Here is a 52,433-nt window from a genome sequence, read left to right on the forward strand (position 1 = left end):
GAGGCGGTGTTGCGACGCACCGCCTATCTTTCGCTGCTGCGCGAGAACCCGCAGGTTCTGCCGTCGCTGATCCGGCTGTGCGCGGCCAGCCCCTGGATCGCCGAACAGCTGGCGCGCCACCCCATTCTGCTCGACGAACTGCTGACCCCCGCGACGCTCTATTCGCCCGCCGACAAGCAGCGCCTCGCGGACGAGCTGCGCCAGACGCTGGCGCGGATTCCCGAGGACGACGAGGAGGGCTGGCTGGAGGCGATGCGGGTCTTCAAGCAGACCCAGGTACTGCGCGTTGCCGCTTCCGACATTGCCGGCGGGCGCGTGCTGATGAAGGTCAGCGACTATCTGACCGCGATTGCCGAGGTGGTGCTGGATAGCGTGCTGCAGATGGCGTGGCGCTCGCTGACCGCACGGTACGGACACCCCAGCGCCAGAGACTCGGCCGGTCAGGCGGCCTTTCTGATCGTCGGCTACGGCAAGCTGGGCGGCATCGAACTGGGGTACGGTTCCGATCTCGATCTGGTATTCCTCTACGATGCCGCGCCTCGGGGCGTGACCGATGGCGCCAAGTCGATCGACAACCTGGTGTTCTTCACCCGGTTGGGGCAGCGCATCATCCATCTGCTCACTGCGACCACGCCCAGCGGCACGCTCTATGAAGTCGACATGCGGCTGCGCCCCTCGGGTAACGCCGGGTTGCTGGTGTCGTCGCTGGACGCCTTTGCCGAGTACCAGCGCAACGAGGCCTGGATCTGGGAACACCAGGCGCTGGTGCGCGCGCGTGCCGTGGCGGGCGACGGCACGCTGAAGGAACGCTTCGAGGCCGTTCGCCGGGAAGTGCTGGCGCGGGAGCGCGACTGCGACGAGCTCCGCCACGAAGTCGTCAAGATGCGCCTGAAGATGCGGGAGCATCTCGGCAGCGGCGGCGAGGCGCGCGAAGCCGGCCAGTTCCATCTCAAGCAGGATGCCGGCGGCCTGGTGGATATCGAGTTCATGAACCAGTATGCCGTGCTGGCGCTGTCGGCCCTGACCCCGGCGCTGCTCGAGGTCACCGACAACATGCGGCTGATGGATGCGCTGGCCGAGAGCGGAAAGCTCCCCGAACAGGATGCGCGAAAGCTGCAGGCGGCTTATCTCGCCTATCGCGATGCGAGCCACCGCGCGGCGCTGGCCAAGCGGGGCAGTCTGGTATCCGCCGAAGCGTTCGCCGACCACCGCGAGCATATCCTGGCGCTGTGGCGACGCTGGATGGAGCCGGCCGAAAGCGAAGCAAACGATCAATGAAAACAGCGTTTGATTAAGTTATCATTATAGAGGCATGACGTCTCAATGGCGGCTCGGAGTGGCCCGCAATGTATCGACTTGTTTCTGCCAACGAAATTGCCCACGGCAACGACCGGGCCATCTTCCGGCATCCGGAACGCCCCGGATGCTGTATCAAGGTGCCGCGCTTTCCCGAGCGCGGTAGCCAGCAGAACGAGCGCGAGAAGGTCTACTTCGAGAACCTGTTGCGCCGCGGCATGGTCGATTGGCGCCATGTGCCGGCGTACTACGGGACGGTGGCGACGGACCAGGGCGAGGGTCTGGTCTTCGACTTGATCAGCGATGCCGATGGCCAGGTCTCTTCCACCATTCGGCAATACCGTCAGCGAGACGAGACGGCCTGGCTCGAGACCCAGGCGTTCTCCGACGAGCTGCAGCGGCTTTATCTTTACCTGCGCGACAACTGGATCGTGCCGTCCGACATCAACGACCGCAATATCGTCTGTCAGCGTCTGGCAGACGGCACTCAGCGGTTGTGGCTGATCGATGGCGTTTCCAACCCCGATTTCATGCCGCTGGCCAATATCTGGCCGTGGTTCGCGCGCCAGAAGATCGATCGCCGCATGAAGCGGTTCTTCACCAAGCTGACGGCCTCCGGGCTGCTGCCGGAAGCGGAAAGAGAGGAATTGCTGCGTAGCGTGCAATGAGCCCGCGACGCAGCAGGCGTCGATAGAAGGCCGGGCGTCGATAGAAAGGCAGGTGTCGATAGAATGCTGCGACGAAAGCCCATCGATAAACGCCCATCGGTAAACGCCAGTCGATAAACGACGACGGCCTCTCGATCGATCCGAGAGGCCGTTTTCGTTGGCGGAGCCGATCAACGCTCCGTGGTGGTCTCGCGCGGGTTGCGGCCGATCGGATGCGGCTCGTTGCGGGCTCGGGCCAGTTCGATCTGTTTCTGCCGCTCGCGGGCGCTGGCACGGGTCTTCTCCGGCAGCGAATCCCAGCAGTGGGGGCAGCTGATGCCCGGCGAATACTGCTCCGATGCCTGGTCTTCGACCGAGATCGGCATGCGGCAGGCGTGGCACTGCTCGAAATCCCCCTCGCTCAAGTCATGGCGAACGGTGACCCGGTTGTCGAACACGAAGCAATCGCCGCGCCAGCGGGTGTCGGCCTCGGGGACCTTTTCCAGATAGCTCAGGATGCCGCCCTTGAGGTGGAAGACCTCCTCGAACCCTTCGTTCAGCATGAAGCTCGACGCCTTCTCGCAGCGAATCCCGCCGGTACAGAACATCGCGACCTTCTTGTGCCGGGCGGGATCGTAGTGCTGCTTGACGTAATCGGGGAACTCGCGAAACGACTTGGTCCTGGGATCGATGGCGCCCTCGAAACTGCCGATCGCCACTTCGTAGTCGTTGCGGGTGTCGATCACCAGCACTTCCGGGTCGTCGATCAACGCGTTCCACTGCTCCGGCTCGACGTAGGTGCCGACGCGCCGGTTGGGATCGATATCCGGCACGCCCATGGTGACGATCTCGCGCTTGAGCTTGACCTTGGTGCGATAGAACGGATGTTCCTCGCAGTAGGACTCCTTGTGCTCGAGTGCGGCGAAGCGGGTATCGCGCTTGAGCCACCCGAGCAGGGCATCGATGCTTGCGCGCGTGCCGGAAACGGTGCCGTTGATGCCCTCGAAAGCGAGCAGCAGAGTGCCCTTGACGTCGAGACGCTTCATTTCGTCGAGCAGCGGCTCGCGCAGGGCTTCGAAATCATCGAGCGTGACGAACTGGTACAACGCCGCGACGACGATCGGTTGATCGCTGATTGACATGCAGGACTCCTGGTTGTCGCTCTCGCAAAGGGCGGACCGGGTGAGGTAAGGGGCTGCCGATGCCCCGATGAACGTCGCGCATTTTACGCCGCTGAGCGCGAGCGTCCAGTGACCGACTGCCGCAGCGCGAACGGCGCCGAGTGTCGTCTTGCGTTACTGAACGGTCTCGGCGATATAGCGTGCGATCATCAGATCGAGATGGGCGCCGCCGCCATTCTTGAACACCGTGATATCGCTGTCGCTGGTTCGGCCCGGTTGTTTTCCGAGAGAGCCGTCATCAAGAGAACCGCCATCGCGATAGCCGCCAGCCAGAAGATCGTAGAAATCCGCGATCACGTCGCTTTCGGCAATGGCACCTTCGGCAATGGGGATCTTCAGCTCGCCGATGTGATGAATTGTGGTCTCCCGGCTATCGACGAACAGCCGGCTGGTTTGCAGCAATTCGTCATCCGCCTCGCGCATGTCCGCCTTGTAGGCGCCGATGAGGTCGACATGGGTGCCGGGCTGTATCCACTCTCCCAGAATCAGCGGCGCGCGTGCCATGGTGGCGCTGGAGATGATGTCCGCCGAGCGGGCGGTCGCTTCCAGATCGGTCACGGCGGTGACGTTCAGGCCGCGCTTGGCACAGGTCTCGGCCAGCGCCACGGCTTTGTCTTGGGTGCGGTTCCAGATGCTGATACGCGCCAGATCGGGGAAGAGGGTGGTGTAGGCATCGATCAGGCTCGCCGCGACCGTTCCAGCACCGCAGACCAGCAGATGACGACTGTCCGGCCGTGCCAGCAGGAGCGCGCCCAGCAACGAATCGCTGGCGGTCTTGATTTCGGTGACGAGCCGGCTCTCGATGATCGCTTTCAACTGGCCGTCGTCGGGCGAGAAGTAGAGCATCGCGCCCTGTACGGTATCCAGCCCGCGGGCGGCGTTGCCGTCGAAGACGGTGACTGCCTTGGCGCCGTAGCCAAGGCCGGGGATGAAACTCGAACGGTTGAGCAGCGTCCTGTCGGCCGGCCCCAGGAAGGTATCGCCGATTTCCGGCCGGGCGGCGCGGTGACCCTGTTTCAGGGCCTCGACTGCATCGGACCAGGAAAGTCGTTCTCTCGCTTCTTGGTAAGTGATCTGTTGAACCATGAGGCCAAATCCTTGGAATCTATCTTGAAATGACGGAGGAGGACCCAGTCAAACAGAGCTGGCCGGCAAGCGCCAGCGAATGGAAAGATGACCGTAACGAACGCCCGGGTGCCAGCCCCGATCAATGGCATTCCCGGCAGAGGATGCCGCTCTGGTCGGCAGACGCCGCTCTGATCGGCAGATGCCGCTCTGTTCATAAGACGCCGCTCAGGCAGCGAGCCGCGTCGTCGGGGTAGCCGTACTCGTCACGTAATCCCTGCAGGATCGACTCACGCTCTTCCATCGGCTTGTGCTGACTCGCCTTGCGCTTGCCTTCCAGCCGCTCGATGGTCAGTTCGACGCCGATGATGGCTCGGCACATCCCGGCAATGTAGTCATCCGGCGCGTCATCGATCGACCAGGGGGCGGGCCGGTCGCGCTCGAACCGCCGGGTCAGGCGTGCCACGGTTTGTCGCAGCCAGTCCGCGTCGTCGATCAGGCGCAGCCGGCCGTGGGCATGCACCACCTGATAGTTCCAGGTCGGCACGACCTTGCCGTGTTCGCGCTTGGCGGGATACCAGCTCGGCGTGATATACGCCTGCGGGCCGTGGAAGATCGCCAGGGCCTGACAATCCAGGGTCTGGCAATCCAAGCGGCCCGGAGCCAACGGGTTGGCGCGCGCGATATGCCCGCGCAGCGTACCCGGCGATGACCCGCCGTCGGCAGATTCGAACAGCAGCGGCAGATGGTCGGCGGTAAACTCACCTTTCTCGCTCTGCGTGACCAGCGTGGCAAACGGTGCCTGATCGATGGCCTGCTTCAAGGCGTCCGGATCATCGAGACGGAACTGGTTTGGCTGGTACATGATCAACACTCCGGCTTTGTCAGTTCGGCGGTCATCTTCGAAAGCGATTGGTGCTGGCGGCCGTCGGCATCGAAGTTGTTCGGTGTCAGCCAGCGACGATGGCACTCGCGGATCGCTGGCCATTCAGCGTCGATGATCGAGAACCAGGCGGTGTCACGGTTGCGGCCGTTGACCACGCGATGCTGGCGAAATATGCCCTCGAAGCGAAAGCCCAGGCGCTCTGCGGCGCGCCGCGATGGCGCGTTCAGCGCATCGCACTTCCACTCCACCCGGCGGTAACCGAGTTCGAAGGCGTGGCTAATCAGCAGCATCAGCGCCTCGCTGGAGATCGGCGTGCGCGCCATGCGCGGCGAGAAATTCAGATGGCCGATCTCGATGCTGCCGTCGACCGGCACGATGCGTAGATAAGTGGCCATGCCGACGGCCTGGCCGTCGGCCGGATCGATGATGGCGTAGCAGTGCGGATCATCGCTCGCGGTCATCGTTTCCAGCCAGCGTCGACAGCCGGCTTCGTCGTCGAATCCGCGACCGCCGAGATAGGTCCAGCGTGCCTTGCCGTCACGATCGACGACGACTTCGGGATCTGACGACTGCCAGGCTCGCCAGAGCGCAGGCGCGTGAGCCGAGGCATCCAGCGGCTCGAGGCGGCAGAAACGGCCTTCCAAGGTTTCGGCCCGAGGTGCCAGCGGCGGCTGCCAGCCGTCGATAACCGGGCCGACGGGCTGGCCATATTCGTTGATGAACGGAGTCATGGCATCACACGCTCAATAGGTAGGTATAAAACGCCTCGTCGCGCTGCCAGCCGAGCGCCTGGTAGCGGGACTGGGCGGTCACGTTGTCGGTCTGGGTGCGCAACATCAGCTGTGGCACGTCGTGCTCGGTCGCCAGTGCCCGGGCGGCTTGCAATAGCGCGCTGCCGATGCCGTTGCGACGAGCTTCGGGTACGACGAAGAGATCGTTGAGGATCCAGCGTGTTCCGAGCGAGGTAGTCGAGGGCACGGGAAACAGCTGCACAAAGCCGATCGCCGCGCCGCTCTCATCCAGCGCGATCAGCAGATGCGCATCGTCCCGTTCGAAGCGCCGCGCCAGGAAATGCCGTGCGCCTTCCGGGTTGCCGGGTTGCCGATAGAACTGGCGGTAGCCATCGATCAGTGCAACGAGACTGTCGATGTCCTCGGGGGTAGCGGTACGAATGGTAGGCATGGCGGGCTCCCTGGCGAGCGAACGGGGTGACGAGCGTGACGTGAGGCCAGTTTGGCCTCATGCTGGTTCCTCGATAAGGGCCAGTTGATGCAATAGTGAGGGAACCAGTGCCGCCATCTCAGGACCACCGGCTGTGGATCGTCGAAGCGCTGACCATGCAACTTGCGTTGCCATCCGTGGCGACCTTGACCCAGCGACTCTATCAGTCGCTACGAGACTGGATTCAGGAGGGCAAGCTCGGTGCCGGCACGGCGCTACCTTCCTCTCGTCAGCTGGCTCACGAGCTCGGGCTGGGCCGCAATACCGTGCTGGGCGCCATCGACCGGCTCGCGGCCGAAGGATTCGTGGAGACTCGCCGAGGCGCGGGTGTCTTCGTCGCCGCGTGGCGATCGGAAGCCTTGACGGCGGCGGCATCGGCATCCGGCAGCGCGGCGCCGTCGCTTTCCGCTCGGGGCCGGCGCATTCTCGATTTCAGCGGTGTGCTGAGCGATCGCTATACGGCCTTCGCGCCGGGCGTGCCCGCGCTGGACCGCTTTCCCCGCGAACGCTGGCAGCGGTTGTTGCGCCGCCAGCGCCAGCGGGCGCCGCTCGAATGGCACGACTACCAGCATCAGGGCGGTGTCCCGGCGTTGCGAGAAGCGCTGTGCGACTATCTGCAGTTATCGCGGTCGGTGCGTTGCCGGCCCGGGCAGATCCTGATCACCCAGGGCGCTCAGCAGGGCTTCGAGCTGATCGCCCGGTTGCTGGCCGATGCCGGTGACGCGGTGTGGGTGGAAGAGCCGGGCTACGGCGGGGCGCAGTCCTGCTTCGTGGCGGCCGGTCTGGATACCGTGCCGCTGGCCGTCGACGAGGATGGGGCGAACGTGGAGCGCGTGCCGCGGGAGACGCCACCGCCGCGGCTGATCTACGTCACGCCCTCGCACCAATATCCCAGCGGCGTGACGATGACCCTGCCGCGCCGGATGGCACTGCTGGAAGCGGCTCGGCGTCATGGGGCCTGGATCATCGAGGACGATTACGACAGCGAGTTTCGCTACGCCAGCGCGCCGATCGCGTCGCTGCAGGGGCTCGTCGACGATGCCCCGGTCATCTACGTCGGCACTTTCAGCAAGGTGCTCTACCCGGGATTGCGGCTCGGCTATCTGGTGCTGCCGGAAGCGCTGGTCGATGCCTTCAAGCGTGCCAATGCCCGGCTTCACCGGGAAGGACAGTACGTGGCGCAGGCCGCAGTGGCAGCGTTCATTGCCGAGGGGCATTTCGTACGCCACGTCGCGAAAATGCGTGGGCTCTATCGCCAGCGTCAGGCACAGCTGCGACGAGCGCTGGCCCCGGCGGCCGCGCGCGGGCTGGTGCTCTCGGCGGGGCAGGCGGGGATGCACCTGGTTGCCGAGCTGGATAGCTTCGAGCTGGAGACCGAGCTGGTCTCGCGGGGGCAGGAGGCCGGGATTCTGCTGTCGCCGCTGTCGCGCTATTTCCTGCAGCCGCCCGGCCGGCCAGGTCTGGTGCTGGGCTACGCTGGCGCCACGGAGGCCGAGATCGCGTCGGCCGGACGCTGGCTGAGCGATAGCTGGTGCCAGCTGAGCATTCGCCACGGGCGCTGAGCGCGGGCGGCCGATTCAGGCGTCGCTGTCGTCGTCCTGCGGGTCTTCCGTTTGACGGGGGCCCGGATTCGAATGGCGGCGTTGGTCATCGGGCGAACGGCGCTCGGTCCGCGACGAGGCGGTATCACGGTCGCTGCGTGACTTGGCGTCTCGCTCCTCGTCATCGGGGTGGTCGCGCTCGGGCTCCTGATGGCGAATGCCCTCGGGGAAATAGATCCGGGATGCCGGAATGGCCAGCTCCGCGCCGTGGGAGTCGATGATGTCGCGGATCTTCAACAGAATGTCCTGCTTGATCTCGTGGAAACGCTGCCAATCCGTCTCGTGGGTGAAGGCGTAGACGATGATATCCAGCGAGTACTGGCCGTAGGTGGAGAAGTTGACCGTGATCAGCTCGTTTTGATTGATCTCCTCGTGCTCCAGCAGCAGGTTGCGAATATCCCGGGCGACATTCTCGATGGCGCCGATGTCCTGGTAGCGGAGGCTGATGGTTTCCCACAGGCGACGGCTGACCATTCGGGTCGGGGTCTCCACGGAGATCTGGCTGAACCAGGCGTTGGGCACGTAGAGCGGTGGCCCGGCGAAGGTTCGGACGGTGGTGAGGCGCCAGCCGATATCCTCGACGATGCCCTCGATCTGGCGCTCGGGGGAGCGGATCCAGTCGCCGACCACGAACGGCTTGTCCAGATGGACCACCATGCCACCGAAGAAATTGGCGATGACATCCCGCGCGGCGAAGCCGATCACCAGGCCACCGAAGCCACCCATGGCCAGAATGCTCGACATCGACACGCCCAGGATCTGCAGCCCGATCAATATCAGCGTGACGATCAGGATGGCACCGACGATCTTGGTCAGGGCCGATGCCGAGGTGGGATCCACCGGCTTGGCATGGCAGTTGCCCGGCGGAAAGACCAGGCGCTGCTCCAGCCGTCGGAAAAGCCGGATGCCGCCCCAGGCGACCAGGAGCAGCGTGATCAATGCTCCGACCCGGGACAGCACGATGTTCAGTCGCTCGATCTCGAAATGGTTGCCGATCACGCCGAGGCCGACCATCAGCGCGGTAACCCAGACCCACCAGCGTAGCGGAAGACGCAGACCGTGAAGGATGGGGTCGTCCCAGCGGCGCGGCGAATTGCGCAGGCGACGCTCCATCCGGTTGAGAACGAAGTGCAGGGCGATGTCGACGATGACCGCGATCAGCAGTATCAGCGCGGGCAGCACGATCCAGCCCGGAATATGGAGCCATTGGCCGAGTTCGGTCTGGAAGCGGGAGAGAAGATTCGTGGCGCTATCAGAAATATTCATGCACCTGCTTTTCATGTCCGGAAATCGAAGCGTTTCGACGCTGCAACAGAGATCGAGCTTAGTGTGTCGATGAGTATCCGGCGCGTCGATTCGATAAAAGCGTAGCGGGACGAAGGGGCATATTCCACAGGGTGACTCGATTCGGCGTGCCTGCGATCGGTTCAGCGCAGGCAGCAGCGCTTGGCCTTCTTGCCGCTTCCGCAGAGGCAGGGCGCGTTACGCGAGGCGGTGGCGGCGGGGGGCGGATCGATGATGCCGTCGACGTAACGCCACAAGCCCTGGCGTCGGCGAAAGCGCGAACGCTCGTGAAGCACCTGCGGCGTTACCGCTGGCCCTGCACCGAACGGGCGGCAGTGTGCCTTGAACTCGACCGTTGCCTTGGCGCCGTTCTCGTGGGCATCGAGAATCTCGAGCCGCAGCCATTGTTGTTCCTGGCGGTCCAGTTGCTCCGCCGTCAGGGCCGGGTCGATGGCATCGGCCTCCCAGGTCCTGACGAGATAGTCACCGAGCCCGCCCAGCGCAAAGGCGGTGTAGCGTGAGCGCATGAGCGCTTCCGCCGTTGGCGCGGGCGCTTCCCCGCGATGGTAGATCCCGCAGCAGCGGCGGTAGGGCAGGCCGTTTCCGCAGGGGCACGGTCGAGTCTCGATGTCTTCAGAGGCTGTGGTTGGAACATTCATTTGGGTAAACTACGCTATCGTTTGTCTCTAAAAAATGTTAATGGTGCGCTGCGATTTGCCCTAACATGTGGTAAAAGTGCGGCGCCTGGAATCCCAACGCCAAGTCATTCGATACGTGGGTCGACCACTTATGTTTCTCGACGAGTTCCATTCTACCGACGCGGACCGCATCTGTATCACCGCAGAGCAGGCCAGTCAGTTTGCGCGTCAGATCGCGGGAGATTACAACCCGATCCATGACCCTTGCGCGCGGCGTTTCTGCGTGCCCGGCGACCTGCTGTTCGCGCTGGTGCTGTCCCGTTACGGGCTATCTCAACACATGACGTTCCACTTCTGTGGAATGGTGGGGGACAGCGTCTCGTTGAGCTTCGTCGAAGAGGAAGAGACCGGCACCGTCAGCGTCGTCGACCAGAGCGGTAAACAGTATCTGAGCGTCAAGCGCAGCGGCTGGACGATTCATGACCCGGGCACCGTCGAGACTTTCACCCGTCGCTACGTGGCCTTCTCGGGCCGCAACTTTCCGCATTATCTCAAGCCTCTGCTCGAAGAGAAGGGTGTCATGTTCAATCCCCAGCGCCCGCTGGTGATCTACGACAGCATGGGATTCACGCTCGAGGATCACGACCCGTGTGATCTGGATCTGGATTTCGCCGGCGCCAATCTGGACGTCAAGGGCAAGCGCGGAGAGGCTCATCTTGAATTCCGCATGAGCTGCCGTGGCCGTGACGTGGGCATCGGCTCCAAGAAACTGGTGATCAGTGGTCTCCAGGACTACGACGCGGAAAAGATGGATACGTTCGTGACCAATTTCACCCAGCTGAAACTGGCCAACCCCTGTTCGGCCTGATCGCACGCGACTCGTGTGAGCTGATGCGTCGGGGGCGCGTGATACTCGGCGGACGTTGAGCGGGCGATTCGCGTCACATCGGCCCATTTGCGGATAATGCCGTTCATCCTGTCGCGGCCAGAGGGCTGACGGGATCGGGGCGCACAGGTGAACGGGACTTGCCATGAAGGAACATGTCACCCCTTTTCAGTTTTTTATCCTGGCGCTCTCGTTCTACGTGCTGGGAGCCATGCTGGCCGAGCTTTTTCTCGATCTGCCTGCCGATATCCTCCAGTTATTCGATTATCTGGACTACATCGTCTGCTTTTTCTTCTTCATCGATTTCTGCCAGCGGTTCTACCGCGCACCCAATAAATGGCGCTATATGCGCTGGGGGTGGCTGGATCTGCTGGCAAGCATTCCTGCCGGCTGGTTTCAGGCTGCGCGTCTGGCCCGTGTCGTTCAGGTCATTCGTGTGCTCCGGGCGCTGCGGTCGCTGGAGTTGATCTGGCAACTGCTGTTTCGTAACCGGGCCGAAGGCGTATTGGCGTCGGCGGCGACGGCGACCGTGCTGCTGGTGGTCTTCGGAGCGATGACGGTATTGATGGTGGAAACGCCCAATCCGGACAGCCCTATCAATACGGCGGAAGAAGCGTTGTGGTGGGCGATCGTGACCGTTACCACGGTCGGCTACGGGGATTACTATCCGATCACGACGCTGGGGCGCATCGTCGCCGTGTTGCTGATGGTCTGCGGGGTCGGGCTGTTCGGTAGTTTCGCGGCTTACGTGAGCTCGCTTTTCGTCGAAGATCAGGAAGAGTCGGAATCCCGCCAGCACAAGGCGAACCGGCGCATGATGCGCCACATGATCGAGCAGGTGAGCGAGCTTCAGGTCGAGATCGAATCGCTGCGCCAGGAGCTGCGCGATCATCGTCGGGAGTTGGCCGAACGCCAGACGCGCGAGCACGAGGATCGTGACCGAGAGGACGATAAAGCGAAACGATGAGCGCGATGACGATATTGCATTGCCAGGGAAATATAAGGGTGCTAATATAATTTCCATCGAATGTAGATACTTCGATTAGCAGTCGTTCGAGTCGCGTCTCCTAGTAACACCCCGCCTCGCCCGCGCATCCCCCCTCTTGCGCGGGCTTTTTTTGTGCCCGATTCTTGCCCGCGCCAGTCATCACGTTTGCTGGAAGGATCAGGCTCTTGGCGTCAACCGGCTTTTGTCGTTAACCGATACGCCAAGGTTTGCTACCAGCTCTTGTAGGGCAGGAACTTGCCGTTCATGGTGACCACCACACGGTCACCCTGGGGGTCGGGCTGGCGATCGACTTTCATCTCGAAGTCGATAGCGCTCATGATGCCGTCGCCGAACTTTTCCTGAATCACGTCTTTAAGCGTCGGTCCGTAGACGCCGACGATCTCGTAGAGTCGGTATATGAGAGGATCCTGAGGAATAGCTTGATCCCAAGTCTTGGTGGGAAAGGCTTCCAACGCCGCTACCACCTCGTCACCCAGATCCAGCGTGGCCGCGATGCGCCGAGCGGCCTCGGGCGGGGCGCTGTTCATGCCGTAACAGACGGATGCGACCCACACCGGCGAGTGATCTATCGCTTCACCCAGCGCTTCCCACGAGATTCCCTTGCGGGCCTTGGCTGCCATCAGCGTATGGTGCATTTCCTGTTTGTCCATGGTTTTGCTTCTCCATTGGGCAGTTGACGTAGACGCGGTGCTCGGGTGAGCGCCGCGCCAGTTCGTTCAGATCAGATTGCGCTTGGGGCCTGTCTTGACGTGAGTGGCGTAGAGAGTCAGCCCGGTGAAAGCCAGTCCTCCGGCCAGATTGCCCAGCACCGTCGGAAGCTCGTTCCACCACATGTAGTCCCATATGGAAAAGCCTCCTCCCATGATCAAGGCAGAGGGAAAGAGAAACATGTTCACGATCGAATGCTCGAAGCCCATGTAGAAGAACAGCATGATCGGCATCCACATGGCGATGACCTTTCCGCTGACCGAAGTGGAAACCATCGCGCCGACGACACCCATCGAGACCATCCAGTTGCACAGCATGCCGCGAATGAAGATCGTCACCCAGCCGGCCAGACCATATTCGGCGTAACCTAGCGTGCGTGCCTCCCCGATCCCGGCGATCTTGTCACCCACGGCACCCGGTCCGATGGAAAAGCCGTAGGTCAGGATGAAGGCCATCATGACGGCAACGGTCAGCGCGCCGCCCAGATTGCCCAGGAAGACCCAACCCCAGTTGCGCAGTACTCGACTGAGCGTAACGCCTGCGCGACGATCCAGCAGGGCCAGCGGAGTCAGCATGAATACCCCGGTCAACAGGTCGAATCCCATCAGATAGAGCATGACGAAGCCGACCGGGAACAGAATGGCGCCGACGAGTGGCTGCCCGGTCTGAACGGTGATCGTGATGGCGAACGCAGCCGCCAGGGCCAGAATGGCGCCGGCCATGAAGGCACGGATCAGCGTGTCTCGAGTCGACATGAAGATTTTCGATTCGCCAGCGTCCACCATCTTGGTAGCGAACTCCGCAGGGACGAGATAGGACATGGTCGTTTTCCTTTTGTGTTTGTCTTGGAACTGAGATTCATAACCTACGACTGTCATCGGCGGCGTCATGGTATGGGTCAAGTCATCACGAATCCGCCTCCACGGGGATATGAAGCACCACGTCGTCGCCGCTCCACCCGACGGACCAGGTACGCAAGCGCTGCGTGGTATCCTCGAGGCACTGGCCGTCCGGCAGCCGGAAGTGCTGCTTGTAGATCGGCGAGGCGACGACCAGCTCGCCCTTGAGATCGCCAATGATGCCGCGGCCGATCACGTTGGCGCCGGAAAACGGATCGCGGTTGTCTAAGGCGTAAAGCTCATCGTCAGCTTCGGGTCCACGAGGTAGATAGAAAAGCGCTATCTGATGGCCATCATGCCAGGCGACGATGCCGGAGCCGGCAACCAGGTCCGCCCGGCTGCACAGGCGAACGGGGCGTGAAGAGGAGGCAGACTGCGCTGCCTCGGTTTCCAGGATGAGTTCGCTCATGACGTTACCTCCACCGCCAGTGCGGCAATCTCTTCGGGGCGCGCAGGTCTCGGCTGGTCGCGCTCGCTGACGGCGATGATGTCGGGATCGCTGCGCTTGTCGTTGACGAAAGTGCGGAAGCGCTTGAGCTTTTCCGGATCCTTCAGCGCTCCGGCCCATTCACACTCGTACTGATCGACCACGTGCTGCATCTGGGCTTCGAGCTCGTCACCCAGCCCCAGGCTGTCCTCGAGAATCACCGCCTTGAGATAGTCGAGCCCGCCTTCCAGGTTCTCGCGCCATACCGAGGTGCGCTGAAGTCGATCGGCGGTGCGGATATAGAACATCAGCAGCCGGTCGATGATGCGCAGCAGCTCGGTGTCGTCGAGATCGGTGGCGAACAGCTCCGCATGGCGCGGACGCATGCCGCCATTGCCGCAGACATAGAGATTCCAGCCGTGCTCGGTGGCGATCACGCCGACGTCCTTGCTCTGGGCTTCGGCACATTCCCGCGTGCAACCGGAAACGGCGAACTTCAGCTTGTGCGGCGAACGCAGGCCCTTGTAGCGATTCTCGATAGTCAGTGCCATGGCGACGCTGTCCTGAACGCCGTAGCGGCACCAGGTGTTGCCGACGCAGGACTTCACCGTGCGGGTGGATTTGCCGTAGGCGTGGCCGGTCTCGAAGCCGGCGGCGATCAGCTCGCTCCAGATGTCCGGCAATTCATGCAACTGGGCGCCGAACAGATCGATACGCTGGCCGCCGGTAATCTTGGTGTAGAGATCGTACTTCTTGGCTACCGCGCCGATGGCGATCAGCTTGTCCGGGGTGATCTCGCCACCGGGAATGCGCGGAACCACCGAATAGGTGCCGTTCTTCTGCATGTTGGCCATGAAGGTGTCGTTGGTGTCCTGCAGCGGCACCAGCGATGGGTTCGTGATCGGCGCGTTCCAGCACGAGGCGAGGATCGAGGCGACGGCCGGCTTGCAGATGTCGCAGCCCATCCGGCCTTTACCGTGACGCGCGTGGAGCGCCTCGAAGCTTTGAATGCCTTCGACCCGGATGAGGCCGTAGAGCTCCTGGCGGGTGTAGGCGAAGTGCTCGCACAGGCTGCGGTCGACTTCGACGCCACGGCTTTCCAGCTCGTGTTCGAACACTTGCTTGAGTAGTGCCGTACAGCCGCCGCAACCGGTGCTGGCCTTGGTGTCGGCCTTGAGCGTGCCGAGATCCGTGCAGCCGGCCTCGACCGCCTGACAGACCGCCCCTTTGGAGACGTTGTGACACGAGCAGATGGTCGCTGTCTCGGGCAGGGCATCGGCACCCAGCGTCGGCGCGCCTTCGGTGCTGGGGAGGATCAGCGCGGCCGGATCCTTGGGCAGTTCCAGGCCGTTGCTGTAGTACTGCAACAGGGTATCGTAGTAGCTGTTGTCGCCGACCAGCATGGCACCGACCAGCTTCTTGCCATCGCTGGAGACCACCAGCTTGCGGTATTCCTGCTTGATCTGATCCAGATAGCGGTACATGCGAGCCCCGGGGGTGCGGTCGCCATGCGCATCGCCGATCGAGCCGACATCGACGCCGAGCAGCTTCAGCTTGGTGCTCATGTCGGCGCCCTGGAAGGTGAGTTCGCCCTCGACCAGGGTGTCGACGGCGGCCTTGGCCATCTGGTAGCCGGGGCCCACCAGGCCGAAGATGCTGTCCTGCCATAGCGCCACTTCGCCGATGGCCAGAATGTTCGGATCGCTGGTGCGGCAGTTGTCGTCCACCACCACGCCGCCGCGCTCGCCGATCTCCAGCCCGCAATCCCGGGCCAGCCGATCCTGGGGGCGGATGCCGGCGGAGAACACGATCAGGTCGGTTTCCCACACTTTCTCATCCTGGAAAACCATGCGGTGCTGGTGGTCCTGGCCGTCCTCGATACGCTGAGTGGCCCGGCCCGTCAGTACCTGAACCCCCAACTGCTCGATCTTTTCGCGCAGCAGATCGCCGCCTTCGGTGTCGACCTGCATCGGCATCAGGCGCGGCGCGAACTCCACCACGGCGGTGTCGAGATTCAGGCCGCGCAGGGCATTGGCGGCCTCCAGCCCCAGCAGGCCGCCACCGACGACCACGCCACTGGAAGCCGTTTCGGCCGCGGCGCGGATCGCATCGAGATCGTCCAGAGTACGGTAGACGAAACAGTTGGGGCGGTCGTTACCCGGAATCGGCGGCACGAAGGGGTAGGAGCCGGTCGCCAGGATCAACTGGTCGAAAGCGTGGCCGCCACGTTCGGTGACGACGAGGCGGGATTCACGGTCGATGGCGCTGACGGCTTCTCCCAGGCGAAGGTCGATGCCATGTCTGGCGCAGAAGTCCGCTTCGCCCAGGGCCAGGGCATCGGCATCGCTGCCGGTGAAGTAGTCTGATAGATGCACGCGATCGTAGGCGCGGTGGCGTTCCTCGCCGAAGACGGTGATGGCGTAGTGCTGATGCGCCTGGCGTTCGACCAGCTGCTCCAGACAGTAGTGGCCGACCATGCCATTGCCGATCACGATCAGGCGAGGCTTGCGGGGCGGGGTCGGGGTGTCGGCTTCGAAGGTCATGCCGCTTCCTCCAGTGAGTGTTGAGTGTCTTCGGTCAGGCGTTGCGCGACATCGCTCGCGCCGAACAGCAGCAGATCGCGATGGTGGCCGAGATCCGCACCGGCTCGGGACAGCTGAAACAGCGCCGGACCATCGCCGGTATCGCCGTAGAGCACGGCGCCGATCAGTCGGTCGTTGCGAAGCAGCAGGCGGCGATAATCGCCGCCTTCCGGGTCGGCGTAGGTCAGGATGTCGTCGTCGGGTTCCGCCTCGACGGGGCCGAACGCGTAGAGAGAGATGCCGGCGACTTTCAGCCGCGTGGCGCAGGCGCTGTCGCTGTAGGGTTGCGGCGTCTGGCCGCCGAGGAGATCCGCCAAGGTCTCGACCTGCTGCCAGATCGGCTCGACCAGGCCCACCGTGGTGCCGTCGAATTCGCAGCATTCACCGATGGCATGAATCCGGGGATCGCGGGTAGTCAAGGTGGCATCGACGCAGATGCCGGCGCCGACATCGAGACGGGCCAGGCGGCCGAGCTCGGCGTTGGGCGTGATGCCGGCGGCCACCACCACGCAGTCGGCGGCCAGTCGGCGGCCGTCGGTCAGTCGCACGGCCTGGACGTTGCCCTGGGCGTCGGCGTCACAGCCGGACAGGCTCGCATGGGTCTCTATCGTCAGCCCGCGCCGTTCGAGCGTGTCACGCAACCAGGTGGCGGCGGTGACATCGAGCTGGCGGTTCATCAGTCGATCGCCGCGCTGCAAAAGCGTGACCGCCAGGCCACGCTTGCGCAGGCCCTCCGCCGCTTCCAGCCCCAGCAGCCCGCCGCCGACGACCACCGCCCGGCTGCCCGATGATCGGGCGATCAGCCAGTCGACATCGTCGAGATTGCGAAAGCCGCCGACGTTACCCAGCTCGATGCCGGGAATAGCCGGCAGCGTGGGGCGTGAACCGGTGGCAATGACGAGACGGTCGTAGTGAACCGGGTCGCCGATGTCGGTATGGACACGTCGATGGGTACGGTCGATCGTCACCACGCGCTCGCCCAGCCGCCACTCGACGCTGGCGGACATCTCGTCGCTCAGCCGGGTATCGAGGGAGTCGCGTTCGATCTCGCCGGCCAGCCACGGCGACAGCAGGATCCGGTTGTAGGCCGGTGAAGCCTCCTCGCCGATCGTGGTGATGTGAATCGGCCGGGTCGGACGGTCCTGTAGCGCCTGCAGCAGCCGGTGTCCGGCCATGCCATTGCCGATGATCACCAGATGTTCTCCGGCATCGGGTGGTGCTTTGGATGGCGCATCGGCTGGTGCTTTGGATGGAGCATTGGCTGGTGCTTTGGATAGAGAAAGGGCGGTCCTGCTCATGTTGATCCCCCGTCAAGCGACGTTTTCAAGCGCAGACGTTTTCCGAGTTCGGAAGAGACGCCTGGAAAAACGGCGGCGCAACGCAAAAGGCACCTGATGACACGGAGTATTGAACTCCGCGGCATCAGGCGCCTTTGCCTGAATATCGATGTGCCTGAATATCGATGCGACGCCCGAGAGCCGACGAATGCAGTGGCAACCGTCAGCCTGCCGGGGCGTGCCATGGCTATCTGGCGCGACGCTGCCTCGATGCAGCGCCGGCCTGGCGATCGCGACCGCCATTGGTCGCCGATGGTGGAACTCAAGCGAAGGCCATGCCAGTTCGCCGATCTTCAAATCGATTCAGTGGCTTGGTAGCAACGAGCGCTATCGAAAGCGGGCAGGAAGAGGGCGGATGGGCGCTGGCCTGCGCAACGCCGGTGCAACGTTGCGCGCTTTCGCACCAAAGGTTGGCATGAACGGCCCGAGATCGGATCTCTCGATTTCGAGGCGCGGGGTGGGCGTGGCTGCAGAAGATTGTCGAAAAAGGAAAAAGCGGCCGGTGGCCTGCTTATTGCTTCGATCTTTTACCCAGGTGTGCCAGTTGCCAACGTCGGCAACGAGCAGCGCTCCGGCACGCAACAACGGCAATGATCACGACGCACCGCGGATACCGGCAGGATCACGCGGCAGCAGGCAAAGAGGCCTGACCTCACGTTCAGCGTGAAGTCAGGCCTCTTTGCGTTTCAGGGAGGCGTTCATGCCCAATCCGTACAGCACGACCGATCCACAGCCTCGGCGAACGACGCCCCGCGAGTCGTTCGGCGACACTGGCTTCTCTTTCGAGTGCACCGCCACCAGATCCTCTTCCGAGAGCACCACGACCTGCCCGTCTTACAAGGGCACCACGACCTGCCCGTATTGCGGCGTCGGTTGTGGCGTTGTTGCGACAGTCGAGAACGGTACGCTGACCGATGTCGCCGGGGATCCGGCTCACCCAGCCAACCAGGGGCGTCTCTGCGTCAAGGGCAGTGCGCTGCACGAGACGCTGGGCGAGCGGGGGCGCCTGTCGCATCCCGTCGTCGATGGCGAAGCGGTGGGTTGGGACGAGGCGCTGCAGTGCGTCGCGTCACGGCTGGCATCGACGCAGCGCGAGCATGGCCGGGAGACGGTGGCAGCCTATCTCTCCGGACAGCTGCTGACCGAGGATTATTACGTTGCCAACAAGCTGTTCAAGGGCTTCCTGGGAACGCCTCATGTCGATACCAATTCGCGGCTTTGCATGGCTTCGGCGGTGGCTGCCTACAAGCGGTCTTTCGGCGCCGACGCGGTACCTTGCTGTTATGAGGATCTGGAGTGCGCGGAACTGGTCGTGCTGGTCGGCTCCAACCTGGCCTGGAATCATCCGGTGATCTATCAGCGGCTGAAGGCCGCCAAGCAGCGCAACCCGCTGATGCGCATCGTGGTGATCGACCCCCGGGTGACAGACAGCTGCGAAATCGCCGACCTCTATCTCGGTATTGCGCCCGGCAGCGATGCCCGGCTGTTCAACGGGCTGCTGGCCTGGATGCACGCCGCTGGCCGGGTCGACCGGATCTATCTAGAACGCCATACCCGAGGCTTCGAAGAGACGATGCAGGCTGCCTGCGAGGACGATGTCGGCATCGAGGCGGTCGCTCGCGACTGCGATGTCGACGCCGAGCGGCTGGAGACCTTCTTCTACTGGTTCGCCACGCAACTGCACGTGGTGACACTCTATTCCCAGGGCATCAACCAGTCGAGCAGTGGCACCGACAAGTGCCAGGCGATCATCAACTGCCACTTGGCGGGCGGCAAGATCGGGCTGCCGGGCGCGGGGCCGTTTTCGATCACCGGCCAGCCCAATGCCATGGGCGGGCGCGAGGTCGGAGGTCTGGCCAACCAGCTCGCGGCGCACATGGACTACCACACGCCGGGAGCCATCGATCGGGTCACCCGATTCTGGCGCACCGAGACGCTGACGCCGACCTTGCCCGATGTGCCGGGTTTCAAGGCCACCGAGCTGTTCGACGCCATCGAGCGAGGGGAGATCCGGGCGGTCTGGATCATGGCGACGAACCCGGTGGTCAGCCTGCCCGAGGCCAATCGCATCAAGCGCATCCTGGCGGCGTGCCCGCTGGTGATCGTTTCCGACTGTATGGCGAATGCCGAGATCCTGGAGGTCGCGGACATCGTGCTGCCGGCCACTGGCTGGTCGGAAAAGGATGGCACCGTCACCAATTCCGAGCGCTGCATTTCCCGCCAGCGCGGGTTGCTGCCGCCGCCTGGCGAGGCGCGTCACGACTGGTGGATCATGACCCAGGTCGCCGCACGTCTCGGCTTTGCCGAGGCATTTCCCTATGTCGATCCCTTCGAGATCTTCGACGAACATGCCCGGCTCTCCGGTTTCGAGAACGCGGTCGAAGGCGAGGGTAGCGAAAGCGACGGCGCCATTTGGCGGCCGTTCGACATTTCGGGGCTGGCGGGGCTGGATCGTGCCGGCTACGACGGCCTGGCACCGGTTCAATGGCCGGTGACCGCCGCGGCCCCCGCGGGCACGCCACGGCTATTCGAGAACGGCCGCTTCGCGACGCCCGATGGCCGTGCCTGGCTGTTGCCGGTTCGTCCGCAGGCGGTACGCCAGGAACTGACCCGGGAAAGGCCGCTGCGCCTGAACACCGGTCGGGTACGGGATCAGTGGCATACCATGACGCGGACGGCGCGGGCCTCCCGCCTGATGAACCATCGCGGCGAGCCCTTCGTCGACATTCACCCGCTGGATGCCGAACGCCTCGGCGTCGCCGACCAGCAACTGGTCGAGCTGACGGGGGGCGATGGTCTCTATCGCGGCCGGGCCAGAATCGCCAAGTCCCAGCGGCCGGGGGAGCTGTTCGCGCCGATGCACTGGAACGACGCCTTCAGCGGCCAGGCCAAGGTCAATGGCCTGGTGGCGGCGGTCGTCGATCCGATCTCCGGGCAGCCTGAATCGAAGCAGGCTGCAGTCAGCCTTCGTCCGCTGCCGATCTCCTGGGAAGCGACATTGATCGTCGCCGCCGACATCGCGGCCGAGATCGCGCCCGCTATCGCGCCCGCCATAGAGAGTGGGCGCGAAGACTACGCCTACTGGGCTCGGATTCCTCTCGACCATTCCGTGCGCTGGCAGCTTGGCGGTCAACCGGATGCCGCGGGACGCGACTGGCTGGCATGGGCCGAGTCCCATCTGCCCGGGCCGGTCTCGCAGTGGAGTCACGACGAAGCGCGCGGGCGCCTGCGCGCCAGCGGTATCGATAACGGCCGGCTGCGCTGGTGGTTGATGGTCGGGCCACCGGAGGGGCTGCCGTCGTTGCGCTGGCTGGACGACTGCTTCGCCAGCGAAGGCGACCAGTTGCTCGATCGAGAGACGCGGCGTCGCATCCTGGCCGGCTGTGCCAGCGGCGCGCGCAGCGACGGCCCGATCGTCTGCAGCTGTCATCAGGTCGGCCAGAATTCGATCATTGCCGCCATCCGCGCCGGCGATACCAGCGTCGAGGCGCTGGGTGCACGCCTCGCCTGCGGTACCCAATGCGGTTCCTGCCAACCCGAGCTGAAAGCCCTGCTCGAAGAAGAGACACAAGAGGAGATGGCCGATGCCAGCCTATGATGCAACTCAAGGCAATACGCGCGGGAAGAGGCTGGAGACGGCCGGCTGGATGGCTCGGCTCTATCAGGCGGCTCGAAACCGAGTCGTGACCACGAGATCGACGAGAAACGTCGTCGACTCGGCTGACGATGCCGGCCGGGTTTCGCTGGTCGGCGCCGGGCCCGGCGCCGCGGATCTGCTGACCGTACGAGCCCTGCGACGAATCGAGGCCGCACACGCCGTGGTCTATGACCGGCTCGTCGGCCCCGACATTCTAGCCTTGCTGCCCCGGGGCTGCGAGCGCTACTACGTCGGCAAGGCGCGTGGCAACCACAGCGTGCCCCAGGCGGAGATCGGCACGCTATTGGTGCGGCTCGCCGCCGAAGGAAAGCGGGTGGTGCGTCTGAAAGGTGGCGATCCCGGAATCTTCGGGCGCATGGGCGAGGAGCTGGCAGCGCTGGCCGAGGCCGGCATCACCCCCGACATCGTGCCCGGGATTACCGCCGCGTCCGGCGCCGTTGCTGCCATGGGGCTGCCGCTGACCGACCGCGCTCACGCCCAGCAGGTTCGCTTCATTACCGCGCAGGCGTGCCGGGACGATGTCTCCCTCGACTGGCACGCGCTGGCCCGGCGTGACGAGACGCTGGTGTTCTACATGGGGTTGAGTCGTGTCGAGACCATCTGCGAAGGGTTGATCGGCGCCGGGCTGCCGTCCGACTGGCCCATCATGCTGATCGCCAACGCCTCGCTGCCGCAGCAGCAAAGGCTGGTGGGCACGTTGGCGGACATGCCGCGAACGCTTGCCGCCAACCCGATGCCGTCGCCGTGCCTGATCGTGGTCGGCAGCGTCGTCGAGATGATCCCTTCTACCGCTGACCAGCTCTTGAGCCTCGAACGCCCGGTTTGACTGGGCAGTTCGAGGCGGGCGGCGTAGACTTCGCGGCTTTCCGAACGCCAGGAGTCTACGCGTGAGCCAGTTACCGCCTTGCCCGCAATGCGGGTCCGAATATACCTACGCCGACAGCCAGCTTGTCGTCTGCCCCGAATGCGGCCATGAGTGGTCCGAAGCAGAAGCGGCGGTCGACGAAGGACACGCAAGCGTCGTGACCGACGCCCATGGCACGCCGCTGGCCGATGGTGACAGCGTCACCGTGATCAAGGATCTGAAGGTCAAGGGTTCTTCCCTGGTGGTGAAAGTCGGCACCAAGGTCAAGAATATCCGCCTGGTCGATGGTGATCACGATATCGATTGCAAGGTCGATGGTGTCGGCGCCATGAAGCTGAAATCCGAGTTCGTCAAGAAGGCCTGAACCGACGTCAGGCCTTCGGTGGATCCATCGGGCTTCTTTTCCCGTCGACCGGCTCGGGATTCGTCATCACAGGCGGGGGACCACAATGGCTTGGAAGATCGCACGGTTGAATCGCGATGACACGCTCGGCATTGAAACGGTGTCGCGTTGGACCTTCGACGCCTGGGGCGGACTTCACCCGCACACGACGTTCGAGGAGTGGCGGAACGAAACCCGCAACGACTGCGGTGCCAAAGGCGTGCCTTCGATATTCGTGGCCATGAGCGCCGGAAAGCCGATAGCTACCGGGAGCCTGACAGTCAGCGACATGAGCATTCGGCCCGCCATGGGGCCTTGGCTCGCCTCCGTTTTCGTCCTGCCGGCCTGGCGCGGCCGCGGTATCGCCTCGGCACTGGTGGCGACGGTGGAAGCGGAGGCCCGGGAAGCGGGTTGTCGACGACTTCATCTCTATACGCCGGACCAGATGGCGCTCTACGCGCGGCTGGGTTGGGTGCCCTCCGAATCTCTGACCTATCGTGGCGAGCGCGTCACGCTGATGCACCGAAATCTCTGAAAAGAGCCGCTACCCGGAGGCAGCGGCGAAGATCGCATGGACGCGCGATGAAGCAGGACCTGGTCGTGATGGCCAAAGGGGCGCCGCTCAGCCGGCAGCGGTTTCCCGCTCGACATCGCGCTCGACGCTGCGCTCGCCGTCGGCCTGATGATAGGCCTGGCGCTCCTCGGCCTCCGTCGTCGGAGAAAAGCGCACCGCCAGCGCGAACAGCGAGGCGGCGATGACCGTCAGCCCCAGATAGAAAAGTCCCTGTTGATAGGAAAGGGACTCCGAACGAAACAGGAAGCCGGCTGCCACGGCGCCTGCGTTGCCGCCGGCACCGACGATCCCCGCGACGGCACCCAGCGCCTTCTTGTTGATGAACGGTACGACACCGAAGGTGGCGCCCTCCGCCATCTGCACGAACAGGCTGAAGACCAGCATGATGCCGATCGCCACGGCCAGGGTCTGCATCTGGGCGAAGCCGGTCAGCGCGATGCCCTCGCACAGCAGCGCGATGAACAGCCAGCGGACCCGTCCCTTGAGCCCGCCGTTGCGGGCGAACAGGTCGGAGAAGATGCCGCCCAGCGTGCGCGCGAACAGGTTCATCAACCCGAACAGGCCGGCGATCAGCCCTGCCGTGGCGAGGTCGAGCGAGAACGTATCGAAGAAGTAGATGGCAGCGATGTTGTTGATCGTGAGTTCGACGCCGAAGCAGGCCGCGTAGACCACGAACAGCGCCCATACGCGGATATCCTTGGCGGCGGCGGCGAAGCTTTGCAGGGCGCCGTGTTCACGGGTGGCTGGCGGCAGTTCGCCGCGGGCCCGCAGATCGCTGAAATTGCCGTCGGGTGCATCCTGGGTAAAACGGTAATAGGCCAGGCCGGTCAGGAACAGCACGATACCGGGCACGACCATCGCCAGCCGCCAGCCCAGCGTTTCGCTGACGCCCAGCATCAGCACGCCGGAAAACACCAGCGGCATCAGGATCTGGGTGGTGCCGCCGCCGAGATTCCCCCAGCCGGCGGTCGTGGCGTTGGCGGTGCCGACCACGTTGGGAGCGAACATCATCGTGGAGTGATACTGGGTGATGACGAAGGAGGCCCCGATCGCGCCGATGGCGAGGCGGGCCAGCAGAAAGGTTTCGAAACTGTCCGCCAGGCCGATCGCCATCACCGGCAGCGACCCGAGGCAGAGCAGCCAGGTGTAGGCCTTGCGCGGGCCGATGCGATCACAGAGCAGACCGATGACCAGGCGCACGAGAATGGTGATCGCGACCGAAGCGATGATCGTGTTGCCGATCTGGGTCTTGGTCAGGCCGAGATCGTCGCGGACGACGGCCATGAGCGGGGCGATGCCGAACCAGCCGAAGAAGCAGACGTGGAAGGCGAACCAGGAGAGATGGAAGGCTCGCATCTGAGGGGTGGAAAAGCTGAACAGACGTATCTTGTTGGCTTTGTGACGGATGTCCATGAAGATCACTCTCCGATGGTGGCGACGACACCGGCCGGTGCCGAGGGCATGAAAAAACGGCGCCCATCTCTCGTCATGCGGTGCATGAAGAGCGATGGACGCCGTTGTCCGTTGCGTCAGCCGGTCGACCTTGACCGTGCTTCAGCGAATGTCTGGCTCGGAACCGTTGGAGCAGGCTCCTGTCGGGCCGCCATTGGCCCGGACTTCTCTATCCAAGCAGAAGCCGTACCAGAATCCTCGAAAAGGCGTCGATTCAAGTAGATAAGGTGTGAAGTCGAAGGCGGGCAGGCACCAATGCGTCCTGACGGCAGGCAGGATCGCGACCCGACGGTGCAGCATGTGGGAGGCGTGCACCAGCGGGTGGCGTGGAAAGACGATGAGGGCTCAGGAACGCTCTCGAGACAGCATGTCGACGAGGTCGATCACGTTTCGGGCCACTTCGATCAACGGCTTGCTCTGGTCCATGGCGGTCTTGCGCATCAGGCGGTAGGCCTCTTCCTCGGAGAGGCGCTGATGGGTCATCAAAAGCCCCTTGGCGCGGTCGATCTGCTTGCGATCGCGCAGCGTCTTGCGCGTGCTCTCGAGTTCGTCGCTGATCTGCTGCAATCTTGCGTGTTGCGTCTGCACCAGGCCGACCAGCGAACGGCTGAAGCGTGACTCCATGGTGCTGGCCGTCAAAGCTCCCAGGCTCGAGGCCGGCTCTGCGTCCGGCACTTCCAGCAGCAGGTTCACCGGTGCCGCCCAGAGCTCGCCATTGAGCGCTTCGCGCAAGCCGGCGCTGTTCTCTATCTCGCGCTCGGCCTGATGAATCCGGTCACGACAGCTGCGTTGCAACTCCTCGACCAGGCGATCCTCGATGTCTTTCATGGCATCGATCCGCTGGGTCATGATGGCGTACCACTGTTCCCCGGGATCATCGAGATCGTTCGGCAGCGGGGTGGCCTGGATGGCCAGATCGCGCAATTGAGCGATGGCCAGATGGATCGGCTGGTCGAGCTCTTGCTGCCAGTGCGAGAGCAGCTCGGTACTGGCGAATTCGCCGAAGGTCTCGAAGCAGCGGTGTTGGGCATCGATCAGCTGCTGCAACGTCTGGCGGTGCGCATCGTCGAACACGCCGAGCGTGAAGCCGAAGGCGCCACAGGCTCGTTCCTGTCCGGCGAGCTCCTTGCCCTGGATGAAATGAAACAGACACACCAGCACGCGGGTGATCTCGGTGTCGCTGGCGGTATCCGCCGCCTCGAAGATCACCGACAGCAGATTGCTGATCAATCGGTTGAACAGGCGCACCGCATCGTCGGCCGTGAGGCGCTGCGCCTCGATGTCGTCGCGAATCGGCGGAAGCGAGTCGAATCCGTGCCACACCGCCGCGATGCGGGTCAGCAGGCGAGCGTTGGCGAGATGGCGTGACGTGCGGTTGGCGTCGTCGAAGGAAGCCCACTCGTCCAGGCGCCGTCGCAGCGTCGCTTCCGCCAGCCGGCTATCGGCGATGCGCTGCTGGCGCTGGTGCGTGAAACGCCGGCCAGCGGAACCGAGATAGATCGTGGAGGCGCCACGTTCCCGCTGCAGGGCATGGACGAAGCGGCAGATATCGCCGACCACGGCAGCGGTTTCCGCCAATCCGGACAGTTGCTCGATTTCCGAGAATTTGGCTGCTCGCAGCAGCCGTTCGGTCGCATTCATGAATCACCGCATCCCGTCTCAACTTGTTATTGTCAATACCGTATGAGCAGAGCGTACGTTGGCGTGAGGGGAGAGTTCGACCAACGTCGAATATGACTCTACCGCGTACGTCCGATCGGCGCACGCGAAGACGGGAAGAGAGTCGATGAGACGCCACGCTCGAGGCGCGGCGATGAAGGCGTTCGGGGGAAGTGGAGCGCGTCGATCGGAAGAGGGCTCGATCGATGCGCGCACGATCAAGCCCGGCGGCGCGGGGAATCAATGCAGGAGGCGAGGCCGGTATGGCGTGCTCAGGGCTCTTTCGAGCGCACCTCGTATTCGCCATCGAGCACCTGCTGGGCACGCCCGGCCGAGTGGGCACTGCCGCCGTCGGGATCGGCGCTACCGCCGGCATATTGCGCTCGAGAGGCGCGGAACTGCTCTGCACGCTTTTTCATGCGATGGCGAAGAAACGGCAGCATCGCCCAGCCGACGACCAGAAAGAACAAGCCGAGCAGGGTGCCGACAATCAGCATGACGCCGAAGAGCAGCCAGGTGAACAACAGGCGAAGGCCTCCGGCACCCTGGCTGGGGCGAGTCTGCTGAACGCGCTCGCGCCATTGTTGCGCGGCACGCCAGGCGGCGTTGCCGGTATCGTGGCGGTTATCGGTCATCCACTTTCTCCTCGGTTGCTGAGAGGGTGTTTACAAAACAGGCGAACGAAGGCAAGACAAGGCAAAATTGGCCGAAAACACGGAGTTTACATGGAGTAAATGAGTATTTGAGGCCGATTTTAACGCTGGATTGTCGAGTGCAGCCCTTTTGTCAACACCCTCTGAGGTCGGCAGCGTTGTGATCATCTGCTCAACTCGTCCCGATGCAGGTCGAGATCGAGTTCGTTCTGCTGCGCGTTGTAGCCTTCTATCTCGATGCGACCATCACTGTCGACTTCGAGTTCCGCGAAATGTTGCATGCCGCGATTCTGGGCCTGGGCCAACGCGTTCTGCAACTCTTCGGCCGTCAGGCTCCAGTCCGGGATGTTCGATTGACGCTGACTTTCCCGCATCAAGGCACCGTCGTCCAGCGCCATCGAGACGTCCAGTTCCCAGCCGTCATCGCGCCACCCTTCGACCTCGAGCCGGTTGTCGTCACGATCCACATCCAGCTTTTCGTAATGGGTGAAGCCATAGCTTTCGGCGCTGTCGAGCAGCGTCTTCAATTGACTGTAGGATAGCGTCGCCTCGTCGGCCAAGGCGCTGGCACTGATTCCGCTTCCCAGTGCAACGGCAGGCAACACCCATAGACGGTATTTCATGATCGATCTCCTGAAGTTCGATATCGGTAGACGCGTTCTTCGCGATGGACCGGCCTTGTCGATAACCATCGTTATACTCGGGGTGACCTTGACGCGAACTGAAAGAGACATTCATCCGGGGTTCATCGTCTACAGCCGTGATACGCCCGGGCGGTGGCGTGTCGCGGGCTGACGTATTCATGTCGGATTCATCGCCTTTGCGGCACACTGCCGACATGAAACTTCGCAAACGTCTCTTACCGTTGATCCTGACGCTGCTCACGAGTGGCGGGATACTTCCGTTGGCCAGTGCCGATGACGATGATTGGCGCGATCTCCACCAGGAGGTCAAGAAGGGGCATCTGGTCGGCATCGGCGAGATCATGGACTGGCTGGAAGCCCGCTACGAGGGACAGATCCTCGAGGTCGAACTGGAGCAGGAAGACGACCGGATCGAGTACGAAGTGGAAATGATCGGCCCCCGGGGGCAGGTCGTCGAATTCGAGTTCGATGCCACCAATGGCGAGTTGCTGAGTGTCGAAGGAGTGAATATCGAGGCGATGAGGAAGTCGCCTTAGCCTGTCGCCGATACTGGCGATATCCGGCCGGAGCCGCCTTTTGACATGGACGAACTCCGCCAGGGACGATCGTTGCAGTGAAAGATGAGTCTTGAATCAGGGAGTCGGTAAATGAAGGTACTGCTGGTCGAGGATGATGCGGCACTGGCCGAGGCGTTGGCAGCTGCGCTGGCCGAGGCCGGCCTGCTGATCGAATCGACGACCACCGGGCAGGAGGCTGACTTCCTGGTGCGCACCGAGCGCTACGATGCGGTCATCCTCGATCTCGGGCTGCCCGACGGTGATGGGACGCGCTGGCTCTCCCAGTGGCGCGAGGACGCGATCGATCTGCCGGTGCTGGTGCTGACGGCACGTGAACGCTGGTCTGACAAGGCGGCCGGCTTCTCCGCCGGCGCCGACGATTACGTCGTCAAACCGTTCGAGACCGCCGAGGTACTGTTCCGGTTGCGAGCGCTGGTTCGCCGCAGTCACGGTCACGCTCATCCGGTGATTCGGATCGGGAAGCTGACCCTGGATACCCATTCGGGCAGCGTCTCGCTGGCCGGGCGACCGATCACGTTGACCGCGCAGGAATCCCGCCTGCTTTCGTACCTGATGCATGCCTCGCCGCGTATCGTCAGTCGCGCCGAGCTGGTCGAGCATGTCTACAACCGCGATCACGAGCCCGACTCCAATGTCATCGACGTCCAGATCAGCCGCCTGCGGCGCAAGTTCGGCCGCGCCCGGATCGAGACGCTTCGGGGTCAGGGCTACCGCCTGGTGGATCTCGAGGCCGAGGCTTGAAAGACCAGAACTCGAAAGGCCAGGACTCGAAAGCCCAAAGCTCGAAAGGCCAAGACTCGAAAGGCAGCGTCCTGAAACGCTGGCGGCCTCGCTGGATATCGCGCTGGGGGGAGCGGTTGCGGCTGGCGCCGTTGGGGGCGCGCCTGCTGGTGGCCTCGCTGCTGCTGGTCATCGTGCTGCTTCCGCTGGCCGGCGTCGGGTTGAGCTACACCTTTCGGCAGTCCGCGACGGCCTCTTTCGATACCCGTCTCGAATCCCTGCTCAATGCGCTGTTGGCCGGCATTCAGGTCGACAGTATCGGCCAACGTCTGCAATTGAACCGTTCGCTGGGCGATGCTCGCTTCGATCGCGTCTATTCCGGCTGGTATTGGCAGGTGAGCAACGGCAGCGATCTCACCCTGACGTCGCGTTCGCTGTGGGACCAGCGCCTGCCGATTCCCGAGCACCAAAGTGGTTTGGCCGTCTACGAGGTCGAAGGCCCGCGCGATGACGACTTGCGCATGATCGAACGTGGCCTGCGCTTGCCGGGGCACCAGGACGTGATCCACGTGGCCCTGGCCGGATCGACCGCGGAACTCAACCATGAGGTCGAGCGCTTCGAGCGCCTGCTGATCGTGTCGCTGGCCACGTTCGGCGTGCTGCTGCTGGCCGGGTTGGCACTGCAGATGCGCTGGGGGCTCGCGCCGCTGCGGCGGATGTCGGCCAATCTGCGGGCGGTGGAGGAAGGGGATATCGAGCGCCTGGACACGCAACTGCCGGTGGAACTGAAGGAGCTGGCGCTGGCCATGAACGGCGTGCTCGAGCGTGATCGGCGCCTGATCGAGCGCGGGCGCGCGGCGGCCGGCAACCTGGCACATGCGCTGAAGACCCCGGTCAGCGTGCTCAAGACGCTCTCGGAACGTTTTCCCGAGGCCCAGCGGCAGCCCATCAATACCGAACTGGCCCGGATCGACGATGCGGTGCGTCACCATCTGGCCCGCGCGTCGGCAGCCGGCGGCGTGGCGTTCTCGGGGCGTGTCTCGATCGGCGACGCGATCGCGCCGGTCGTTCAGGGGCTGGCCAGGCTGGCGGAACGACGCGGCATACGGTTCGATGCCGATATCGATCCGAACGCGGCGGCGCGCATCGACCCGCAGGACATTCAGGAGCTCACCGGGAACCTGCTGGAAAACGCCTTGCGCTGGGCGGACAGCCGGGTTTCGTTCAGTGTCTCCCGGGTATCGCAGGGCGTGCGCCTGCGGATCGAGGACGACGGCCCGGGCATGACCCGCGCCCAGGGGGAGTCAGCCCTGGCGAGGGGTGTCAGGCTGGATGCCCGCGGTTCTGGTTCGGGCCTGGGGCTGGCAATCGTCGAAGACCTGATGATGCTCTACGGCGGCACGCTGCGCCTGGAGCGTGCCGCCCTGGGCGGGCTGGCGGCGGATGTCTGGCTGCCGGCATCGCCGGTTTCGGCGCGAATCGGCGACACGGCCAGCCAGCCGCCGCCAGCCGACTGATTGCCGACCACACCATTGTCACTCGGCACTGTCGGGATTCGGCTGCCTCTGCTCCGGAATCAACGAGTACGAAGCTGGCCTCGCACCACGGTGCGGAAGCCGCGCTGTTCCGGTGACTGAATCGCCGCCAGCGCCAATTGCAGCGCCTGCTGCGCGATTTCCGGCAGGTTGTGATGAATGCAGGGAATCCGCACCCCGAACACGTCGCTGTGCTCAATGTCATCGATGCTGAACAGCTGGACGTCCCGCTGCGGCACGACTTCTTGCTCATGGCAGAGTTTCAGTACCGCCATGGTGATCTGGTTGTTGGCGCCGATGATTCCTTCCGGCCAGGGATGTTCCTGCAGATAGTCCCGCAGCGCCTGATAGGCGGGCTCGAAGCTGAAATCGCTATACACCACATCGAGCGATATCTGGCGGCTGCCGATCGCTTCCCGCAGGCCCGACATGCGGCCGATCGAGACCATCGAGTCGGCCGGCCCCGAGACCGCCAGCAACTGCTGCAGACCCTGCTCGAGACAGTAGCGCCCCGCCTGATAGCCACAGTCGAGATTATCGATGTAGACCCCGCCGTAGTGAGTCGCCTTGAGTTCGCGATCGACCAGCACGACCGGAATGCCCGCCGCCTCGAGGCGATCCAGATAGGCCGGGTGATAGTCGATGTCCGACGAGATGACCGAGAGAATGACCGCATCGACGGAGAACTCGATCAGCTTGCCGATCGCCTCGGCTTCCAGCGTCTCCGACTCGTAGGAATCGAAGACCAGCACGGTATAGCCGCGGGCTCTCGCCGCCAGCGTGATCTCTCGGGTCATGCGGCCGAAGAAGGGGTTGCTCATGTTGGGATTGACGACGCCCAGTGTCCGCGTGGTGGCGGCCTCGCGCTGAGTCGTCCGTGACGGCGACACATAGTTGAGCTCGCGCGCGATGCGCAATATCTGATCGCGCGTTTCGGCATGAACTTTTTCCGGCGAGGAAAACGTGCGCGAAACGGTGATCTTGCTGACCCCGGCCTGGCGGGCAATATCCGCGAGCGTGGTTCGAGGCATTGACCTCATCTCCCTGATAGCACCCGTGATTTTCTGACATCCAGGAGCGACGAACCTGGCCGTCATGCAGTGCGGTGTCAGCGGCTGGAAACCGCTGGTTCACTGCAATCATTCAATATCATTTCGTGTCATTTTCTATCATGGATAGCGTATTGGAGAGCTGCTTTTTCTGTACTACTTAAGTCTAAATGCGGCATTAAACATTGGTCTAATGGTTTTTAAATTATTGATTATAGAGGTTTTTTGTAAAATGAAATGACTTGCGTCAATCAGTGTTAACGCTATGATTTGATTCTGATGTCATGGGCGTCTGAACATGCATCGAATAAAACGCACGGTCGATCTTCGTCGTTACCCAACGCCAGCCTGGAGAGATCAGCTTCGATCATATCCGCAGGGTCGTCCGATACGCGGCGTGACAGCAGTCGAAAACGATAGCCGTCGACAAATAGCAACAACGAGCGCTACGAGAGGAATTCCAGATGAGACTTGCCCTGTTAGTTTCAGGCATCGGTATCGCGGGCCTGGGTGCCTGCTCCGCCGCCATGGCGCAGAGTACGGAGATCACCGTCGCCACCGTGAACAATCCCGACATGGTGACGATGCAGAGCATGATGTCGGCGTTCAACGAGGCGCACCCGGACATCAAGGTCAACTGGGTGACGCTGCCGGAAAACGAACTCCGCCAGAAGGTCACTACCGATATCGCCAGCGGTGCCGGCCAGTACGACGTCGTCACCGTCAGCAACTACGAGACCCCGATCTGGGCGCAGAACGACTGGCTGGCGCCGATGGAAAATCTGCCTGCCAGCTATGACGTCGACGATCTGCTCGAGCCGGTGAAAGATGGGCTGTCGGTGGATGGCACGCTCTACGCGCTGCCGTTCTATGCGGAGTCCTCGGTGACCTACTACCGCAAGGACCTGTTCGAGAAGGCCGGTATCGAAATGCCGGACAAACCGACCTGGACGCAGATCAAGGACTTCGCTTCCAAGATCCAGTCGTCCTCCGATGGCGTCTACGGCATCTGTCTGCGCGGCCTGCCGGGCTGGGGCCAGAACATGGCGCTGTTCGGCACCATGGTCAACAGCTTCGGCGGACGCTGGTTCGACATGGACTGGAACCCGCAGCTGACCAGCGATGAATGGAAGAATGCGGCCAACGCGTATGTCGAGCTGCTCAACGACTACGGCCCGCCGGGCGTGACCTCCAACGGCTTCACCGAGTCCGAGACGCTGTTCGCCAACGGCCAGTGCGGCATGTGGGTCGACTCTACCGTGGCGGCCAGCTATCTCAGCGACCCGGAGACGTCCCAGATTGCGGACAACGTGGGATTTGCCCAGGCGCCCTACGAAACCACCGAGAAGGGCTCCAACTGGCTGTTCACCTGGGCGCTGGCCGTGCCGCAGTCATCCAAGAATCAGGAAGCGGCGAAGACCTTCGTCGACTGGGCGACCTCCAAGGACTACATCCAGACCGTCGCGGCTGACAAGGGCTGGCTGGCGGTGCCGCCGGGAACGCGCCAATCCACCTACGCCAGCGAAGAGTACGTCGAGGCTGCACCGTTCGCGCCGCTGGTCGAGACGGCGATCAAGAGCGCCAGCCCGAACGACTCCAGCGCGCAGGAAGTGCCCTATACCGGCGTGCAGTTCGTCACCATCCCGCAGTTCCAGGCGATCGGTACCCGTGTCGGTCAGTTGATGGCGGCGATGCTGTCCGGTCAGAGCAGTGTCGACGAGGCGCTCCAGCAGGGGCAGACCTTCACCGACCGCATCATGCAGCAGACCGGCAAGCCGCAGTAAGCGACTCGCCTTTGGACACCGCCGGTCGGCCGATCGGCGGTGTCGCTGCGTAAGTCGGATCGTTTAGCTGGACCGTTTAGTCGGACTGTTTAGCCGGACCAGTGGTTGCGTCACGCAATCCCAAGCCACGGGAATCACGCATGAAAGCCATTTCTCGAACCGTCTCGACCGCCACGCCTTCTGCCGAGGTCACCGGGGCGCGCTCTTTCGCCCGTACCACACGGCTGTTGATGGCGCCGGCGGTCATCTTCCTGCTGATCTGGATGCTCGTCCCGCTGGCGATGACCATCTATTACTCGTTCCAGCAGTACAACCTGATCATGCCGATGTACAACGGCTTCGCCGGGTTGAACAACTTCGCGATTCTGCTGGGCGACCCCACGTTCTGGAAGTCGCTGGCCAATACCCTGATCATCGTCGCGGCCAGCCTGGTCATCACGGTGTGCCTGGGTCTGGCGCTGGCACTGCTGTTCAATCGCACCTTCGTCGGCCGTGGCGTGGCTCGCACGCTGGCGGTGGCGCCGTTTTTCGTGATGCCGGTGGTGACCGGCCTGATCTGGAAGAACATGCTGTTCCACCCGGTCTACGGGTTGTTCGCCTGGGTGGCGCGGCAGTTGGGGCTGGAGCCGGTCGACTGGCTCGCCCACTATCCGATGCTGTCGGTGATCATCATGATCACCTGGGAATGGACGCCGTTCGCGCTGCTGGTCCTGCTGACCGGCCTGCAGTCGCTGCCCGAAGACCAGATCGAGGCGGCCAGGCTCGATGGCGCCAATGCCTGGCAGGAGTTCCGCCATATCGTGGTCCCGCATCTGGGGCAGGTGCTCTATGTCGTGGTGATGCTGGAGAGCATCTTCTTCCTGACCTCGTTTGCCGAGATCTACACCACCACCAGCGGTGGCCCCGGGACCGCGACCACCAATCTGCCGTACTACATCTTCCAGACCGTGTTCCAGCAGAACGACATCGGCATCGCGTCGGCGGCCGCCATCGGCGCCGTGATCCTGGCGAACATCTTCGCCATCATGCTGATTCGCTTCATTGCCGGGAACCTCAACGCGGGAGCCGCACGATGAAATCGCAACGGTTTGCCAACACTGCCATGGGCGTGCTCGCGTGGGTCGTGGCGCTGCTGATCTTCTTCCCGATCCTGTGGCTGCTGCTGACCGCGTTCAAGACCGAGCAGCAGGCCTTCACGGTGGTACCGAACTTCTTCTTCTCGCCGACACTGGAGAGCTTCAAGACGGCCCTGGCGCAGGGCAGCGGCTACTGGCACTACGCCTGGAACTCCGCATTGACCGCCGTCGCCTCGACCGTCATCGGGCTGGCGCTGGCGGTACCGGCCGCCTACGCCATGGCTTTCTATCCCAACAAGCGCACCGACTTCCTGCTGGTGTGGATGGTCTCGACCAAGTTCATTCCGGCGGTCGGCGTCCTGATTCCGATCTATCTGGTCTATAGCGCGGTCGGACTGCTGGACAACGCCCTGGGGCTGACGCTTTTGTTCACCGCGATGAACCTGCCGATCATCGTGTGGATGGTCTACTCCTACTTCCGCGACATCCCCAAGGACATCGTCGAAGCCGCCGACATCGATGGCGCCAGCATCATGCAGACCCTGTTCAAGGTGGTATTGCCGCTGGCGCTGCCCGGACTGGCTTCGACCGGTCTGCTGGCGCTGATTCTGGCGTGGAACGAGTCGTTCTGGAGTATCACCATGACTGACCACAGCGCTGCAACGCTGGCGGTTTACATCGCCTCGTTCAAGAGCGCCGAGGGGCTGTTCTGGGCCAAGATGTCCGCCGCTTCGGTGCTGGCGATCGCGCCGATCATCGTGCTCGGCTGGTTCACGCAACGCCAGATGGTCAGAGGGCTGACCTTCGGCGCCGTCAAATGACCGGCGATCGTGCTGGTACCGAATTTCATCGAGAGGGTTAACGACATGGCCATCGTCGAACTCAAGAACGTCGCCAAACGCTATGAATCCCAACACAAGGGTTCAAGTAGCAACAACGCCGTCGACAATTTCAACCTCGTGACGCGCGACGGTGAATTCGTGGTGCTGGTCGGGCCTTCGGGCTGTGGCAAGTCCACCACCATGCGCATGATTGCCGGTCTCGAGCGCAACACCGGTGGCGAGATCCTGATCGGCGGCAAGGACGTCAGCCAGGTGCCGCCGAAAGAGCGCGATATCGCCATGGTGTTCCAGAGCTATGCGCTCTATCCGCACATGAGTGTGGCGGAGAACATGGGGTTCAGTCTGAGACTGAAGAAGCGCCCGGCCGAGGAGATCAAGCAGAAGATCGACGAGGCGGCGCAGACGCTGGGTATCGAACATCTGCTGGACCGCAAGCCGCGCGAGCTGTCCGGCGGTCAGCGTCAGCGCGTCGCGCTGGGACGGGCGATCGTGCGCAACCCGCAGGTGTTCCTGATGGACGAGCCGCTCTCCAACCTGGATGCGAAGCTGCGCGTCGATATGCGCGCCGAGATCGTCAAGCTGCACAAGCGGCTCAACGTGACCACGTTCTACGTCACCCACGATCAGGTCGAGGCGATGACCATGGGCGAGCGTATCGTGGTGATGAAGGACGGTGAAATCCAGCAGATCGATACGCCGATCAATCTCTACGACTTTCCGGCCAACCGGTTCGTGGCCGGTTTCATCGGCAATCCGTCGATGAACTTCCTGCGTGCCCGGCATGCCGACGGCGCGGTCAGCGGACCTGGCTTCGCCTTCACGCTGGACGCGGCCCACACCCAGGCCATGGCATCACGGCGTGTCGTCGATGTCTGGGTCGGCGTTCGTCCGGAACACCTGCGGATCGGCGACGCGGCCGGTGCCAATCGCGTCGAAGGTACGGTGGATGTCGTCGAGACGCTGGGCGCGGTGACCATGGTGCAACTGAGCGTGGGGGAACATGTCGTCACCGCGCAGTTGCCGGGCCATCAGACAGTTCGGATCGGCGACACGCTGACACTGACTTGCGACAGCGACAAACTGCACCTGTTCGACAGCGAAAGCGAGCTGGCCATCGGCCGCGAGTCGGCGGCGGCGTCTTCCGCGACTGCCGAAGCCTAGTCGAGCCTGCGTTGTGCTCAGTATCTTTCCCGGAGCAGTGACTTTTTCAGGAGAAACCCCATGGCATCGCTGAATTCGGCGGCTCTCGACCAACTCGACGGCGCCGTCGCCAAGCCTTCCTACGATCGTAGCCAGGTCACGCCGGGCATCGTCCACTTCGGTGTCGGCGGCTTCCATCGCGCCCACCAGGCGATGTATCTCGACGACCTGATGAACCGAGGCGAAGCGCTGGACTGGGGCATCGTCGGCGTCGGCGTCATGCCGGGCGACCGGCGCATGCAGGCGGCGCTGTCCGCCCAGGATCACCTCTATACGCTGGTGATCAAGCATCCCGAAGGGGAGTATCAGGCGCGAGTCATCGGCTCGATCATCGATTACCGATACGCGCCGGACGACATCGAGGACACGCTGGAGCTGCTGGCGGACCCGAAGATTCGCATCGTCTCGCTGACGGTGACGGAAGGGGGCTACAACTTCCACCATGTCACCGGCGAGTTCGATCTCGGCAACGAGGACATCAAGCACGACCTGGCCTCGCCACAGGCGCCCAGGACGACCTTCGGCATCGTCGCCGAGGCGCTGGCGCGCCGGCGTGAGCGGGGCATCGAGCCTTTCACGGTGATGTCCTGCGACAACATCCAGGGCAACGGCGAGGTGGCGCACAAGATGTTCGTGGCCTATGCCAAGGCGCGGGATGCGGAACTGGGCGACTGGATCGATGCCAACGTCCGTTTCCCCAACTCGATGGTCGACCGCATCACGCCGGTGACCACCGATGCCGACATCGAGGAGATCCACCAACGCTTCGGTATCGAGGACCGCTGGCCGGTGGTGTGCGAACCCTTCACCCAGTGGGTGCTGGAGGACCACTTCAACAGCGGTCGGCCCGCCTACGATCAGGTCGGCGTGCAACTGGTCGATGACGTCATGCCCTACGAGCTGATGAAGCTGCGTCTGCTCAATGCCAGTCACCAGGCGCTGACCTACTTCGGCTATCTGGCCGGCTATCGCTACGCCCACGAAGTGTGCAAGGACCCGCTGTTCGTCGACTTCCTGCTCGACTACATGAATCGAGAGGGCACGCCGACCCTGCGGCCGGTGCCGGGCGTCGACCTCGACGACTACAAGCGCACCCTGATCGCGCGCTTCGCCAACCCGGAGATCAAGGACACCCTGGCGAGACTGTGCGCCGAGAGTTCGGATCGCATCCCCAAGTGGCTGCTGCCGGTAATTCGGGAACAGCTGGCGCAGGACGGCGAAATCCATCGCAGCGCCGCGGTCGTGGCGAGCTGGGCTCGTTATGCCGAAGGCGTCGACGAGCAGGGCGAGCCGATCGTGGTGGTCGATCGGCTCAAGGACGAGTTGATGGCGATCGCCAAGCGCAACCGCGACGAGCCGACCGCGTTCATCGAGAATCGCCAGCTGTTCGGCGATCTGGTCGACGACGAACGTTTCCGCACGGCCTACCTCGATGCGCTAGAACGGCTGTACCGGGATGGTGCGCGTGCCTGCGTCGAGCATCTCGTCGCCAATTGACCTCAGCGACTGACGGGGTAAGGTCGGCGTTCACGCCGGCCATGGCGCCGGGCTGGAATCTGAACTGATCGAGGGATGGATGCGATGTATATCGGTGTGGATTGTGGCACGCAGAGCACCAAGGTCGTGGTGGTCGATGGAAGCGACGGCCGCATCGTTGGCGAAGCCTCTCGTCCCCACAGGCTGGAGCAGGGCGACCACGGCCGGCGGGAGCAGCGTATCGAAGAGTGGACCGAGGCATTTCGTGGCGCACTCGGGGAGGCGTTGAGCAACGCCGGCGTGGAGGCGGTCGCGGTCCGTGCCATCGGTATCTCGGGGCAACAGCACGGCATGGTCGCGCTGGATGGCGACGGCGTGCCGGTGCATCCGGCCAAGCTCTGGAACGATACCGAAACCGCGGAGTGGAACGAACGGCTGATCGACCGGCTCGGCGGGGAGCAGGGTTGTATCGACAAGCTGGGCCTGGTGCTGCAGACCGGCTATACCGCTTCCAAGATCGCCTGGCTGCGCGAGACGCATCCACAGGTGTATCGGCGGATCGCCACGCTGTTGCTGCCGCACGACTATCTCAATTTCTGGCTGACCGGGGAACGTGTCGCCGAGCCGGGCGATGCTTCCGGCACCGGCTACTTCGATACGCGCACGCGGACCTGGCGTCGCGACGTGTTCGAGATTATCGCCCCGGAGCTGGATGCCGACAGCGTGCTGCCCAGGCTGATCGATTCCCGCCAGGCGGTCGGCACGGTTCGCCCGGCGCTGGCGCGGGAGCTGGGCCTTGGCGACGACGTGCTCGTCTCCAGCGGCGGTGGCGACAACATGATGGGCGCCATCGGCACCGGCAATATCGAGCCGGGCCGCGTCACGATCAGCCTGGGTACCTCCGGCACCATCGCCGTCCATTCGCCGGATCCGGTGGTGCCGGACAACGCCATGGTGGCGAACTTCTGCGCCAGCCACGATGGCTGGCTGCCGCTGATCTGCACCATGAACGTGACCTCGGCCACGACGACGCTGCGGGAACTGGTCGGGCTCGATATCGAGGGTTTCAATCGTGCCGTCGCCAAGGCCGAGCCGGGGGCGGGCGGCATCACCCTGCTGCCGTTCTTCAGCGGCGAGCGGGTGCCGGCGCTGCCGCAGGCCCAGGCGAGCATGAGCGGCATGACCAGCTTCAATACCACGCCGGAAAACCTCTGCCGTGCCGCCGTCGAGAGCGCGACGTTCGGGCTGCGTTATGGACTCGAACTGCTCGGCCCGCTGGCGAGCCAGGCCACCCAGGTACGCCTGGTCGGCGGCGGCGCGAAAAGCCCGATCTGGCGCCAGATCGTGGCCGACGTGCTCGATGTCGAAGTGGTCTGCCCGGAAGTGACCGAGGCGGCAGCCTTCGGCGGCGCGATTCAGGCGCGCTGGTGCGACGATCGCGAGTCCGAGGTGGCACTGGACACGCTCTGCCGGGACTGGGTCAAGCTGGACGAATCCACCTTGACCCGACCCCAACCGGAAACCGTGGCCAGCTATCACGGTATTTATCGGCGCTACCGCGACGCGCTGAGCCGCGAGCACGGTATCGCCTGAGTCTTCGGTTTCCGGCAGTCGGTGGCGGCTGTCGGGCCTTGAAATCAAGGCATCGCCTCCTCATCGATGAGTCATGGCACGACGTTCTTTTCCGAAAGAATCCATGATGCCTCGATGACCTGACTCTTTGCAGATCGCGATTCCCGGTCCGGTGACGGTGGATCGGATGCCGCCGATGAGGAATGGCCCGAAACTCGGCAAGGTCCCCGGCGAGAGCCGGGCATCGGTGTTATGCTTTCAGGATCAGGATTGCGACGGGATGCAATCACACGCCACGACGATGGAGCGACTCATGACACAGCAACTCGACTCTCTCAAGCAACTTTCCATGGTGGTTGCCGATACGGGCGATCTGGATGCCATTCGCCGTTATCAGCCCCACGATGCGACTACCAACCCGTCTCTGATTCTCAAGGCGTTCGATCTCGAGGGTTATCAGGATCTGATCAAAGAGACCCTGAGCGCGGTCAAGTCGGAAATTTCCGACCCCGATGCCCGCATCGAAGAGGCGGTCGATCGCCTGTCGGTCGCCATCGGCACCGAGATCACCAAGCTGGTGCCCGGCCGGGTATCCACCGAAGTGGCCGCCAAGCTCTCGTTCGACGAGCAGGCGAGCATCGACAAGGCTCATCACCTGATCGATCTCTACGAGAAGCGCGGCGTCTCCAAGGATCGCGTACTGATCAAGCTGGCCTCGACCTGGGAAGGCATCCGCGCCGCCGAGAAGCTGGAGAAGGAAGGCATCAACTGCAACCTGACGCTGCTGTTCTCCGATGCTCAGGCCCGTGCCTGCTTCGAAGCCGGCGTCTATCTGATCTCGCCGTTCGTCGGCCGCGTCACCGACTGGTACAAGAAGGCGACCGGCACCGAATCCTACGCGCCGGACGAAGACCCGGGCGTCAAGTTCGTTCGCGGCGTTTGCGACTACGCCAGCCGCTACGGGTACGACACCGTGGTCATGGGCGCCAGCTTCCGCAATACCGACCAGATCCTGGCACTGGCAGGCTGCAACCGCCTGACCATCTCGCCGGCGCTGCTTGAGGAACTCTCCTCGGCGGAAGGGGAAGTGACCCGCAAGGTGACCGATACCGGTAGCGGCAGCGAGCGTCTCGACCCGATCGGTGAAGCGCAGTTCCGTTGGGAGCACAACGAGGACGCCATGGCGACCGAAAAGCTGGCCGAAGGCATTCGCACCTTCGCCGCCGACCAGAAGAAGCTGGAAGGGCTGCTGGCCAAGCGTCTCGGCTAAGTCTTTCCTTTCAAGCTCGATGCAGAAACACCCGGCCATGTGCCGGGTGTTTTTTATTGGTGGACCGGACTTGGTGGTGGACCGGACCTGGCTGATTCTTGAGTGAAGAGGGCATCACTGATCGTGAATCAGCGATCCTCACCGTTGATTGACGAGGGGGCTTAACGCTCGCCCCCTCGCCGCTCCCCCTCTTTTTGACGCCGCCGGTCGGCGAAACCCTGGTCGCTCGAGTGACGAACTCGGGTCGACGCGAAAGGGCATCCTGCCCAACGCGCCTCTTGCGTCGTCCATGACGCAAGACCCGGTTCGACACTCGATTGCCCAGCGCCGTCCGGGAAAGGCGTCATCGGGTGGCAGTCGACAGGCTTTGAGGTCGAAATCTACCCGAGGCGTCTTCTGTCGATCGGAGGGGTTACGCCTTCTTCCACACGTCGGCCAGAATCTCGTAGGATTTCACCCGATCAGCGTGATCGTAGCAGTCGGTATTGACCATGATCTCATCGGCGCCGGTGCGTTCGAGCAATTCGTCCAGTTGCTGGCGAACGCGCTCCGGGCCACCGATGACGGCGGCGCCGAGATTCTGCGCGACCATGGCCTGCTCCTGCGGCGACCAGTCGAGTCTTTCCACCGGCGGCTGGGTGCGCGTGCTCTTGCCGCGAATCAGGTTGAGGAACTTCTGCTGCTGCGTGGTAGCCAGGAAGCGCGCGCGCTCGTCGCTCTCGGCCGCGACCAGCGGAATGCCGATCATCGCGTGGGGCTTGTCGAGCACGCCGGGCTGGAAGCCTTCGCGATAGAGATGCAGCGCTTCGATCATGTAACCCGGCGCGAACTGGCCGGCAAAGGCGAAGGGGAGCCCGAGCCTGGCGGCGAGCTGGGCGCTGTAGCCGCTGGAACCGAGCAGCCAGATGGGCACATGGGTGCCTTCACCCGGAATCGCCCGCACCCGCTGGCCGGGCACGCTGTCGCCCAGGTAGCGGCGCAGCTCATCGAGGCGATCGGGGAAATCGTTGACGCCGGCGCGGGGGTCGCGACGCATCGCCTGCATGGTGATGCCGTCGGAGCCCGGCGCACGGCCGAGGCCGAGGTCGATGCGATCCGGGTAGAGCGTGGCCAGCGTGCCGAACTGCTCGGCGATCGCCAGCGGCGGGTGGTTGGGCAGCATGATCCCGCCGCTGCCGATGCGCATGGTCGAGGTGGCCCCCGCGATATGGCCGATCAGCACGCTGGTCGCCGCACTGGCGATCCCGTCGATGTTGTGGTGCTCGGCCAGCCAGTAGCGGTTGTAACCCAGCCGTTCGGTCTGCTGGGCCAGGTCGACGCTGTGGCGGAAAGTCTCCGCCGGTGTGCCGTCGCGCGTGATCGGTGCCAGATCCAGCACCGAGAGAGGAATATCGGCAAGTCGTGACATGAGCGTTCTCGTCGGAGAAATGGGCGGGCGCTCGTTAGCGCCCTCATGATCCTCATCATGAGGGCGTCCGAGGTGAATGCAACCGATATGTGATATCGATTTTGTTTGGCACTCGGACGCGATCTTCCCGAGAGAGCGCTTTTGGGCGATGTCAGCAGGGGACAGGATTGGCTGACGGCGACTGGCGTGCGCCGTCTCGCTGCCGGGACTGGAGCCGATAACCCATCATCGAATAATCCTCCGGCGAATACGCTGAAAGGTAGACCAGGAAGCTAGCCCAAAGGGGACTTACGCCGGGGCCACCCTGACATGATATGTTGGAGTTCCTCGAAGCGTGACTCGAGACAGCTTGCAGTAGCCTCCGCAGAGGCAGAAGGCGTCGTCTACACTGGTGATGTCAAAGGAAATCAGCACAATCAAAAGGGGACGACATGCCCAAGCTTGGTAAACAAGGCGTATTCATCGTCTCGGCGGTGGTGATCGCGGCGATCGTAGCCGTTGGCGCCATTTTCCCGACTGGATTTGGGAATATTGCCAACGCTGCATTGGGTGCGACCACGCACTACTTTGGATGGTTTTATCTGCTATCCGTGTTCGGATTCGTGATTTTTCTGGTCGGCCTGGCGTTCAGCAAGTACGGAAAGATTCGCCTGGGACCGCAGGATAGCAAGCCGACCTATGGCTTCTTTTCCTGGGTGAGCATGCTGTTGGCGGCAGGGTTCGGTGTCGGCCTGGTGTTCTACGGCATGGCGGAACCGATGACCCATTACATGACGCCGCCCTACGGCGACGTGGCGCCGGAATCCGCCGAGTCGGCGCGCTATGCCATTCAGTACGCCTTTTTCAACTGGGGCATTCATCAGTGGGCGGCTTTCTCGGTCGTCGGTCTGATCATCGCCTACTATCAGTTTCGCAAGAACCAGGCGGGCATGGTTTCCAACGTGCTGTCGTCGGTCACCGCCAAGCGTCCGAAGTTGCGTCGTCTCGGACCGATCCTCGATATCTTCGCCGTCGTCGCGACGGTGATGGGCGTGGCGACCTCCATCGGGCTGGCCGTGCTGCAGATCAACGGCGGCCTGCATTTCGTGTTCGATGTGCCTGAAAACATGATGTGGCAGTTCATCATCATGGGAGCGATGTTCATCTGCTACATGATCTCGGCGACGTCGGGGCTGGACAAGGGCATCAAGAACCTGTCCAACCTCAATCTGATCATCTGTTTCGCGCTGATGTTCTACATCCTGTTCACGGGACCGACCATCGCGATTCTCGAGACCATCACGCTGGGCATCGGCGACTACTTGCAGAACTTCATCGGCATGAGCCTGCGAATGTCTCCCTTCGATGACAGCCAGTGGGCGTCCAACTGGACGATTTTCTACTGGGCCTGGGTCATCGCCTGGTCACCGTTCGTGGGCACCTTCGTGGCGCGTATCTCGCGCGGGCGCACCATCAAGCAATATGTCTTCGGCGTGCTCGTCGTGCCGCCGCTGCTGGCCTGCCTGTGGATCGGTGTGTTCGGTGGCGCCGCCATCCAGATGGAAATGAACAGCGATGCGGGTCTCGCCCAGGCGACGGCCGACAACATCACCTCGGCGCTGTTCCAGATGTTCGATCTGATGCCGTTCTCGAACGTGCTGTCGATCGTCGCGCTCTGCCTGATCTTCATCTTCCTGGTGACATCGGCGGATTCCGCGACCTACATCGTCTCGCAGATGACCGATAATGGCTCGCTCAATCCGCCGCTGATGAAGCGGATCATCTGGGGGGTACTGATCGCGGCGATCTGCCTCACGCTGCTTTCTGCCGGTGGCGAGAACGGGCTGAAAGGGTTGCAGTCGGCATCGGTGCTGGCGGCGTTGCCATTCACGTTCATTCTCTACGGCATGATATTCGTGACTCTGAAAGAGCTGCGCGCCGACCGCAAGGCGATGCTGACCGCTCTCTATCGTCGCCATAGCGATACGCCGGTAGGCGCCGATGCATTCGAAGCCGAAGAGCTGGCGGAGGAAGACCGTTACCGCCGCGCGCCGGACATCAAGAACCGTCGCATCAATCCGCGATAGTCGGGCGTGATATCGCGACGGCCCCGGTCCGCCAGGATCGGGGCCGTTTTCGTTGGTGGCATCGTTCTGCCGGCATCAAGTCGAGGGGCGAGGGGCGAGGGGCGAGGGGCGAGGGGCAAGGGGCGAGTGGGCGCGGGGAAAGTGGCGAAGATCGGCGAAAAGACCTAATTTGAAGCTCAATTCAAGAGGCGTGCCGCCGTTAACATAATCATATGACTTGCGGAACTTGCCCATGCGCCCGGCCATGAAGCCCACCAGCCAGCTAGGCCGCCACCAACCAGGCCGACACCAACCAGGCCGACACCAGCTACGCCAAGGCGCGACTCGGCGTTCGCTGGTGCCTGCCGAAGCGCCTGTCGACCGGTGGCTCAATTTGCTGGTCAGCGTATCCGTGGTCACGGCGCTGCTCGTCGGCGGCGTGGCGCTGGTCGTTACCTTGCTGTTCCACTGATCGCCGCGATCGTGGTTATCCGGTGAGCCTCGTTCTCGAAGGCTGCCGATCTCAAGACGAACCTTCTGGCGTCGATCGCTCTTCGCGGCGCCGACGCTGCAATCGCTGCATCGATGCCACCAGGTCGTTGAACCGTTCCCCCTGAATCTGGATGTGAGCCTTGATCGCCGCTTCGGCAGCGTCGGCGTCGCCGCGCTCCAGCGCCGCCATGATCGCTTCGTGCTCGTCGAAACTGCTGGCGAGACGGCGGCGGGCATGCAGCTGCAGGCGGCGATAGGGCTTCAGAATGGCGTGCAGGCGCGAGGCTTCCTGCGCCAGGAAGTCATTATGGCTTGCCTGGTAGATCAGGTGATGAAAGGTCCCGTTTTCGTAGTAGTAACCGTCGGCATCGCCGGCAGCCATGCATTCGCGGCAAGCCGCCTGGGCGCGATGCAGCGCCGCCAGTTCTTCCGGTGTCATGCGCCGCGCCGCCAGACGTGCGCACATCCCCTCCAGCTCCGCCATCACTTCGAAACGCTCGACCAGTTCGGTCACGCTCAACTGGGCGACGAATGTCCCGCGCTTGGGCAGCACGCGCACCATGCCGGATGCGGCGAGCTGCTGCAGCGCCTCGCGGATCGGCGTGCGCGAGCAGTCGTACTCCTGCGCCAGTGCCGCCGGGTCCAGTTTGTCTCCAGGCGCGTAATGGCCTTCGACGATGGCATCCTCAAGCAGGTCGCGAAGCCGCTGGGCATGCGGGATGCGAGCCATATTAGACTTTCTCCTATGTTGACACCGGGCTGGCCGGGGCATAACTGTTATATATAACAGAGCGATGGCATGTATGTTAACAGTCGGTTTCGGAATTCATGCCGACGTTTTTCTGCCAGACCGCTTCGCTCTGCCGAACGCTCGTCGCTGCCGCCGCTGGTGACAGCCCGAGCTCCAGCCACAGACCCGAGAGGGCCGGCATGAACGTCAACATGAATTTTCTGCAGGATCTTCTCTCCAGCATCGGCCGCCGGACACGGGGCCAGCATCTTGCCGGTAGCGAAGATGGCGGAACGCCGAGCAGTCTGGCGCGGCTGACATCGGTATGCGAAACGCTGATGCAGCCCGGCGGCGAGGCGTCGCAGATTCTGATCGCCCAGGAGGCACTGGAGCGCTACGCCTCGCTCGGCGAGAGCGATCGGCTCGCCTTCTTCCAGTTGCTGGGGGAACGCTACGCCGCCGAGCCCGACGCCATTCACGAGGCTTATGCGGCGTATCGCGACAACGGGGACAACGCCAGTCTGCAACGGCTGTTCGCGGCCTGCGAGCCTCGTCGTCAGCACCTGCTGCGGCGGCTGAATCTGTGCCCGGGCGGCACCTACGAACTGGTCAAGATGCGCGCGGACCTGTTGCGCTGCCTCAAGGCGAACCCCGAGCTGGTGCCGCTGGATGCGGATTTCGATCATCTCTTCGCGTCCTGGTTCAACCGCGGCTTTCTGGTGCTGGAGAGCATCGACTGGAACACGCCGGCCGCGGTACTCGAGAAGATCATCCACTATGAAGCCGTTCATGCCATCGGCGACTGGTCGGACCTGCGTCGGCGCCTCGACCCCGAGGACCGCCACTGCTATGCCTTCTTCCACCCGGCCACCGGTGACGAGCCGCTGATCTTCGTCGAAGTGGCGTTGTGTCGGGGTATTCCCGACAGCATCCAGACGATTCTGGAGGGTGGCGACGAGGTGCGTCCGGAGGAGGCCGATACCGCCGCCTTCTATAGCATCAGCAACTGCCAGGCCGGCCTGCGGGGTATCTCGTTCGGCAACTTCCTGATCAAGCAGGTCGTGCAGGAACTCAAGCGCAATCTGCCGAATCTCGAGAACTTCGTGACGCTATCGCCGGTCCCCGGCTTTGCCAAGTGGCTGGCGGCGGAACGCGAAAGCGGTGGCTGCCAGCTCGCCGACGAGATCGCCGAAGGTCTCGACGAGGGGCGCTGGCTGGAAGAGCCCAAACTGCGCGACAAGCTGAATGCCGAACTGCGGGGGCTGGCGGCGCATTACCTGATCGATGTCAAGCGCGATAGCGGCCTGCCGCTGGATCCGGTGGCCCGCTTTCATCTGGGCAACGGCGCCAGCCTGCACCGGCTCAACTGGCCCGGCGATACCTCCGAGAACGGTCGCCGCCAGTCTCATGGCCTGATGGTCAATTATCTCTACGAGCTCGACCGCATCGAGCAGAACCACGAAGCGTTCAGCCGCGAGGGCACGGTGGTCTGCACCAGCGAGATCCGCCGCGATGCCAAGCAGGGGCGCTCGCGCTGCCGTCATGGCTCTCGGACCGATGCCTGATCGATCGTGACCGTTTAACAAAGCAGGAGAGGTGGGATGAACCAGAGTCTGTATCTGCAATTTTCGGGCAATTTCGAGCGCCGCCCGGACAAGGTGATGATTGATACACCGAGCGGCGAGCAGTATCGCTATCGCGACGTGCTTTCCACTTCGCGGCGCATGGCGCGGGCCCTCCGCGAAAGCGGCGTGGTGCCGGGCGACCGCGTCGTGGTGCAGGTCGACAAGAGCCCGCAGGCGATCATGCTCTATCTGGCCTGCCTGCAGACGGGGGCGGTCTACCTGCCGCTCAATACTGCCTACACGGAGGCGGAAGTCGAATACTTCCTGACAGACGCCGAGCCGCGATTCTATGTCTGCCGCCCGGACGACATCGACACCGCACGGCGGTTGGCACAGCGCTGTGGGGTATCGGTCGTCGAAAGCCTGGGCGCGGAAGCCGACGGGTCGTTGATGGAACGGGTCGCCAAGGCCGAGGAAGATCCGCACATCGCCGAGCTGGAAGCCAACGATCTGGCCTCGATCCTGTATACCTCCGGCACCACCGGGCGCTCCAAGGGTGCCATGCTGAGCCACGGCAATCTCGCTGCCAACAGCCAGGCGCTGGCGCAGTCCTGGCGCTTCAGCGCCGACGATCATCTGCTTCATGCCTTGCCGATCTTCCACACTCACGGACTGTTCGTGGCGTGCAACATCATCCTGACCGTCGGCGCTTCGATGACCTTCCTGCCCAGGCTCGATGCCGAGCAACTGCTGGATCTGATGCCACGGGCAACGGCCTTGATGGGGGTGCCGACGTTCTACACCCGCCTGCTGGCCAGCCCGCGGCTGAACAGGGAGACCACCGCGAACATGCGCTTGTTCGTGTCCGGCTCCGCGCCGCTGCTGGCGGAAACCCATCGGGAATTCAGCGAACGTACCGGCCACGCCATTCTCGAACGCTACGGCATGACCGAGACCAATATGAACACCTCGAACCCCTACGACGGCGAGCGTCGGCCGGGCACGGTCGGTTTCGCGCTGCCGGGTAGCGAGGTCCGCATTACCGATCGCGAAACCGGCAAGGCGTTGCCGGCGGAGGAAACCGGTCTGGTGGAAGTTCGCGGGCCGAACGTTTTCCAGGGCTATTGGCGAATGCCGGAAAAGACCGCCTCCGAGTTTCGCGACGACGGCTTCTTCATTACCGGCGATCTCGGGCTGATCGACGAAGACGGCTATCTGCACATCGTCGGCCGCGACAAGGATCTGGTGATCTCCGGCGGCTACAACGTCTATCCCAAGGAGATCGAGCAGTGGATCGACGAGCTGCCTCAGGTGGTGGAGTCGGCCGTCATCGGTGTCGCCCATCCTGATCTGGGCGAGGGGGTGACCGCGGCGGTGGTATTGAAGCCGGGGGAATCGCTAGACGAGTCTGACGTGCTGGCGGCGCTGAAGGACAAGGTGGCGCGCTACAAGCAGCCGAAGCGGGTGTTCTTCATCGATAGCCTGCCACGCAACGTCATGGGCAAGGTCCAGAAGAACGCGCTGCGCGAACGCTATGCCGATATCTACCTGAGTGCCGAAACGGCAAACCCATGAATATCGCGAGAGGTTTTTCACCCTCGCCGCGCGGGTAACGCGGCACGGCCGTCACGCCGGGCGTGGCGGTCCCGATACACGCCAAGCTCCGACAACCGGGCCAATCATAACCATTCTCTATAACAGTGCCCCAAGAGGTGACAACGATGGTGATCTACGGTGTAGCACTCCTGGCCGGCTGCATGCTGGTCGGGCTAATCATCGGCGACGTACTCGGCCAGTTGCTGGGAATCGATGCCAATCTGGGCGGTGTGGGCATTGCCATGCTGCTGCTGATCTTCGTGACCGGCTACCTCAAGGATCGCGGCAAGCTGCCGGAGACGACCGAGAGCGGCATCAACTTCTGGAATGCGATGTACATTCCCATCGTCGTTGCCATGGCGGCCAGCCAGAACGTGGCGGCTGCCTTCAGTGGCGGCATGGTGGCGATCCTGGCCGGAGTGCTGGCCGTCGTGCTGGGGCTGGCGCTGGTTCCCGTGCTGACCGGCAGGAAGGTCGACGATGCGAGCCCGCTCGACTCGACGCCAACAGCCCATAGCGGCCACTGAAAGGGGAGGCTCGCATGAACGATTCCATTGTGTCGCTGGTCGACAAGTATCACCTGATTGCCGCTTTTGCCGTGATCGGCCTGACCATGTACGTGGCGTACTGGCTCAGTCGCCATCTCACCGCGGGCCGTCTGCATGGCTCGGCAATCGCGATCATCATCGGCTTGATCCTCGCCTATGTCGGTGGGGCATCCACCGGCGGCAGCAAGGGGCTTTCGGATGTCACGCTGTTTTCCGGCCTGGGATTGATGGGGGGCGGCATGCTGCGGGATCTGGCGATCATCGCCACTGCGTACGGCGTGCGTCTGCAGGAGGTCAAGAAAGCAGGCCTGCGTGGCGTGATCGCCCTGTTTCTCGGCGTGCTGGTGTCGTTCGTGGCGGGGGCCGTCGTCGCGATCGGCTTCGGCTATACCGACCCGGTCGACATCACCACGATCGCGGCCGGCGCGGTGACCTATATCGTCGGACCGGTGACCGGGGCCACGCTGGGCGCGAGTTCGGAAGTGATCGCGCTGTCGATCGCCGCCGGCCTGGTCAAATCGATCCTGACCATGATCGCGACACCGATGACCGCAAAGCTCATCGGGCTGGATAACCCGCGCTCGGCGATGATCTTCGGTGGCCTGATCGGAACGACCAGCGGCGTCGCGGCGGGTCTCGCGGCCACCGACGCGCGGCTGGTGCCCTACGGTGCGATGACCGCGACGTTCTACACCGGGCTCGGCATCCTGCTGGCACCGACGGTCCTGTTCCTCGCAGTGCGGGCGATTTTATGAATATCTGCCCGAAAGACCGCTTCGGAGCGACCCAAGTCCGAGCGCTCGTTCCGGAAAGACAGCCAGTGGCGACCGCCCCGGGGGCGGTCGTCAGCCCTGAAACGAGGGGAACATTCGAGCGTGGCAGCGCTCCTGGCAGGAGCTGGAAACGGGAGCGATCGAGACACAGCCTCGGCCGGCCGATTTCGCCTGGTAAAGCGCATGGTCGACTTCCTCCAGTAGCGCTTTTGGCCTCTGCTGGCGGTATTCGCCCACGCCGGCGGAGAAGCTTACGCGGAGGCGCGGTGTGCTCAAGGTGCGTTGGCGAAGTTGCTTCAGGACGCGGTCTATCGTGGTCTGTGCCGAAAAACGATCGACCCCGGGCAAGATCACCAGGAACTCCTCTCCGCCCCAGCGAACCAGGGTATCGCCCGAACGCAGCGCGCCGGTCATGAAGTGGCTGAATTCCGTTAGCACTTCGTCGCCGACGGCATGGCCGTAGCGATCGTTGATCTCCTTGAAGTGATCCAGATCGAGCATGGCAATGGCGACCTTTTCGCCGTAACGCTGGCTTCGCTCCAGTGTCTGTTCGAGCAGTTCCAGGCCGAAGCGACGGTTGTGCAATCCGGTCAGATCGTCTCGCGTTGCCAGATATTCGAGGCGACGGTTCTTTTCCTGCAGCCGGCGTTCGATATCGCATCGCTCGGTGATATCCACGAGAAAGGCGATCCGCTGGGGGCGGCCCGCTTCGTCGTGGCTGATCGTATCCTCGATGATGACGGTGCGCGATGATCCGTCATGCAGCCGGACTTCCACGGCGCGGCGTTGTTCCAGTGCCTTGAGGAAGCTGGCTGCGAGTTGCTTCTCGGCAGCCTGATGATGCTGCGAGGGCAAGAGCTTCCGAAAGTGAGCATTGAGCAGCTCGCTTTCCGCATAGCCGAAGAACTCGCAGAAGGCGTGATTGACCAGCCGCAGATAACCTTCCACATCGATGATGCATACGCCCATGGGCAAGTTCCCGAGCACCTGGCGTAGATGTGGTTGCGCCTGTGGCAGTAGGCCCGGGGTATCGTCGATGGCGGTAATCTCGCCGATGGCGATGAGCACGTGACGCGTGGCACCTTCGTCGGCTCGTGTTTCCAGCGGAGAAATCTTGAGTTTCAGCGCTTGCAGCGGCTGCGCACGTTGGCGGATGTGGAAGCACTGCCACTGACTCGAGTTTTCCGACGAGACATTCAGCAATGCCGGATGATCGCGGCCAGCCGCCGGATAGCGACGAGCGTCCAGCCATTGCCACGGGTCGGCCATGGGGAAGCCATCACCCAGGTGCAGCTGACGTTTCGCCGTCTCGTTGGCATCGACCAGCAGGGGAACGCCGGCATCGAGCCGGTAGATCAGTGCCGCGATATTCAACGTGTCCAGCCCATCCGGCGTGGAAGGGCCCTCGACGGCCTGATGGGATAGCGGATTTTTCGAAGCAACCATAAGCCAGGGTACCGTGATTCGAACGGTGGATGGAGTTGCCAGTCGTATCGCGGTCGTCAGTGTTCGCCACGAACCAGCGCGAAGCGCGATTCGGGGCAGGTCGGTAGTTGTCCTGCGGCCGGTCTGGCAAACCAGTATCCCTGCTGTCTGGCAATACCGTGGCGGTAGAGCCAACGAGCTTCTTCTAGTTTTTCTACACCTTCGGCAATCAGCGTGATGTCCAGCTGACGTGCCAGGGTAATGATGTGTTCCAGAATTCTTTGCTGGCGGGGAGCCGTCTGAATATCGCTGACCAGTTGGCGATCGATTTTCAGTACATCCGGCGAGATGTCGATCAGCAGATCGAGATTGGCATATCCGGTGCCGAAATCATCCAGCGCCGTCTTCATCCCCATTTCATGGTAGCTGGTCACGATATTCTGCAGATGGCACCGATCCCCGACATTTTCGGACTCGGTGATTTCGAAACAGAGCCGGCTCGTCGGCCAGCCGACCCGCCTGGCTGCGGCAAGCGTGGCCTGAATGCATGCCTGCGGTTCGTAGACGGCATTGGGCAGGAAGTTGATCGAGAGCATCCCTTCGGCCCCCAGATCGTGGGCCATTTCGATCGCCTTGACCCGGCAAGCCTGATCGAAGCGGTAGAGGTTGGCGTCGTCGACCCGTGCCAGCACCGAACCGGCGGATTCCCCGCCGCTTCCCCTGACCAGCGCTTCGTAGCCATAGATTCGACTCTCGTCGATGTTCACCAGTGGCTGAAATGCCATGGTGAATTCGAAATCCAGCGGTACGTCGCAGCGACCGCAAACGTTCTCGTGTCTGGCACAGCCCGGCATTGTGTCCTCCTTGACGACATGCACGGTAATGATTGTTTTCTGCTCGACTGGAAATGCGTTCGTCAGCATTTCGACAAGTTAACTAAGCTTAGAATATGTGATTGAGAACGAATAGCACCGATTTAGTAGAAAAGTGTGAATCACGCTGTCCAATGCGTCGCCGATTACCGACGCCGTGAAAATCCGCCTTCAGCCTGCCGGAGTCCATGAAACCTTGTAACTATTCAGGTGGCTGCGGATGGCATGTCGCCAACCACCTGATTTTTTTGGCATAGTGTGCCTGATCCTTCGGCACGTCTATGCGGTGACATGACCATCAGCGATATCAACGTCGACGAGGC

The 52,433-nt window shown here is 63.0% G+C and carries 46 protein-coding genes (1 of these 46 cut by a window edge); 25 read left to right on the forward strand and 21 right to left on the reverse strand.

What is annotated here, in order from left to right; genetic code table 11:
- Both glnE and R3F72_RS05995 read left to right on the forward strand, forming a co-directional pair.
- Positions 1-1,278, forward strand: the 3' end of a protein-coding gene (gene glnE / locus R3F72_RS05990) for a bifunctional [glutamate--ammonia ligase]-adenylyl-L-tyrosine phosphorylase/[glutamate--ammonia-ligase] adenylyltransferase (RefSeq protein WP_332779173.1). Its footprint begins 1,680 nt before the window's first position; 1,278 of the gene's 2,958 nt are visible here — the last part of the coding sequence; its start codon lies off the left edge, out of view; its stop codon occupies positions 1,276-1,278.
- Between the two features lie 68 nt (positions 1,279-1,346).
- Positions 1,347-1,964: a YrbL family protein gene (locus R3F72_RS05995; RefSeq protein ID WP_071229814.1), complete on the forward strand. Its 618-nt coding sequence runs from the start codon at positions 1,347-1,349 to the stop codon at positions 1,962-1,964.
- Between the two features lie 170 nt (positions 1,965-2,134).
- Here R3F72_RS05995 and trhO read toward each other — a convergent pair whose 3' ends face one another.
- The 5 genes from trhO to R3F72_RS06020 all read right to left on the reverse strand — a co-directional run bounded on the left by trhO (position 2,135) and on the right by R3F72_RS06020 (position 6,257).
- Entirely contained in the window at positions 2,135-3,085 is a 951-nt protein-coding gene (gene trhO / locus R3F72_RS06000; protein ID WP_332779174.1) for an oxygen-dependent tRNA uridine(34) hydroxylase TrhO, read from the reverse strand.
- A gap of 153 nt (positions 3,086-3,238) precedes the next feature.
- A complete protein-coding gene (locus tag R3F72_RS06005; RefSeq protein ID WP_332779175.1) occupies positions 3,239-4,210 on the reverse strand; it encodes an ornithine cyclodeaminase family protein in 972 nt (323 codons plus the stop codon).
- A gap of 193 nt (positions 4,211-4,403) precedes the next feature.
- Positions 4,404-5,054: an FMN-binding negative transcriptional regulator gene (locus R3F72_RS06010; RefSeq protein WP_332779176.1), complete on the reverse strand. Its 651-nt coding sequence runs from the start codon at positions 5,052-5,054 to the stop codon at positions 4,404-4,406.
- Between the two features lie 2 nt (positions 5,055-5,056).
- The gene (locus tag R3F72_RS06015) at positions 5,057-5,806 is read right to left on the reverse strand and encodes a GNAT family N-acetyltransferase (RefSeq protein ID WP_332779177.1); all 750 of its coding nucleotides are present in this window, start codon (positions 5,804-5,806) and stop codon (positions 5,057-5,059) included.
- Positions 5,807-5,810: 4 nt separating this feature from the next.
- Positions 5,811-6,257 (reverse strand): GNAT family N-acetyltransferase, encoded by a 447-nt coding sequence (locus tag R3F72_RS06020; protein WP_332779178.1) that lies wholly within the window; start codon positions 6,255-6,257, stop codon positions 5,811-5,813.
- Between the two features lie 155 nt (positions 6,258-6,412).
- Here R3F72_RS06020 and pdxR point away from each other — a divergent pair, with 155 nt between their 5' ends.
- Positions 6,413-7,858, forward strand: a complete 1,446-nt coding sequence (pdxR, locus tag R3F72_RS06025; RefSeq protein WP_332779198.1) for a MocR-like pyridoxine biosynthesis transcription factor PdxR — start codon at positions 6,413-6,415, stop codon at positions 7,856-7,858.
- A gap of 15 nt (positions 7,859-7,873) precedes the next feature.
- Here pdxR and R3F72_RS06030 read toward each other — a convergent pair whose 3' ends face one another.
- Positions 7,874-9,163, reverse strand: coding sequence for a mechanosensitive ion channel family protein (locus R3F72_RS06030; RefSeq protein ID WP_332779179.1), 1,290 nt, complete (start codon positions 9,161-9,163; stop codon positions 7,874-7,876).
- A 161-nt stretch (positions 9,164-9,324) separates the two neighbouring features.
- The gene (locus R3F72_RS06035) at positions 9,325-9,840 is read right to left on the reverse strand and encodes a YchJ family protein (protein ID WP_332779180.1); all 516 of its coding nucleotides are present in this window, start codon (positions 9,838-9,840) and stop codon (positions 9,325-9,327) included.
- Between the two features lie 130 nt (positions 9,841-9,970).
- On the opposite strand from R3F72_RS06035, the gene R3F72_RS06040 reads away from it, so the two are divergent.
- Both R3F72_RS06040 and R3F72_RS06045 read left to right on the forward strand, forming a co-directional pair.
- Entirely contained in the window at positions 9,971-10,687 is a 717-nt protein-coding gene (locus R3F72_RS06040) for a DUF3581 family protein (RefSeq protein ID WP_087718417.1), read from the forward strand.
- Between the two features lie 163 nt (positions 10,688-10,850).
- Complete coding sequence (locus tag R3F72_RS06045) at positions 10,851-11,672, forward strand: ion transporter (RefSeq protein ID WP_087718418.1); 822 nt, start codon at positions 10,851-10,853, stop codon at positions 11,670-11,672.
- Between the two features lie 251 nt (positions 11,673-11,923).
- On the opposite strand, the gene cynS is transcribed toward R3F72_RS06045, so the two are convergent.
- The 5 genes from cynS to R3F72_RS06070 all read right to left on the reverse strand — a co-directional run bounded on the left by cynS (position 11,924) and on the right by R3F72_RS06070 (position 17,523).
- Positions 11,924-12,364 carry a cyanase gene (gene cynS / locus R3F72_RS06050; protein WP_303854711.1) on the reverse strand — a complete coding sequence of 147 codons (441 nt, stop codon included), beginning with the start codon at positions 12,362-12,364 and terminating at the stop codon, positions 11,924-11,926.
- A gap of 66 nt (positions 12,365-12,430) precedes the next feature.
- On the reverse strand, positions 12,431-13,243 hold the full coding sequence (locus tag R3F72_RS06055; RefSeq protein ID WP_303854713.1) for a formate/nitrite transporter family protein: 813 nt from the start codon (positions 13,241-13,243) through the stop codon (positions 12,431-12,433).
- 85 nt (positions 13,244-13,328) lie between these two features.
- Positions 13,329-13,730: a nitrite reductase small subunit NirD gene (gene nirD, locus R3F72_RS06060; RefSeq protein WP_332779181.1), complete on the reverse strand. Its 402-nt coding sequence runs from the start codon at positions 13,728-13,730 to the stop codon at positions 13,329-13,331.
- On the reverse strand, positions 13,727-16,291 hold the full coding sequence (gene nirB / locus R3F72_RS06065; RefSeq protein ID WP_332779182.1) for a nitrite reductase large subunit NirB: 2,565 nt from the start codon (positions 16,289-16,291) through the stop codon (positions 13,727-13,729). Before nirB ends, nirD begins: the two co-directional genes overlap by 4 nt.
- The gene (locus R3F72_RS06070) at positions 16,288-17,523 is read right to left on the reverse strand and encodes an NAD(P)/FAD-dependent oxidoreductase (protein WP_332779183.1); all 1,236 of its coding nucleotides are present in this window, start codon (positions 17,521-17,523) and stop codon (positions 16,288-16,290) included. Before R3F72_RS06070 ends, nirB begins: the two co-directional genes overlap by 4 nt.
- Before the next feature lie 844 nt (positions 17,524-18,367).
- On the opposite strand from R3F72_RS06070, the gene R3F72_RS06075 reads away from it, so the two are divergent.
- From R3F72_RS06075 to R3F72_RS06090, 4 genes are all read left to right on the forward strand, one after another.
- The gene (locus R3F72_RS06075; RefSeq protein ID WP_332779184.1) at positions 18,368-21,265 is read left to right on the forward strand and encodes a nitrate reductase; all 2,898 of its coding nucleotides are present in this window, start codon (positions 18,368-18,370) and stop codon (positions 21,263-21,265) included.
- Entirely contained in the window at positions 21,252-22,151 is a 900-nt protein-coding gene (gene cobA, locus R3F72_RS06080) for a uroporphyrinogen-III C-methyltransferase (RefSeq protein WP_332779185.1), read from the forward strand. Before R3F72_RS06075 ends, cobA begins: the two co-directional genes overlap by 14 nt.
- Positions 22,152-22,212: 61 nt before the next feature.
- Positions 22,213-22,554, forward strand: a complete 342-nt coding sequence (locus R3F72_RS06085; RefSeq protein ID WP_332779186.1) for a zinc ribbon domain-containing protein YjdM — start codon at positions 22,213-22,215, stop codon at positions 22,552-22,554.
- An 85-nt stretch (positions 22,555-22,639) separates the two neighbouring features.
- Positions 22,640-23,107, forward strand: a complete 468-nt coding sequence (locus tag R3F72_RS06090; protein WP_332779187.1) for a GNAT family N-acetyltransferase — start codon at positions 22,640-22,642, stop codon at positions 23,105-23,107.
- 87 nt (positions 23,108-23,194) lie between these two features.
- Here the strand turns inward: R3F72_RS06090 and R3F72_RS06095 are convergent, their stop codons facing one another.
- From R3F72_RS06095 to R3F72_RS06110, 4 genes are all read right to left on the reverse strand, one after another.
- Complete coding sequence (locus tag R3F72_RS06095; protein ID WP_332779188.1) at positions 23,195-24,559, reverse strand: MFS transporter; 1,365 nt, start codon at positions 24,557-24,559, stop codon at positions 23,195-23,197.
- 384 nt (positions 24,560-24,943) lie between these two features.
- Positions 24,944-26,239, reverse strand: coding sequence for a nitrate- and nitrite sensing domain-containing protein (locus R3F72_RS06100; protein ID WP_332779189.1), 1,296 nt, complete (start codon positions 26,237-26,239; stop codon positions 24,944-24,946).
- Positions 26,240-26,529: 290 nt separating this feature from the next.
- Positions 26,530-26,892: a hypothetical protein gene (locus tag R3F72_RS06105; RefSeq protein ID WP_087718437.1), complete on the reverse strand. Its 363-nt coding sequence runs from the start codon at positions 26,890-26,892 to the stop codon at positions 26,530-26,532.
- Positions 26,893-27,074: 182 nt separating this feature from the next.
- Positions 27,075-27,533 carry a hypothetical protein gene (locus tag R3F72_RS06110; protein WP_087718438.1) on the reverse strand — a complete coding sequence of 153 codons (459 nt, stop codon included), beginning with the start codon at positions 27,531-27,533 and terminating at the stop codon, positions 27,075-27,077.
- A 215-nt stretch (positions 27,534-27,748) separates the two neighbouring features.
- Here R3F72_RS06110 and R3F72_RS06115 point away from each other — a divergent pair, with 215 nt between their 5' ends.
- The 3 genes from R3F72_RS06115 to R3F72_RS06125 all read left to right on the forward strand — a co-directional run bounded on the left by R3F72_RS06115 (position 27,749) and on the right by R3F72_RS06125 (position 30,369).
- Positions 27,749-28,090: a PepSY domain-containing protein gene (locus tag R3F72_RS06115; RefSeq protein WP_332779190.1), complete on the forward strand. Its 342-nt coding sequence runs from the start codon at positions 27,749-27,751 to the stop codon at positions 28,088-28,090.
- Between the two features lie 111 nt (positions 28,091-28,201).
- Positions 28,202-28,873: a winged helix-turn-helix domain-containing protein gene (locus tag R3F72_RS06120; RefSeq protein WP_087718440.1), complete on the forward strand. Its 672-nt coding sequence runs from the start codon at positions 28,202-28,204 to the stop codon at positions 28,871-28,873.
- On the forward strand, positions 28,870-30,369 hold the full coding sequence (locus R3F72_RS06125; RefSeq protein ID WP_306298790.1) for a sensor histidine kinase: 1,500 nt from the start codon (positions 28,870-28,872) through the stop codon (positions 30,367-30,369). Before R3F72_RS06120 ends, R3F72_RS06125 begins: the two co-directional genes overlap by 4 nt.
- Before the next feature lie 59 nt (positions 30,370-30,428).
- Here the strand turns inward: R3F72_RS06125 and R3F72_RS06130 are convergent, their stop codons facing one another.
- Positions 30,429-31,418, reverse strand: coding sequence for a LacI family DNA-binding transcriptional regulator (locus R3F72_RS06130; RefSeq protein ID WP_218776962.1), 990 nt, complete (start codon positions 31,416-31,418; stop codon positions 30,429-30,431).
- A 482-nt stretch (positions 31,419-31,900) separates the two neighbouring features.
- Here R3F72_RS06130 and R3F72_RS06135 point away from each other — a divergent pair, with 482 nt between their 5' ends.
- The 7 genes from R3F72_RS06135 (at position 31,901) to tal (ending at position 40,656) form a co-directional block, all read left to right on the forward strand.
- The gene (locus tag R3F72_RS06135; protein WP_332779191.1) at positions 31,901-33,220 is read left to right on the forward strand and encodes an ABC transporter substrate-binding protein; all 1,320 of its coding nucleotides are present in this window, start codon (positions 31,901-31,903) and stop codon (positions 33,218-33,220) included.
- Positions 33,221-33,450: 230 nt separating this feature from the next.
- The gene (locus tag R3F72_RS06140) at positions 33,451-34,296 is read left to right on the forward strand and encodes a carbohydrate ABC transporter permease (RefSeq protein ID WP_256961123.1); all 846 of its coding nucleotides are present in this window, start codon (positions 33,451-33,453) and stop codon (positions 34,294-34,296) included.
- Positions 34,293-35,117: a carbohydrate ABC transporter permease gene (locus R3F72_RS06145; RefSeq protein ID WP_087718443.1), complete on the forward strand. Its 825-nt coding sequence runs from the start codon at positions 34,293-34,295 to the stop codon at positions 35,115-35,117. The genes R3F72_RS06140 and R3F72_RS06145 overlap by 4 nt, the downstream gene beginning before the upstream one ends.
- 45 nt (positions 35,118-35,162) lie before the next feature.
- A complete protein-coding gene (locus R3F72_RS06150) occupies positions 35,163-36,299 on the forward strand; it encodes an ABC transporter ATP-binding protein (protein ID WP_087718444.1) in 1,137 nt (378 codons plus the stop codon).
- A gap of 60 nt (positions 36,300-36,359) precedes the next feature.
- Positions 36,360-37,835: a mannitol dehydrogenase family protein gene (locus R3F72_RS06155; protein ID WP_332779192.1), complete on the forward strand. Its 1,476-nt coding sequence runs from the start codon at positions 36,360-36,362 to the stop codon at positions 37,833-37,835.
- An 84-nt stretch (positions 37,836-37,919) separates the two neighbouring features.
- Positions 37,920-39,407, forward strand: a complete 1,488-nt coding sequence (gene xylB / locus R3F72_RS06160) for a xylulokinase (protein WP_332779193.1) — start codon at positions 37,920-37,922, stop codon at positions 39,405-39,407.
- A 292-nt stretch (positions 39,408-39,699) separates the two neighbouring features.
- The gene (gene tal, locus R3F72_RS06165) at positions 39,700-40,656 is read left to right on the forward strand and encodes a transaldolase (protein WP_087718447.1); all 957 of its coding nucleotides are present in this window, start codon (positions 39,700-39,702) and stop codon (positions 40,654-40,656) included.
- A gap of 412 nt (positions 40,657-41,068) precedes the next feature.
- Here the strand turns inward: tal and R3F72_RS06170 are convergent, their stop codons facing one another.
- Positions 41,069-42,064: an LLM class flavin-dependent oxidoreductase gene (locus R3F72_RS06170; protein ID WP_071229785.1), complete on the reverse strand. Its 996-nt coding sequence runs from the start codon at positions 42,062-42,064 to the stop codon at positions 41,069-41,071.
- 431 nt (positions 42,065-42,495) lie between these two features.
- Here R3F72_RS06170 and R3F72_RS06175 point away from each other — a divergent pair, with 431 nt between their 5' ends.
- Positions 42,496-44,130: a BCCT family transporter gene (locus R3F72_RS06175; RefSeq protein ID WP_332779194.1), complete on the forward strand. Its 1,635-nt coding sequence runs from the start codon at positions 42,496-42,498 to the stop codon at positions 44,128-44,130.
- A gap of 232 nt (positions 44,131-44,362) precedes the next feature.
- A complete protein-coding gene (locus R3F72_RS06180; RefSeq protein ID WP_332779195.1) occupies positions 44,363-44,581 on the forward strand; it encodes a hypothetical protein in 219 nt (72 codons plus the stop codon).
- 51 nt (positions 44,582-44,632) lie between these two features.
- On the opposite strand, the gene R3F72_RS06185 is transcribed toward R3F72_RS06180, so the two are convergent.
- The gene (locus tag R3F72_RS06185; protein WP_071230000.1) at positions 44,633-45,331 is read right to left on the reverse strand and encodes a GntR family transcriptional regulator; all 699 of its coding nucleotides are present in this window, start codon (positions 45,329-45,331) and stop codon (positions 44,633-44,635) included.
- A gap of 200 nt (positions 45,332-45,531) precedes the next feature.
- On the opposite strand from R3F72_RS06185, the gene R3F72_RS06190 reads away from it, so the two are divergent.
- The 4 genes from R3F72_RS06190 to madM all read left to right on the forward strand — a co-directional run bounded on the left by R3F72_RS06190 (position 45,532) and on the right by madM (position 49,795).
- A complete protein-coding gene (locus tag R3F72_RS06190) occupies positions 45,532-46,896 on the forward strand; it encodes a malonyl-CoA decarboxylase (RefSeq protein WP_332779196.1) in 1,365 nt (454 codons plus the stop codon).
- A gap of 36 nt (positions 46,897-46,932) precedes the next feature.
- Positions 46,933-48,471 (forward strand): malonate--CoA ligase, encoded by a 1,539-nt coding sequence (locus R3F72_RS06195; RefSeq protein WP_303854578.1) that lies wholly within the window; start codon positions 46,933-46,935, stop codon positions 48,469-48,471.
- Positions 48,472-48,617: 146 nt separating this feature from the next.
- Positions 48,618-49,019, forward strand: a complete 402-nt coding sequence (gene madL, locus R3F72_RS06200; RefSeq protein WP_087718453.1) for a malonate transporter subunit MadL — start codon at positions 48,618-48,620, stop codon at positions 49,017-49,019.
- A 14-nt stretch (positions 49,020-49,033) separates the two neighbouring features.
- Positions 49,034-49,795 carry a malonate transporter subunit MadM gene (gene madM / locus R3F72_RS06205; RefSeq protein WP_303854579.1) on the forward strand — a complete coding sequence of 254 codons (762 nt, stop codon included), beginning with the start codon at positions 49,034-49,036 and terminating at the stop codon, positions 49,793-49,795.
- A 90-nt stretch (positions 49,796-49,885) separates the two neighbouring features.
- On the opposite strand, the gene R3F72_RS06210 is transcribed toward madM, so the two are convergent.
- Together R3F72_RS06210 and R3F72_RS06215 are read right to left on the reverse strand one after the other, a co-directional pair.
- The gene (locus R3F72_RS06210) at positions 49,886-51,259 is read right to left on the reverse strand and encodes a GGDEF domain-containing protein (RefSeq protein WP_303854580.1); all 1,374 of its coding nucleotides are present in this window, start codon (positions 51,257-51,259) and stop codon (positions 49,886-49,888) included.
- A 56-nt stretch (positions 51,260-51,315) separates the two neighbouring features.
- Positions 51,316-52,092, reverse strand: a complete 777-nt coding sequence (locus tag R3F72_RS06215; RefSeq protein WP_303854581.1) for an EAL domain-containing protein — start codon at positions 52,090-52,092, stop codon at positions 51,316-51,318.
- Between the last annotated feature and the right edge of the window lie 341 nt (positions 52,093-52,433).

Origin of the sequence: Salinicola sp. 4072 (assembly GCF_036663415.1) — a bacterium.
Classification (GTDB): domain Bacteria; phylum Pseudomonadota; class Gammaproteobacteria; order Pseudomonadales; family Halomonadaceae; genus Salinicola; species Salinicola salarius_A.

What these genes read in the sequence shown, in the direction of transcription:
- R3F72_RS06075 (WP_332779184.1), top strand. Translation starts at nt 18,368, where the DNA reads ATGCCCAATCCGTACAGCACGACCGATCCACAGCCTCGGCGAACGACG.
- cobA (WP_332779185.1), top strand. Translation starts at nt 21,252, where the DNA reads ATGCCAGCCTATGATGCAACTCAAGGCAATACGCGCGGGAAGAGGCTG.
- R3F72_RS06115 (WP_332779190.1), top strand. Translation starts at nt 27,749, where the DNA reads ATGAAACTTCGCAAACGTCTCTTACCGTTGATCCTGACGCTGCTCACG.
- R3F72_RS06170 (WP_071229785.1), bottom strand. Translation starts at nt 42,064, where the DNA reads ATGTCACGACTTGCCGATATTCCTCTCTCGGTGCTGGATCTGGCACCG.
- R3F72_RS06155 (WP_332779192.1), top strand. Translation starts at nt 36,360, where the DNA reads ATGGCATCGCTGAATTCGGCGGCTCTCGACCAACTCGACGGCGCCGTC.
- R3F72_RS06135 (WP_332779191.1), top strand. Translation starts at nt 31,901, where the DNA reads ATGAGACTTGCCCTGTTAGTTTCAGGCATCGGTATCGCGGGCCTGGGT.
- R3F72_RS06195 (WP_303854578.1), top strand. Translation starts at nt 46,933, where the DNA reads ATGAACCAGAGTCTGTATCTGCAATTTTCGGGCAATTTCGAGCGCCGC.
- tal (WP_087718447.1), top strand. Translation starts at nt 39,700, where the DNA reads ATGACACAGCAACTCGACTCTCTCAAGCAACTTTCCATGGTGGTTGCC.
- R3F72_RS06015 (WP_332779177.1), bottom strand. Translation starts at nt 5,806, where the DNA reads ATGACTCCGTTCATCAACGAATATGGCCAGCCCGTCGGCCCGGTTATC.
- R3F72_RS06045 (WP_087718418.1), top strand. Translation starts at nt 10,851, where the DNA reads ATGAAGGAACATGTCACCCCTTTTCAGTTTTTTATCCTGGCGCTCTCG.
- R3F72_RS06175 (WP_332779194.1), top strand. Translation starts at nt 42,496, where the DNA reads ATGCCCAAGCTTGGTAAACAAGGCGTATTCATCGTCTCGGCGGTGGTG.
- R3F72_RS06110 (WP_087718438.1), bottom strand. Translation starts at nt 27,533, where the DNA reads ATGAAATACCGTCTATGGGTGTTGCCTGCCGTTGCACTGGGAAGCGGA.
- cynS (WP_303854711.1), bottom strand. Translation starts at nt 12,364, where the DNA reads ATGGACAAACAGGAAATGCACCATACGCTGATGGCAGCCAAGGCCCGC.
- R3F72_RS06145 (WP_087718443.1), top strand. Translation starts at nt 34,293, where the DNA reads ATGAAATCGCAACGGTTTGCCAACACTGCCATGGGCGTGCTCGCGTGG.
- R3F72_RS06105 (WP_087718437.1), bottom strand. Translation starts at nt 26,892, where the DNA reads ATGACCGATAACCGCCACGATACCGGCAACGCCGCCTGGCGTGCCGCG.
- R3F72_RS06140 (WP_256961123.1), top strand. Translation starts at nt 33,451, where the DNA reads ATGGCGCCGGCGGTCATCTTCCTGCTGATCTGGATGCTCGTCCCGCTG.
- R3F72_RS06120 (WP_087718440.1), top strand. Translation starts at nt 28,202, where the DNA reads ATGAAGGTACTGCTGGTCGAGGATGATGCGGCACTGGCCGAGGCGTTG.
- R3F72_RS06180 (WP_332779195.1), top strand. Translation starts at nt 44,363, where the DNA reads ATGCGCCCGGCCATGAAGCCCACCAGCCAGCTAGGCCGCCACCAACCA.
- R3F72_RS06095 (WP_332779188.1), bottom strand. Translation starts at nt 24,559, where the DNA reads ATGGACATCCGTCACAAAGCCAACAAGATACGTCTGTTCAGCTTTTCC.
- R3F72_RS06150 (WP_087718444.1), top strand. Translation starts at nt 35,163, where the DNA reads ATGGCCATCGTCGAACTCAAGAACGTCGCCAAACGCTATGAATCCCAA.
- R3F72_RS06030 (WP_332779179.1), bottom strand. Translation starts at nt 9,163, where the DNA reads ATGAATATTTCTGATAGCGCCACGAATCTTCTCTCCCGCTTCCAGACC.
- R3F72_RS05995 (WP_071229814.1), top strand. Translation starts at nt 1,347, where the DNA reads ATGTATCGACTTGTTTCTGCCAACGAAATTGCCCACGGCAACGACCGG.
- nirD (WP_332779181.1), bottom strand. Translation starts at nt 13,730, where the DNA reads ATGAGCGAACTCATCCTGGAAACCGAGGCAGCGCAGTCTGCCTCCTCT.
- nirB (WP_332779182.1), bottom strand. Translation starts at nt 16,291, where the DNA reads ATGACCTTCGAAGCCGACACCCCGACCCCGCCCCGCAAGCCTCGCCTG.
- R3F72_RS06005 (WP_332779175.1), bottom strand. Translation starts at nt 4,210, where the DNA reads ATGGTTCAACAGATCACTTACCAAGAAGCGAGAGAACGACTTTCCTGG.
- R3F72_RS06040 (WP_087718417.1), top strand. Translation starts at nt 9,971, where the DNA reads ATGTTTCTCGACGAGTTCCATTCTACCGACGCGGACCGCATCTGTATC.
- R3F72_RS06190 (WP_332779196.1), top strand. Translation starts at nt 45,532, where the DNA reads ATGAACGTCAACATGAATTTTCTGCAGGATCTTCTCTCCAGCATCGGC.
- R3F72_RS06185 (WP_071230000.1), bottom strand. Translation starts at nt 45,331, where the DNA reads ATGGCTCGCATCCCGCATGCCCAGCGGCTTCGCGACCTGCTTGAGGAT.
- R3F72_RS06215 (WP_303854581.1), bottom strand. Translation starts at nt 52,092, where the DNA reads ATGCCGGGCTGTGCCAGACACGAGAACGTTTGCGGTCGCTGCGACGTA.
- R3F72_RS06010 (WP_332779176.1), bottom strand. Translation starts at nt 5,054, where the DNA reads ATGTACCAGCCAAACCAGTTCCGTCTCGATGATCCGGACGCCTTGAAG.
- R3F72_RS06055 (WP_303854713.1), bottom strand. Translation starts at nt 13,243, where the DNA reads ATGTCCTATCTCGTCCCTGCGGAGTTCGCTACCAAGATGGTGGACGCT.
- madM (WP_303854579.1), top strand. Translation starts at nt 49,034, where the DNA reads ATGAACGATTCCATTGTGTCGCTGGTCGACAAGTATCACCTGATTGCC.
- R3F72_RS06210 (WP_303854580.1), bottom strand. Translation starts at nt 51,259, where the DNA reads ATGGTTGCTTCGAAAAATCCGCTATCCCATCAGGCCGTCGAGGGCCCT.
- xylB (WP_332779193.1), top strand. Translation starts at nt 37,920, where the DNA reads ATGTATATCGGTGTGGATTGTGGCACGCAGAGCACCAAGGTCGTGGTG.
- madL (WP_087718453.1), top strand. Translation starts at nt 48,618, where the DNA reads ATGGTGATCTACGGTGTAGCACTCCTGGCCGGCTGCATGCTGGTCGGG.
- R3F72_RS06090 (WP_332779187.1), top strand. Translation starts at nt 22,640, where the DNA reads ATGGCTTGGAAGATCGCACGGTTGAATCGCGATGACACGCTCGGCATT.
- trhO (WP_332779174.1), bottom strand. Translation starts at nt 3,085, where the DNA reads ATGTCAATCAGCGATCAACCGATCGTCGTCGCGGCGTTGTACCAGTTC.
- R3F72_RS06035 (WP_332779180.1), bottom strand. Translation starts at nt 9,840, where the DNA reads ATGAATGTTCCAACCACAGCCTCTGAAGACATCGAGACTCGACCGTGC.
- R3F72_RS06100 (WP_332779189.1), bottom strand. Translation starts at nt 26,239, where the DNA reads ATGAATGCGACCGAACGGCTGCTGCGAGCAGCCAAATTCTCGGAAATC.
- R3F72_RS06020 (WP_332779178.1), bottom strand. Translation starts at nt 6,257, where the DNA reads ATGCCTACCATTCGTACCGCTACCCCCGAGGACATCGACAGTCTCGTT.
- R3F72_RS06130 (WP_218776962.1), bottom strand. Translation starts at nt 31,418, where the DNA reads ATGCCTCGAACCACGCTCGCGGATATTGCCCGCCAGGCCGGGGTCAGC.
- pdxR (WP_332779198.1), top strand. Translation starts at nt 6,413, where the DNA reads ATGCAACTTGCGTTGCCATCCGTGGCGACCTTGACCCAGCGACTCTAT.